Source organism: Sphingomonas adhaesiva (assembly GCF_002374855.1).
Lineage (GTDB): Bacteria > Pseudomonadota > Alphaproteobacteria > Sphingomonadales > Sphingomonadaceae > Sphingomonas > Sphingomonas adhaesiva.
Map to the genome: position 1 here is coordinate 844961 of NZ_NWVC01000001.1, position 55093 is coordinate 900053.

The window sequence follows — 55093 nt, forward strand, 5'->3', positions numbered from 1 at the left end:
GTCCGCGAAACCGCCGCGACCGCCGCCGATCACGCCCGCGACGCGCTCGCCCGCGTCATCCCGGAGGCCGCCGTGGCGCTGGAAAGCGCGGGCGTCGCGGCGCTCAGCCGCGCGGTCGACAGCGGCGTGGCGCAGCAGGTCGAACAGGTCGCGCAGGTCGCCGAGGCCGCCGTCGCCGCCACGGCGCGTGCCGGCGAGCGGCTGCAACAGCAGTTGACGGGGATCGAGGCGACGATCGCGCTGGTCGACCAGCGGCTGGAGGAAGCGCGCGCCGCCGGCGAAGAAGCCGACCGCGACAGCTTCGCACGGCGTGCCTCGCTGCTGATCGAATCGCTCAATTCTGCGTCGATCGACCTCACCCGCACCTTCGCGCCGGAAATTTCCGACAGTGCCTGGGCCGCCTATCTGAAGGGCGACCGCGGCGTCTTCACCCGCCGCGCGGTGCGGTTGCTGGACGGCAGCGAGCAGCGCGACGTCGCGCGGCTGTACGACGACGACCCGTCGTTCCGCGAACAGGTCAACCGCTACATCCACGATTTCGAGGCGATGCTGCGCACCATCCTGGCGCAACGCGACGGCTCGCCGCTGGGCGTGACGCTGCTGTCGTCGGACATGGGCAAGCTCTACGTCGCGCTGGCGCAGGCTATCGAACGCCTGCGCTGAGCGCGGTCACCGGGGCGCGGCCGCCCCCGAGCAGCGGGAGCGATCGAACCAGAACCGCCCGGCCTGGTGATCGTAGACCAGTCGCTGGCCGATCATCGCGTTGATGCCCAGGATCATCGCCGGCCCGTCGCCGATCCCGAAGCTTTTGAACACTGACAGATCGGCGACCCGCACCGTCACGTCGCGTACCGTGCGGCTGGCGAACGTCACCGCCCCCACCTTGCCCTCACGCGTGCCCGTCGCCTCCCCCGCCGCGCCGTACAGCGTCTCTCCCCGCCCGAAGCTGTCGCTGTCGATCCCAGCAGCGCGGGCAAACGCGGTATTGATCTGCGTTCCCCGCGATCCCGTATCCAGTACCGCGATACCGGCCGTGCCGTTGACCGTGACGGGCAGCGTCAACTGCGTACCTTCCGCCACCGTCCCCCCGCGGATCATCACGGCTCCGCGCGTCAGGATACGACGCATCGACACGGGCTTGGGCAGCAACGATACGGTACGGCACGGAAAGTCGAAGATCGAGACCGCGCCGTCCATCAGGTCGTTCCCCGTCACCCCCGCAGCGATCTCCGCATCCTTGCGATCCGGCAGGCCGGTGACGTCGACGTCGCGGATCGTGCGGCCGTCGACCGAGATACTATCCAGCCGATAGGTCGGCATCGTCGCCGCGCCGGTCATCCCCACCACGCGGATCGGCGTCCCGGCCTTCAGCGCCTGCTGGCGTGCGAACCATTCATAGACGTGCGTGCCGTCCGCCCCGGTGTCCAGGATGAACGGCACCGTCCCCTTGCCGTTGACGAACGCGGGCACGACCAGATGGCCGTTCCCCGCCGGGGTCAGCGGGACGGACGATCCCGCGGGAGCGGCGAACAACAGGCACGACGCGGCAATCGCCGAAAACGGACGCATGGTCTTCTCCATCCTTGTGTGAACAGGTCGTCGCCCGATCAGCTATCGGGCAGATATTCCAGAAGATCCCCGGGCTGGCAGTCGAGGTGGCGGCAGATCGCCTCCAGCGTCTCGAACCGCAGCCCCTTCACCTTGCCCGATTTGAAAAGCGACAGGTTCGCCTCGGTCGCGCCGATCGCCTGCGCCAGTTCCTTCGAACGCATCTTGCGCCTGGCCAGCATGACGTCGAGCCGGACGACGATCGCCATCAGAAGAACCCGGCGCGGTCGCGTTCGATCTCCGCGCCGAATGCGATGACGTTGACGAACGCGAACAACAACATGCCGAGGACCGCCGCGTCGAGCTGTCGCCACTCCAGCTTGACCGCCACCGGGCTCATGCCGGCGGCATACAGGACCGCGTGGGTGACGAGCGGGACGATCGCATAGGCGATCAGCGCCCATGCGATGCGACGCATCAGCATCCCGTTGACGGCGGTGAAGATCATCCGCCGCGCGTACAGGCGGAACAGCCCGACCAGGCTGGCCAGGATCACCAGGCCGGGGATCAGTCGAAGGATGAGGAGCGCCGCCGCCAGCGTCGATTGCCAGATCGCGTAACGCGAGATGGTCACGAAGCCCGCCGGCACGGCATCGCCGGCGTCACGCGTAACGATGAACGCGAAACCGCCGTCGAGCATTCCGGCATGGTCACCCACCCGGAACAGCAGCAGCATGACCTGCAGCGCCGCGGTCGCCGCCATCGCGGTCATCACCGCGCAGGCGACGGCGAAGTACACGCGCCCCCGCCGCTCAAGGGTATCGGCCGATCCCGCCTGCTCGGCCATCGTCGCTGGTTCGTAAGGTCGAATCATGCTGCCTCCGTCCGGCAGCATACCCACGAATTATCGAAATACGATAATTATTTTCAACCCGCCGAAACTGGCTCCATGGCATTCCGGGCATTTCACGTCCGGCGTCAGTCCACCGCATTCGCCGGATCGGCCAGGTCCAGCATCCCCGCCGTCACCCAGCCGAATTCGTAATTCGCGACGAACAGCGCGAACAGGATCGTCGCCACGATCGTCGTGCGCACCACCACCTTCTTCAGCGAGAATTCGTGCGGCGCACTTTCCGCGGTGCCGGGGACGTGCTCGCCCCCTGCCTCGGCGGTGGTGCGCACCCCGAACGGCAGCACCAGGAAGACCGAAAAGGCCCAGAACAGGATGTAGATCGCCAACAGCGACGTCCAGCGCATGATCGCCGCCCCGCCCGCGTCAGACCTGGACGATCACGACGTCGACCACCGGCTTCTTGCCGGTCCAGCGCGTCGCGACGCGGCGCACCGCCAGCCGCACGTCCTCGCGCAGGCGATCGCGGTCGCGCACGCGGCCCTCCATCGCCTCGGTCGCGGCCTCGACCGCCTCGGCCATGAACGGCTCGCGCTCCTCCTCGACCGGAATGCCCTGGAAGCGGACGTCCGGGATACCGCCGGCGCGGCCGTTGCGGTCCACCGCGATCCCGACAGAGATCGTGCCGTTCACCGCGATGCGGCGGCGGTCGTTGATCGTCCCGCCGTCGGCCGGCAGGATCACGTCACCGTCCAGCACGAGCCGCCCCACCGGCACGTCGCCGATCTTCTTCGGCCCTTCGGGCGCCAGCCGCACCATGTCGCCGTTGGTCTGGACATGCACCGCGCCGATCCCCTGCGACAGGCCGAAGCGCGCATGTTCCATCAGGTGCCGCATCTCGCCATGCACCGGCACCAGCGTCTTGGGGCGCAGCCATTCGTACATCTTGGCCAGTTCCGGGCGACCGGGGTGGCCGGAGACATGGACGTGCGCCTGCCGCTCGGTCACCATCTCCACGCCCTTGGCCGCCAGCTGGTTCTGGATGCGGCCGACCGCCACTTCGTTGCCGGGGATTTGCCGCGCGGAGAAGATCACCATGTCGCCCTGGTCGAGCGAGATCTGGTGCGATCCGTCCGCGATCCGCGCCAGCGCCGCGCGCGGCTCGCCCTGCCCCCCGGTCGCGACGATCAGCACGCGGTTGCGCGGCATTCGCATCGCGGCATCGACGTCGATCGTGTCCGGAAAGTCCTTGAGGTAGCCGGTCGCCTTGGCGACGCGGATGATCCGGTCCAGCGAGCGCCCGGTGACGCACAGCTTGCGCCCCGTCTCCTGCGCCACCTTGCCCAGCGTCGACAGCCGCGCGGCGTTGGAGGCGAAGGTGGTGACGACCACCCGCCCGCGCGCCCGCGCGACGCTTTCGGCCAGCCCCTTGCGCACGCTCGCCTCGCTGCCCGACGGTTCGGTGTTGAAGGCGTTGGTGGAATCGCACACCAGCACGTCGATGCCGCGCTTGCCGATCGCGGTCAGCTCCTCGGGGGTGGACGGCTTGCCGATCACCGGCGTGGCATCCAGCTTCCAGTCGCCGGTGTGGAACACGCGGCCCGCCTTGGTTTCGATCAGCAGCGCATTGGCTTCCGGGATCGAGTGCGACAGCGGCACCATCTCGACGCGGAACGGCCCGACGTTGAACGGCTCGCGCGCATGGACCATGCGGATCTTGACGCGATCCTCGATCCGTTCCTCCTCCAGCTTGCCGCGCACCAGCCCGGCGGTGAAGGGAGTGGCGTAGATCGGTACGCCCAGATCCTCGGCCAGATACGGCAGCGCGCCGATATGGTCCTCATGCCCGTGGGTGAGGACGATCCCGACCAGATCGGACAGGCGCTCCTCGATGAAGCGCAGGTCGGGCAGGATTACGTCGATCCCGGGATAATGCGCATCGGCGAAGGTCACGCCGCAATCGACCATCAGCCATTTGCCGGCATGGCCATAAAGGATGACGTTCATCCCGATCTCGCCCGATCCGCCGAGCGCGCAGAAAAGAAGTTCGTTGGTCTTGGGGGTGGTCATTCGAATCCTTCGGTCATCGTCCCGGCGAGGTGGCGGCGCGGAGCCGCGGCATGGCTATCGTCGCTTCGGGACGGGAAAAAATACAGTTCAGCGGGCAATATGGACCCGTTCCCACATGATCGCCAGACCCTGTATGGTCAGGTCCGGTTCGATCGCGTCGAAGACATTGGTGTGGCGCTCGAACAGCGTGGCCAGCCCGCCGGTGGCGACCACCTTCACCGGGCGCCCCACCTCGTGCTTCATCCGCGCGACCAGCCCCTCGATCATCGCGATATAGCCCCAGTAGATGCCGATGTTCATCTGGTCGACGGTGTTGCGGCCGATCACGCTCACCGGCCCTTCCGGCGCCTCGATCGCGATGCGCGGCAGCTTGGCGGCGGCATTGACCAGCGCGTCGAGCGACAGGTTGATGCCCGGCGCGATGATTCCGCCCTTGTACGCGCCGGTGTAGTCCGAATGGTCGACCGTCGTCGCGGTACCGAAATCGATGACGATCAGGTCGCCCGGGTGCAGCGCATGCGCCGCGATCGTGTTGACCGCGCGGTCCGCGCCCAGATTCTGCGGCTCGTCGACATCCAGCGCCAGCCCCCATTCCAGCGGCGCCCGCCCGGCGACCAACGCCTCGGTTCGGAAATATTTCGATGCCAGCACCTGCAGGTTGTGGAGCGCGCGCGGGACGACGGTGGAGATCACTACCGCCTCCACATCGTCGCGGCTGAATCCTTCCAGCGCCAGCAATTGGCTCAGCCACACCGCATATTCGTCGGCGGTGCGGCGCGGGTCGGTGGCGATGCGCCAGCGCGCCTTGATCTCGCGCCCGCCGGCGCCGGCGGCCACCAGCGCGAAGACGATATTGGTGTTGCCGGCATCGACCGCGAGCAGCATGGCCTCTCCCCTTCCGTCTTATACCAGGAACACGTCGCCGGCGTGAATGACACGCCGTTCGCCGTCCGCCAAGCGCAGCGTCAGCGCGCCCTGCGCGTCCAGCCCGTCGAATGCGCCCTCCACCGCCTCGCCATCGGGCAGGCGCGCAATCAGCGGCGTTCCCGGCGGGTGGGCGCGCTCGCCCCAGCGCGCCACCACCGGCGCCAGCCCATCGCGCCGCCACCATGCCAGCCACGCGGCGAACAGTTCCGCCAGCCGGTCGAGCAGCGCGGCGGCATCGGTCGCGGATCCCTGCGCCGCCAGACTGGTCGCCTCGCGGTCCGGCAGATCGGGATGATGCGCCACGTTGACGCCCACGCCGATCACCACCCAGTCACCGGCGCGCTCCAGCAGGATGCCCGACAGCTTGGCCGGCCCCAGCAGCAGGTCGTTGGGCCATTTGAGCGCCAGCCGCCCGGCGCGCTGCGCCGGCAAGGCGTCGCGGACCGTCTCCTCCACTGCCACCGCCGCGACCAGCGCCAGCGTGGGCGGCGCCGGATCGCCCGGCACGATGCGCACCAGCGTGCTGGCGTAAAGGTTGCCGACGGGCGACTGCCACGGCCGCCCTTGCCGCCCGCGCCCCTGCGTCTGGCGCTCCGCGCGCAGCCACAGCCCCTCCTCGCCACCGCCATCGCGCGCGATCGCCAGCAGGTCGGCGTTGGTCGACCCCGTCTGCGCGACGGTGACGATGCGCGGCACGAAGCGTGCTTAGAACAGGCTGTTCGCGGCGGCGAGCGTCCAGGCGGTCAGCGCCGGGATCAGCAGATAGCCGAGCGGCGAGATGATGACCGCCGCCACCGCGATCAACCCGCCCTCCACCGCATCACCACGGCCATAGGGCGCGGCCGGCTCGTCGAAGTACATCGTCTTGACGATCCGCAGATAGTAATAGGCGCCGATCACGCTCATCGCGATGCCGACCACCGCCAGCGGGAATAGCCCCGCCTCGACCGCGGCGTAGAAGACCGCGAACTTGGCGTAGAAGCCGAACAGCGGCGGGATGCCGGCCAGCGAGAACATGAACATCGCCAGCGCCGCCGCCAGCCCCGGGCGCGAGCGCGACAGGCCCGCCAGGCTCGCGATCGTCTCGACCGGCTGGCCGTCCTCATCGCGCATCTGCAGCACCACCAGGAAGCTGCCCAGCGTCATGACGATATAAATAGCCATGTACGTCATCACCGACGCCACGCCCTCCGGCGTGCCCGCGGCCAGGCCGATCAGCGCGAAGCCGACGTTGTTGATCGACGAATAGGCCAGCAGCCGCTTGATGTTCTGCTGCCCGATCGCCGCGACCGCGCCGAGCAGGATCGAGGCGAGCGCCGCGAAGATCACGATCTGCCGCCACTGGTCGTGCGCCGGGCCCATCGCCTCCACCGCAACGCGCACGCCCAGCGCCATCGCCGCGACCTTGGGCGCGGACGCGAAGAAGCCGGTCACCGGGGTCGGCGCACCTTCGTACACGTCGGGCGTCCACATGTGGAACGGCACCGCCGACATCTTGAACGCCAGCCCCGCGAACACGAACACCAGCCCGAACAGCAGGCCGATCGCCTTGCCGTTGCCGGTCAGCGGCGCGGCGGCATAGGCGCCCGCGACCTCGTCGAACAGCGTCGATCCAGTGAAGCCATAGACCAGGCTGATCCCGTACAGCAGGATGCCGGAGGCCAGCGCGCCGAGCACGAAATACTTCAGCCCCGCCTCCGCCGAGCGCGTGTCCTGCCGCATGAAGCTGGCCAGCACGTAGGCGGCAAGGCTCTGCAGTTCGAGGCCGACGTACAGCATCAGCAGGTCGGACGCCGACACCATGATCCCCATGCCGCACGCCGACAGCAGGATCAGCACCGGATATTCGGGGCGCAGGTTATCGCCCGCGGTCCGCTTGAAAAAATCGGGCGCCATGATGATCGACACCGCCGCCGCGGCGTAGATCAGCACCTTGGCGAACGCGGCAAAGGCATCGGCGCGATACATGCCGTAGAAGGCCGATCCGCCCGACGAGGCCGGGCCGGTCAGCGCGATGCACGCGCCCGCCAGCACCGCCACCGCCGTCCACGACACCGCGCGGGTCGCGGCCGGGCCGCCCCAGGCGGCGACCAGCATCAGCGCGATCGCGCCCAGCGCCAGCACCAGCTCCGGCAGGGTCATCGCAAGATTGGCGGCGTAATCCATCAGTGCGCACTCCCCGGCGCTTCATGGCCCGTGGCGGGCGTTTCGGCGTGGGCGGCGGGTACGATCCCGGTGCCCTTCGTCGGGCGCGAATCCCCGGCCGGCCTGGCGCGCTCGATCCGCGCCAGCAGAATCTGCGTGTCCTTGCGCATCGGCGCCAGGAAGCTTTCCGGATAGACGCCCATCCACAGGACCGCCGCGGCGATCGGTACCAGCAGCCACAGTTCGCGCGCCGACAGGTCGGGCATCGCGCGCACCTCTTCGGACGTGATCTCGCCCCACACGACGCGGCGGTACAGGTACAGCATGTACGCCGCGCCCAGGATGATGCCGGTCGTGCACAGCAGCGCGATCGTGGTCGACACCTTGTACGTGCCCATCAGGCTCAGCAGTTCGCCGACGAAGTTGCTGGTGCCCGGCAACCCGATCGACGCCATGGTGAACAGCAGGAACAGGATCGCATAGCGCGGCATGTTGATCGCCAGGCCGCCGTAGCGGCTGATCTCACGCGTGTGCAGCCGGTCGTAGATGACGCCGACGCACAGGAACAGCGCGCCCGATACCAGGCCGTGGCCCAGCATCACCATCATCGCGCCCTCGATCCCCTGCGCGTTGAACGCGAACAGGCCGATCGTCACGATCGCCATGTGCGCGACCGAGGAATAGGCGATCAGCTTCTTCATGTCCGACTGCACCAACGCGACGAGGCTGGTGTAGATCACGGCCACCGCGCTCAGCCCGAACACCAGCCAGACGAGGCTGGCCGACGCTTCCGGGAACATCGGCAGGCTGAAGCGCAGGAAGCCGTAGCCGCCCAGCTTCAGCAGCACGCCCGCCAGGATCACCGAGCCGGCGGTCGGCGCCTGCACGTGCGCGTCGGGCAGCCAGGTGTGGACCGGCCACATCGGCATCTTCACCGCGAACGACGCGAAGAACGCCAGCCACAGCCACGTCTGCACCTGCGGCGGGAAGTCGTAGTTGAGGAGCACCGGGATGCTGGTCGTTCCCGCGGTGATGCTCATGTACAGCATCGCGATGAACATCAGCAGCGAACCCAGCAGCGTGTACAGGAAGAACTTGTACGACGCGTAGATGCGGTTCACCCCGCCCCAGATGCCGATGATGAGGAACATCGGGATCAGGCCGGCTTCGAAGAAGATGTAGAACAGGAACAGGTCCTGCGCCGCGAAGGTGCCGATCATCAGCACCTCGGTCAGCAGGAACGCCGCCATATATTCGGGCACGCGCTTTTCGATCGCCTGCCAGCTGGCGCCGATGCAGATCGGCATCAGGAACACCGACAGCGCGATCAGCAACAGCGCATAGCCGTCGATGCCCAGCGCCCAGGCGAAGCGCCCGAACACCGGCGCATATTCGACGAACTGCCACTGCGCGCCGCCGACGTCGAACGACGTCCACAGCACCACGCCCAGCGCAAGGTCGATCAGCGTCGCCGCCAGCGCGGTCCAGCGCGCGGCGGAGGCGGAAAGGAAGAGGCAGGCGACCGCGGCGACGGCCGGGATCGCGAGCATCAGCGACAGGATCGGGAACGACACGTTACTGACCCCCTCAGCCCGCGATCGCCCAGGTGATCGCGGCGGTAAGCCCGATCAGCATGACGAAGGCATAGGTATAGACATATCCGGTTTGCAGGCGGCCGGCGACGCGGCTGCCCAGTTGCACCACCCAGGCCGATCCGTTCGGCCCGAAGCGGTCGATCGTCCCTTCGTCACCGCGATGCCACAGCACGCGGCCGATCGCGAAGGCGGGGCGGACGAACAGGAAGTTGTACAGCTCGTCGAAATACCATTTGCGCAGCAGGAACTGGTAGATCGGCTGGAACGTGTCCGCGAACTTCGCCGGGAACGACGGCGAGCGGATATACGCGGCCCATGCGATCAGCAGCCCGGTCAGCATCACCACCGTCGCCGACAGCTTCACGAACAGCGGCACCTCGTGCATTTCATGCATCAGATGTTCGTTGAAGAACAACGCGCCCTTCCAGAAGCCGCCCGCGCTCTCCGGGTCGATGAAAAAGCCGTGGAAGACGAACCCGGCCGCGACCGCGCCCACCGACAGCAGGATCAGCGGGATCAGCATCACCAGCGGGCTTTCGTGCGGATGGTAGCCGCCGGTGCCCTTCGGCATGTCGTTGAAGCCACGCGCGTCGACATGTGGCGCGTGGCCGGCGTCTTCCTGCGCCGCGACGCCGTGATGCGCCTCGTCGGCATGATCGTCATGGCCGTGCGCGTGCCCGTCATGAGCCTGGCCGTCATGCGCATGGGCATGATCGTCATGCGCATCATGGCCGTGCGCGTCGTGAAGCGCGTGCTGGATATGCTCCGACGCGGCCCAGCGCGGTTCGCCCCAGAAGGTCAGGAACATCAGCCGCCACGAATAGAAGCTGGTCAGCAGCGCCGCGAACACGCCGACCATCGACGCCACCGGCGCGCCGCCGGCCCAGGCCACTTCGATGATCGCGTCCTTGGAATGGTACCCCGCGAACCCGCCGATGCCGTAGATGCCCACGCCAGTGATCGCCAGCGTACCCAGCAGCATCGCCCAGAAGGTGACCGGGATCGCCTTCCGCAGGCCGCCGTAATAGCGCATGTCCTGTTCGTGGTGCATCGCATGGATGACCGATCCCGCACCCAGGAACAGCAGCGCCTTGAAGAAGGCGTGCGTGAACAGGTGGAACATCGCCGCGCCATAGGCGCCGACACCCGCGGCGAAGAACATGTAACCCAGCTGCGAACAGGTCGAATAGGCGATGACGCGCTTGATGTCGGTCTGCGTGGTGCCGACGGTCGCTGCGAACAGGCAGGTCGCGGCGCCGATGAAGGTGATGAAGCCCATCGCGGTCGGGGACATTTCGAACATCGGCGACAGGCGGCACACCATGAACACGCCCGCGGTCACCATCGTGGCGGCATGGATCAGCGCCGACACCGGGGTCGGCCCCTCCATCGCATCGGGCAGCCAGGTGTGCAGCCCCAGCTGCGCCGACTTGCCCATCGCGCCGACGAACAGCAACAGGCAGATGACGGTCATCGTGTCCGCGCGGAACCACAGGAAGCCGATCGTCGACCCGCCCATCGTCGGCGCCGCCGCCAGGATCGCGGGGATCGAAACGGTATCGAACACCAGATAGGTGCCGAAGATGCCGAGCATGAAGCCCAGGTCGCCGACGCGGTTGACGACGAACGCCTTGATCGCCGCGGCATTGGCGCTGGGCTTGCGGAACCAGAAGCCGATCAGCAGGTAGCTGGCCAGGCCCACGCCTTCCCAGCCGAAGAACATCTGGATCAGGTTGTCCGCGGTCACCAGCATCAGCATCGCGAAGGTGAACAGCGACAGATAGGCGAAGAAGCGCGGCTGGTCCGGCTCCTCGCTCATATAGCCCCAGCTATAGAGGTGGACGAGCGCGGAGACGCTGGTGATGACCACCAGCATGACCGCGGTCAGCGCATCGACGCGCAGCGCCCACGACACGTCGAACGTGCCGGAGGTCATGAAGTGCAGCACCGGCGTGACGGTCGCTTCGCTGCTGCCCGCCAGGAAGCCGATGAACACCGGCCACGACAGCGCGCACGACACGAACAGCGCGCCGGTGGTCACCACCTTGGGCAGCGTCGCGCCGAACGACTTGTTGGCGAAGCCGGCGACGATCGCCGCGACCAGCGGCAGGAAGACGATGAAGAGGATCGAGGTCACGGAAATCTTACCCCTTCATCCGGCTGGGATCGTCGACCGAGATCGAGCCGCGGCCGCGGAAGAAGATGACGATGATGGCCAGGCCGATCGCGGATTCACCCGCGGCCACCGTCAGCACGAACATCGCGAACACCTGCCCCACCAGATCCTGCAACGCGGCGGAAAAGGCGACCAGGTTGATGTTCACCGCCAGCAGGATCAGCTCGATCGCCATCAGGATGACGATGATGTTCTTGCGGTTGAGGAAGATGCCCAGCACGCCCATCGTGAACAGCAACGCTGCCACGACGAGGTAATGGATCAGGCCGACGCCACCCGTCACAGCTGTACCCCCTGGCCCACGTCGGGCTTCATGTTGCGTGTCGCATCCTGCGGACGCCGCGCGATCTGCCGCGCGATATTCTGATAGCGCGCGCCCGAGCGTTCGCGGTGCGTCAGCACGATCGCGCCGATCATCGCGACCAGCAGCACCAGCCCCGCGCCCTCGAACACGAACAGGTAGCGCGAATACAGCAGGTTGCCGATCTGGACGATGTTCGGGACGGTCGCCTCGCTGGGCGCGGCGCGGCGCGCCAGGTCGATCCCGCCCGCGCTCCATGCGAACACGCCGATCAGGATCTCGCATACCAGCGCCACCGCCAGCACCAGCCCGATCCCGAAGTAGCGGACGAACCCGGCGCGCAGCTCGGCGAAGTCGATGTCCAGCATCATGACCACGAACAGGAACAGCACCGCGACGGCGCCGACGTACACGATCACCAGCAGCATCGCGATGAACTCGGCACCCACCAGCACCATCAGCCCGGCGGCGTTGAAGAACGCCAGGATCAGCCACAGCACCGAATGCACCGGGTTGCGCGACGAAATCGTCATCGCACCGGAAATCAGCACCACGGCGGCGAACAGATAAAAGGCGATGGCCTGGATCACCGAACCAGCTCCGTCACCCCAGCGCAGGCTGGGGTCTCTAGCGAAAAGGATGCGCCCCTGCGGCACGAGGCCCCAGCTTTCGCTGCGGCGACAGTTGAGAGAATCATGTCGGCCCCCGAACCCACGCGAGCGCCTACCGGTACGGCGCGTCGGCGGCAAGGTTCGCCGCGATCGCGCTTTCCCAACGGTCGCCGTTGTCGAGCAACTTGGCCTTGTCGTAGATCAGCTCCTCGCGCGTCTCGGTCGCGAAATCCAGGTTCGGCCCCTCGACGATCGCGTCGACCGGGCACGCTTCCTGGCACAGCCCGCAATAGATGCACTTGGTCATGTCGATGTCGTAGCGGGTCGTGCGGCGGCTGCCGTCGTCGCGCGGCTCGGCCTCGATCGTGATCGCCTGCGCCGGGCACACCGCTTCGCACAGCTTGCACGCGATGCAGCGTTCCTCGCCGTTGGGATAACGGCGCAGCGCATGCTCGCCGCGGAAGCGCGGGCTCAGCGGGTTCTTCTCGTACGGATAGTTGATCGTCGCCTTTGGCTTGAAGAAATACTTCAGCGTCAGCGCATGTGCCTTCACGAACTCCCAGAGCGTGAACGCCTTGATCGTGGATGCGATACCCATCTTACACTCCCACGCGCATCAACATGAGGACGCCCGACACCAGGAAGACCCAGAACAGCGACAACGGCAGGAACACCTTCCACCCCAGCCGCATCAGCTGGTCGTAGCGGTAGCGCGGCACCGTCGCCTTGATCCACGAGAATACGAAGAAGAAGAACAGGATCTTGGCGAACAGCCAGATGATCCCCGGCACGACGTACAGCGGCGCCCAGTCGAACGGCGGCAGGTATCCGCCCCAGAACAATGTCGCGTTCAGCGCGCACATCAGCAGCACGTTGGCATATTCGCCCAGCCAGTAGAGCGCGAACGCCATCGACGAATATTCCGTCTGGTAGCCGGCGACCAGTTCGCTCTCCGCCTCGGTCAGGTCGAACGGCGCGCGCTGCGTCTCCGCCAGCGCGGAGATCAGGAACACCACCGCCATCGGGAACAGCAGCGGGTTGAAGCCGAAGCCGTTGACGAAGCCGTACAACCCCTTCTGCGCCTCGACGATCGCGGTCAGGTTGAACGATCCCGCCCACATCACCACCGAGATGATGACGAAGCCGATCGCGACCTCATAGCTGACCATCTGCGCCGCCGCGCGGATCGCGGAGAAGAAGGGATATTTCGAGTTCGACGCCCAACCCGCCAGGATGATGCCGTACACCCCCAGCGACGACGCCGCGAGGACGTAGAGCAGCCCGACGTTGATGTCGGCCAGCACCACCCCGACCTGGAACGGCACAACCGCCCAGACGATCAGCGCGACCGTGAAGGTGATGATCGGTGCCAGCAGGAACAGCGCCTTGTTCGACGCGGCCGGGACGATCGTTTCCTGAAGGAAGACCTTCAGCCCGTCCGCGAACGACTGCAGCAGCCCGAACGGGCCGACGACGTTCGGCCCGCGCCGCAGCGCCATCGCCGCCCAGATCTTGCGATCGGCATAGATGATCATCGCGACCGCCAGCATCAGCGGCAGCGCGATCAGCAGGATGCCGATGATCGTCGCCAGGAACCAGGCGAAGCCATAGGGCAACCCGACGGTGGTGTTGAAGAACGCGGTCACTCCGCTGCCTCCGCGAAGGTCTCACCGTGGAGCAATTCCGCCGAACACCGCTGCATCGTCGGCGATGCGCGGCAGATCGCGTTGGTGAGATAGAAGTCCTTGATCGGATAGCCCTGCATCACGCCCTCGGCCGTCGATGCCAGCGACGGCGCGCTCCACGGGAACGTCACCAGGCCCGGCTCGGCCAGATCGGCGCAGTCGAGCGCCATCGCGGCGCGCAATTCGCCCAGCGTGTCGAACGCCAGCGTCTTGCCCATCCGCTCGCTCAGCGCGCGGAAGATCGTCCAGTCCTCGCGCGCGTCACCCGGCGGGAACACCGCGCGCTCGCCGCGCTGGACCCGGCCTTCCAGATTGACCCAGGTACCCGACTTCTCGGCATAGCTGGCGCCCGGCAGGATCACGTCGGCATGGTGCGCGCCCTTGTCGCCATGGTGGCCGACATAGACCTTGAACCCGCCGAACGCCGCGAAATCGCATTCGTCCGCGCCCAGGAAGAACGTCAGCTTCGCGTCGTGCAGCGCGGAAATCCCGGCCTTCTGCGCATAGCCGAGCATCAGCCCGCCCATCCGGCTGGCGGCCATGTGGACGACGTTGAAGCCGTTCCAGCCCTGTCCCGAGCCTGTCGAGGCGGCGTCCTTCACCAGCCCCAGCGTGTCGACCAGCGCCAGCGCCGCGCCATGCGCGCCCTTCAGCGCGCCGCCGCCGACGATCACCATCGGCCGCTCGGCCTTGCCGAACGCCTCGGTCACCGCGTCGGGAAGCGCGTTGAGCACCGACAGGTCCGCGCCCAGCCACTCGACCTTGTAGGTCAGGTCCGTCTCCGGCCCGACCGCGAAGACCTTCGCGCCCTTCTTGATCGCCTTGCGGATGCGCGTGTTCACCAGCGGCGCTTCCCAGCGCAGGTTGGTGCCCACCAGCAGGATCGCGTCGGCATTCTCGGTGCCCGCGATCGTGGTGTTGAAATTGACCGCCGCCAGGCTGGACGTGTCGTAATCCATGCCCGTCTGCCGCCCTTCGAGCAGCGTCGAGCCGAATTCCTTCAGCAGCGCCTTGGCCGCGAACATCGTCTCGCAATCAACCAGGTCGCCCGCGACCGCCGCGATGCTGCCCCCGTGATCGACCGCCGCGATCGCCGCGAACGCCTCGTCCCAGGTCGTCGCCACCAGCTTGCCGTCGCGGCGCACATAAGGCCGGTCGAGCCGCCGGCGCACCAGCCCGTCGACCGCGTGGCGGGTCTTGTCGCTGGCCCATTCCTCGTTCACGTCGTCGTTGACGCGCGGCACGCAGCGCAGCACCTGCCGCCCGCGGCTGTCGAGGCGGATGTTGGTGCCCACCGCGTCCATGACGTCGATCGACAGCGTCTTCTTCAGCTCCCACGGCCGCGCCTCGAAGGCATAGGGCTTGCTGGTCAGCGCGCCGACCGGACACAGGTCCACAACATTGCCCGACAGCTCGGACGTGACCGCTTCCTCCAGATAGGAGGTGATCTGCATGTTCTCGCCGCGATAGATCGCGCCGATCTCCTCCACGCCGGCGACTTCCTCGGCGAAGCGGATGCAGCGCGTGCACTGGATGCAGCGGGTCATGACCGTCTTGACGATCGGGCCCATGTACTTCTCGGTCACCGCGCGCTTGTTCTCGGCGAAGCGCGAATGTCCGCGGCCATAGGCGACCGACTGGTCCTGCAGGTCGCACTCGCCGCCCTGATCGCAGATCGGGCAATCGAGCGGGTGATTGATGAGCAGGAATTCCATGATGCCCTCGCGGGCGTGCTTCACCATCGGCGTGTTGGTGAAGATTTCCTGATTCTCCGCCGCCGGCAGCGCGCAACTCGCCTGCGGCTTGGGCGGTCCGGGCTTCACCTCGACCAGGCACATGCGGCAATTCCCGGCGATCGACAGCCGCTCGTGATAGCAGAAGCGCGGGATTTCCTTCCCCGCGGCCTCGCACGCCTGAAGCACCGTGGCACCCGCGGGCACCTCGACCTCGATACCGTCGACTTTGACCTTGGGCATTATTCGGCAGCTTCCTGCATGGGGGAAAGGTCTCCCCCCCGTTCCGTGATGCGGCGTTCCAGCTCCGGGCGGAAATGGCGGATCAGTCCCTGGATCGGCCACGCCGCCGCGTCGCCCAGCGCGCAGATCGAATGGCCCTCGACCTGCTTGGTGACCTGCTGGAGCATGTCGATCTCGCTGATGTCGGCATCGCCGGTGCGCAGCCGCTCCATCACGCGCCACATCCAGCCGGTGCCTTCACGGCACGGGGTGCACTGGCCGCAGCTTTCGTGCTTGTAGAAGTACGACAGGCGCGCGATCGCGCGGACGACGTCGGTCGACTTGTCCATGACGATGATCGCCGCGGTGCCCAGGCCGGAACCGACCGCCTTCAGCCCGTCGAAATCCATCGGCGCGTCGATGATGTCCTTCGCCGGCACCAGCGGCACCGACGATCCGCCCGGTATCACCGCCAGCAGATTATCCCACCCGCCGCGGATGCCGCCGCAATGCTTCTCGATCAGCTCGCGGAACGGGATGCTCATCGCTTCCTCGACCACGCAGGGCGTGTTCACGTGCCCGCTGATCTGGAACAGCTTGGTGCCGCGGTTATTCTCCGCGCCGAAGCTGGAGAACCATTCCGCGCCGCGACGCAGGATCGTCGGCGCGACCGCGATCGATTCGACGTTGTTGACCGTCGTCGGGCAGCCGTACAGCCCCGCGCCCGCCGGGAACGGCGGCTTCAGCCGCGGCTGGCCCTTCTTGCCCTCCAGGCTTTCGAGCATCGCGGTCTCTTCACCGCAGATGTACGCGCCCGCGCCGCGGTGGACGAATACGTCGAAGTCATAGCCCGAACCGCAGGCGTTCTTGCCCACCAGCCCCTTGTCATACGCCTCAGCCACCGCCGCGAACAGCGTCTCGGCCTCGCGGATATATTCGCCGCGGATGTAGATATACGCCGCCCGCGCGCGCATCGCGAAGCCCGCGACCAGCGCACCCTCGATCAGCTTGTGCGGATCGTGGCGGATGATCTCGCGGTCCTTGCACGAACCCGGCTCGGATTCGTCGGCGTTGATGACCAGGAAGTTCGGCCGGTCCGGCTTCGGCTCCTTGGGCATGAACGACCATTTCGTGCCGGTCGGGAACCCCGCCCCGCCGCGCCCGCGCAGACCCGACGCCTTGATGACGTCGATGATCTTGTCCTGGCCCAGTTCCAGCAGCGCCTTGGTATTGTCCCAGTCGCCACGCGCCATCGCCGCGTCCAGCCGCCACGACTGATAGCCGTACAGGTTGGTGAAGATGCGATCCTTGTCGAGCAGGCTCATGCGTCCGCTCCCTGCGCGGTGTTGCCCCATTCGCCGCGATAATCGTGGTTTTCGGCCACCATCGCGGTCAGCGACGTGGCGCCGCCCTTCGGCTCGACGGTGTGGCGCCCCGGCTCCTGCGTGCCCGGCTTCGGCGTCTCGCCGCGCTCCAGCGCCTCCAGGATCGCGACCGTGCGGTCGTAGTCGAGATCCTCGTAATTGTCGTCGTTCACCTGCACCATCGGCGCGCTGGCGCAATTGCCCATGCACTCGACCTCGGTCAGCGTGAACAGGCCATCGGGGGTGGTCTTCCCCTTGATCAGCCCCTTGTTCTTGCACGCCGCGAACACGTCGTCGGATCCGCGCAGCATGCACGGCGTCGTCCCGCACACCTGCACGTGATAGCGGCCGACCGGCGCCAGGTTGAACATCGTGTAGAAGGTCGCGACCTCGTACACGCGCATGTACGGCACGCCGATGTAGCGGGCGACATATTCGATCACCGGCACGGGCAGCCACCCCTGCGTCTGCGTCTCCGCACCGACCTGCCGCTGGGCCAGGTCGAGCAGCGGGATCGAACCGGACTGCTCGCGGCCCTTGGGATAGCGGGCGAGGACTTCCTTCGCCTTGCGCTCGTTTTCCTCGGTCCAGGCGAACGCACCCCAGCGCGCGCGCACCTCGGCCTCGTCGGGGATGATGGCGGCATCGGCCATTATCGGATGAACTCCACGCGCGACACCTTGTCGCCCTCGAACGAATAAATGGACATGACCTCGAACGCCTCGCCGCCCGGCGCACGCTCGACCTTCTCGTGCAGCAGGACGGTATCGCCCAGCGCATAGTCCGCGACGATCTCGGCGCGGTTCTGCGGATATTGCGCGAACATAGCCGCCAGCCCCGACCGCACGCCCTCGCGCCCGTCGCGCAGCACCACGCCGCGATAGCCCGCCTCGCACGCATCCTCGGTCATCAGCGCGACATAAGCGTCGGCGTCCTGCGCGTTGTAATGCGCGATCATCTCGCGCGCGATCGCCACGCGATCGGCCTGCGTCGGCGCGCTCACCGGTCGCACTCCCCGAACACGATGTCCATCGCGCCCAGGATGGCGGTGGTATCGGCCAGCATGTGCCCGCGGCTCATGAAGTCCATCGCCTGCAGGTGGCTGAACGCGGTCGGGCGGATCTTGCAGCGATACGGCTTGTTGCTGCCGTCGCTGACCAGATACACGCCGAACTCGCCCTTGGGGCTTTCTGTCGCGACATACACTTCGCCGGCGGGGACGTGATAGCCCTCGGTATACAGCTTGAAGTGATGGATCAGCGCCTCCATCGAGCTCTTCATCTCGGCGCGCTTGGGCGGCACGACCTTGCGATCGAGCGAGGCGATCGGCCCTTCCGGCATCTCGTTCAGGCACTGTCGCATGATGCGTGCCGACTGGCGCACTTCCTCGACGCGCACCATGAACCGGTCGTAGCAGTCGCCGCGCGTCCCCACCGGCACGTCGAAGTCCATCTTCGCATAGACGTCGTACGGCTGCGACTTGCGCAGGTCCCACGGCACGCCCGCGGCGCGAATCATCGGGCCGGAGAAGCCCCAGGCGATCGCATCCTCGCGGCTGACGGTGGCGATGTCGACGTTGCGCTGCTTGAAGATGCGGTTGTCCGCGACCAGGCTGATCGCATCCTCGAACAGGCGCGGCAGGCGCGTGTCCAGCCAGTCGCCGATATCGGTCAGCAGCTTCAGCGGCACGTCCTGGTGGACGCCGCCCGGGCGCAGGTAATTGTGGTGCATCCGCGCGCCCGACGCGCGCTCCAGGAAGCCCATGCAATCCTCACGGATCTCGAACAGCCACAGGTTCGGCGTCATCGCGCCGACGTCCATGACATGCGACCCCAGGTTCAGCATGTGATTGCAGATGCGCGTCAGCTCGGCGAAGAACACGCGCAGGTACTGCGCGCGGACCGGCACCTCCAGGTCGAGCAGCTTCTCGATCGCCAGCACGAAGCTGTGCTCCATGCACAGCGGCGAGCAGTAATCGAGGCGGTCGAAATAGGGGATCGCCTGCGCATAGGTCTTGTATTCGATCAGCTTTTCGGTGCCGCGGTGCAGCAGTCCGACGTGCGGGTCGATCCGCTCGACGATCTCGCCGTCCAGCTCCATCACCAGCCGCAGCACGCCGTGCGCGGCCGGGTGCTGCGGCCCGAAGTTGATCGTGTAGTTCTGGATCGCGACGTCGCCCGCTTCCGGGTGGTCGGCGTCGGTCACGTGCGCGATCTTGTCGATCGCGGGATCGCGTGCAAGGTCGGTCACTTCTCGTTCCCCTCCCCGGCATGAGGGTGCGGCTTGCCCGCGCCGGTGTCGGCGGTGCCCTCCGCATCCTTCTTCGCATAGGGTTCGCTGGGCGCCGGCGGCGCGGCCTTGTCCGATGCCACGGCATCGGCCTTCTGCACCTGCGTCGCCGTCACCGGCGAGGGCGCACCCTTCGCCTCGGGCAGCTTCGCCTTTTCATCGCCCGGCAGCACGTATTCGGCGCCTTCCCACGGGCTCATGAAGTCGAAGGTGCGGAAATCCTGCGCCAGCTTCACCGGCTCGTACACGACGCGCTTCTGCTCTTCCGAATAACGCAGCTCGGTATAGCCGGTCAGCGGGAAGTCCTTGCGGAACGGATGCCCGCGGAAACCGTAGTCGGTCAGGATGCGGCGCAGGTCGCGGTTGCCCGCGAACAGCACCCCGAACATGTCGTACACCTCGCGCTCCAGCCAGCCGGCGACCGGCCACAGCCCGGTGACCGACGGTACCGGCGTGTCCTCGGTCGCGGGGACATGGACGTGCAGGCGGTGATTGCGCGTCAGCGACAGCAGGCAATAGACGACCTCGAACCGCTCCGCGCGATCGGGATAGTCGACGCCGGCGATCTCCATCAGCTGCTGATATTCCAGCCCCGGCGTATCGCGCAGCGCGGTCATCGCGGCGACCAGCCCGTCGCGGGTGACGTGCAGCTGCACCTCGCCCGCCACCTCGACCGCGTCGGTCAGCGCAGCGCCGATCGCGCGGCGCGCGGCCTCGATCGTCGCCTCGTTCAGGCTCGCGGCCCAGGCGGGTGCCGGCGCCCTCACCGTTCGATGCTCCCAGCGCGGCGGATCTTCCGCTGCAGCTGCATCACGCCGTACAGCAGCGCCTCGGCGGTCGGCGGACAGCCGGGGACGTAGATGTCGACCGGCACGATCCGGTCGCACCCGCGCACGACGCTGTAGCTATAGTGGTAATAGCCGCCGCCGTTGGCGCACGATCCCATCGAGATCACGTACTTCGGCTCGGACATCTGGTCGTACACGCGGCGCAGCGCGGGCGCCATCTTGTTGCACAGCGTACCCGCGACGATCATCACGTCCGACTGGCGCGGCGATGCGCGCGGCGCGGCGCCGAACCGCTCCATGTCGTAGCGCGGCATGTTGACGTGGATCATCTCCACGGCGCAGCACGCCAGCCCGAACGTCATCCACCACAGCGATCCGGTGCGCGCCCACTGGAACAGCTCCTCGGTCGACGTGACCAGGAACCCCTTGTCGGTCAGTTCGCCGTTCAGGCCGTCGAAGAACGCCTGGTCGGGGGCGATCACGCCTTGTCCCGACGGCTGGTGGGCCAGTTCTACTCCCATTCCAGCGCTCCCTTCTTCCACGCATACACCAGGCCGAGCGCCAGCTCGGCAATGAAGATCATCATGCTGATCCACGCGGTCCAGCCCAGCGAGAAGACGCTGACCGCCCACGGATACAGGAACGCCGCTTCCAGATCGAAGATGATGAACAGGATCGCGACGAGGTAGAAGCGCACGTCGAACTGCGAGCGGCTGTCCTCGAACGCGGGGAAGCCGCATTCGTACTCGGCCAGCTTCTCCGGCGTCGGCTTCGACGCGCCGGTCAGCTTCGCGACCGCCATCGGCAGGAACACGAACGCCGACGACAGCGCCAGCGCCACCCCCAGGAACAGGAGGATCGGAAGATATTGCGACAGATCGACCACTATAGGCTCTCTCGTGGCTTCTCTCGCAGATGCGAGAAAGGACGGGGACGCTTTAGGACGCCGCCCGTGGAGGGGCAAGGCCGCGAACCGTGAGAATGAATCGCAGGAAGAACGCTCCGGCGCCGCCCCGTCACCCGCCGGGGCCGCGCCGTCAACGCAGTGCCTGCGCCACCATCTTGTGCAGCTTCGAATGCATCGCGTCGTTCGCCGCCAGGAATTCATTGCGCTCGATCGCGCGGTCGCCGCCGCGGAAATCGGTGACGAACCCACCGGCTTCCTTCACCAGCAGCATCCCCGCCGCAACGTCCCAGATCTTCAGGTCGCTTTCCCAGTAACCGTCGAACCGGCCCGCCGCGACCCATGCCAGATCCAGCGCCGCCGCGCCCAGCCGGCGGATGCCCGCCACCTGCGGCGCCACCGCGCCGAAGATGCGCGTCCATTGCGCGAAGTCGCCATGCCCCATGAACGGGATGCCGGTGGCGATCAGCGCCTCCGACGGCTCGCGCCGCGACGATACGCGCAGCCGCTGGTCCTGCAACCACGCGCCGCGGCCCTTCTCGGCCCAGAAGCTTTCGTCGGTCAGCGGCTGATAGACCAGCGCGGTCGTGATCTCGCGCTTGCCGTTGGGCATCGGCTCCTCGACCGCGATCGAAATGCAGAAATGCGGGATGCCGTGGAGGAAGTTCGACGTGCCGTCGAGCGGGTCGATGATGAAGCGCGGCTTGTTGGGGTCGCCCTCCACATTGCCGCGCTCCTCCATCACGAAGCCCCAGTCGGGCCGTGCCTTGGACAGTTCCTCGTACAGCGTCTGCTCGGCGCGCTGGTCGGCCTGGCTGACGAAGTCCGCTGGCCCCTTGCGGCTGACCTGGAGGTGCTGAACCTCGTTGAAATCGCGGCGCAGCCGCGGCGCGGCCTTGCGCGCGGCGCGCTCGATGACGGTGAACAGGCCGGAATGGGATGGCATATCAATTCCTTCTCCCTCTCCCCAGCGGGGAGAGGGTCGGGGAGAGGGGCAGTCGTCGACGGCATACCCGCCCCGCAGACGACATCTACTTCATTCGCTCGTCCGTGGCGGAGCGAGCCTCTATCAACACCCGCCGCGGGCCAAGCCCGCGTCGTCAGTCGCGCTACGGGCGCTGGCCGGGCCGGCGGATCGGACACATAGCGTCGCTATGTGACTCGTCCGCCTCGTCTCAGTCCGCGCGCCGGACGTAGGTCTGTTCGTACACGTCGACGACGATCCGCGTCCCGCTGGCGATATGCGGCGGCACCATCACGCGCACGCCATTGTCGAGCACCGCGGGCTTGTAGCTGGACGAGGCGGTCTGCCCCTTCACCACCGCATCGGCCTCGACGATCGTCGCCTCGATCGTGTCGGGCAACTGCACGCTGATGGCTTCCTCGTCATAGAGTTCCATCACCACGTCCATGCCGTCCTGTAGGAAGGCGGCGGCATCGCCCAGCAGGTCGCGCGGCAACGTAACCTGGTCGTAGGTTTCCTTGTCCATGAACACCAGGCTGTCGCCCTCGGCGAACAGGAACTGGAAATCCTTGGTGTCCAGCCGGACGCGCTCGACCGTCTCGGCGGAACGGAAGCGGACGTTGTTCTTGCGGCCGTCGCGCAGGTTCTTCAGCTCGACCTGCATGTACGCGCCGCCCTTGCCGGGCTGCGTGTGCTGGATCTTGACCGCGCGCCAGATGCCGCCTTCGTATTCGATGATGTTGCCGGGACGGATGTCCACGCCGCTGATCTTCATGGGGCTTCGCCTATGGAAAAGAGCTGGACCGCACGGGGAATCCCCGGCGGCCGGGTGGCGGCGATCTAGCGAAGGCCGCGCGATCCGGCAAGCAGCGGATAGGGGTTCACCTCCTGCCCCTGCCACCAATGCTCGCCCGGCCGCATCCGCTTGACCGAGAAATGCAGGTGCGGCGCGCCGGGATCGGCATTGCCGGTCGCGCCGACCGCCGCGATCGGCTCGCCCGCGCGCACCACCTGCCCCTCCGCCAGATCGCGGCGATATCCCGCCAGGTGCGCATAATAATAGACGGTGCGGCCATCGGCGCTGCGCTGATAGATGGTCAGCCCGCCGTCGCGGCTGTCGAACAGTTTCTCGATCCGCCCCGCCGCCGCCGCGCGCACCGGGGTGCCGACCGGCGCCATGATGTCGATCGCATGATGCGCGCGCGTGCCGCCGCCGCGCTCCTGCCCCCAGCTGTCGGCCAGATGATCGCGCGCGATGCCGGCCACGGGGACGATGAGCCGCGCGTCACCGCTCACCGGCACCGGCGCCGCCGGCTCGCTCGCAACCCGCTCCGGCGCCGTCACCCGCGAACGTCCGAACGACAACAGGCTGGCGAACCCCGCCGCCGCCAGCAGGATCAGCGCCAGGATCGACCAGCCCAGCCGCGTCATGTCACGCCTGGAACAGCACCGGCGTTCCGCCCTTCACCATCAACGCCACCCGCGCGGCGTCCCAGTTGGTCAGCCGGACACAGCCGTTCGACTGCGCGCGGCCGATCTGCTGCGGCTCGCTGGTGCCGTGGATGCCGTAATGCTCCTTGCTGAGGTCGATCCACACCACGCCGACCGGGTTGTTCGGCCCCGGCGGAATGATCTGCGCCTGCTTGCTGTCGGGAACGCCCTTCAGGATCTTCGGATTCATCTTCCAGTCGGGGTTGGGCGAGACGTGCAGCACCTTCCAGTTGCCCAGCGGCAGCGGATCGCGCGACGATCCGATCGTCGCGGTATATTGCGCGACCAGCCGCCCCTCGCCATCCAGCACGCGCAGGATGCCGTCGGACTTGTCGACCACGATCTTCGCCGCCTGCGGCACCTTGGCCTCGACGTTGAGCGAGGCGAGCGTCGCGCGCCATGCCGGCGTCGCGTCCGCCGGATAGGCGCGCGAGGTCGGGAAGGTATTGGGCACCGTGATCTTGGTGCCCGGCGCGATCGTCGTCACCCCCGGGTTCAGCTGCGCCAGCACCTGCGGGGTGGTGTGGAACCGCTCCGCCAGCTTCTCCAGCGGGCGGCGATACGCCATCGACGGCAGCTTGGCCTGCTCCGCGTAATCCTTGGGAATAACCGAGACATAGGGGCCACGCATCGCGTCGCGGTCCAGCGTCACCTCGATCGTCGGGCGCACCCCGGCGTAGGGGCGCAGCGCCGCCAGCGTCGCGGCATCCGGCGTGCCGGTCACGCGCAGCCCGCGGCTTTCCTGAAACCCCTTGATCGCATTGGTGAGCGACTGGCCGCCGCGCCCGTCGATGATGCCGGGGCCGAACCCCAACTTGTCGAGCACGACCTGCATCCGCAGCACCGCCGGGTCGATCGCCGGGCTGGCTGCGGGGGCGGACGTCTGCGCCACCGCCGGTGCGGTGGCCAGGATCAGGGCGGCGGCGGCAATACGCTTCACGGGCACCTCTCGTATTTCGGTGCCGAAACAACGCGGCCGGGCGCGTCCGGGTCCGTGGCTATCCGCGTCGCCCGTCCAGCACCGCGGCGAAGGCCTTGATCGCGGCCGCTTCGTCCCCGCCCCAGATCGCATGGCTAGCGGCGATGAAATCCGCGCCCGCGGCGATCAGCGGCGCGGCATTGTCGGGGGTGATCCCGCCGATCGCGACGCTCGGCAGTTCGAACAGCGCGCTCCACCACGACAGGATCACCGGCTCCGGGCGATGCTGAACCGTCTTCGTGCCGGTGGGATAGAAGGCGCCGAACGCGACATAATCGGCGCCCGCCTCGCCCGCTTCCATCGCCAGGTGGCGGCTGTCGTGGCAGGTGACGCCGATCTGAACCTCCGGCCCCAGCACCACGCGCGCCTCGCGCGCGTCGCCGTCCTCCTGCCCCAGGTGCACCCCGTCCGCGCCCAGTCGCTTGGCCAGGCTGACGCTGTCGTTGACGATGAACGCCACCTCGCGGTCGGCGCAGATCCGCTGGAGCGGCTCGGCCAGCCGCGCGGCGCTATGCTGGTCCACGTCCTTGACGCGGAACTGGAACGCCGCGACCGGCCCGGCATCCAGCGCGCGGGCGAGCCGGTCGGGAAAGCCGCCGCCGACGTCCAGCGGCGAGATCACGTACAGCTGGCACGGCGGGCGCCGGTCGTCGCGCTGGAAGGAAGCCGCGAAATCGGGGTCGAGGGGGCCGAGGGGATCGTCGATCATCCGGCCCGGTTAGCGGGTTTGCCCGGCGGACGGAAGCGGGCGCCCCTCCCCGCTGACGGAGAGCGGGCGCCCGTCCCGCTTATTCCTCGCCCTTGTAGATGGACACCAGCTTGTCGAGCATCGCCAGCGCCTCGCCGCGCTCGCGCTGGAAGGTGTTGCGCCCGATGATCGAGCCGTTGCCGCCGCCGTCGCGGATGTCGCGCGCATCCTGGTATACCGCGTCGGCGCCCTTGGCCGCCCCGCCCGAGAAGACCACGATCCGCCGGCCGGCGAAGCTCGACTGGACGACGTGGCGGACGCGGTCCGACTGCTTCGACCAGTCGGTGCCCTCGTAGCTCTTCTTCGCGTCGCCCTGCTCGATATGCGCGCTCGGCAACTTCACCTTGATGATATGCGCTCCCAGCAGCGCGGCCATGTGCGCGGCATAGGCGCCGACGTCCAGCGCCAACTCACCGTCCTTGCTGAGCTTGCCGCCGCGCGGATAGCTCCAGATGACGGTGGCGAGGCCGGCGGCCGCCGCTTCCTCGCGCAGTTCGCGGATCTGCTCCATCGCCGCGAAGATATCGTCCGACCCCGGATAGATGGTGAAGCCGATCGCCGCACAGCCCAGCCGCAGCGCGTCCTCGACGCTGCCGGTCTGCGCCTGCGCGATCTGCGTCGCCCAGCTGTTCGAACTGTTGACCTTCAGGATCGTCGGGATCTGCCCCGCGAACGTGTCGGCGCCCGCCTCCAGCATCCCCAGCGGCGCGGCATAGGCGGACAGGCCCGCGTCGATCGCCAACTGGTAATGATAGTGCGGGTCATAGGCCGGCGGATTGATCGCGAAGCTGCGCGCCGGGCCGTGTTCGAACCCCTGGTCGACCGGCAGGATGATGAGCTTGCCGGTGCCGCCCAGCTTCCCCTGCATCAGGATCCGCGCCAGATTGGCCTTCACGGCCGGGCTGGTGGCTTCGTATTTGTCCAGAATCGACTTGACGATCGGCGTCATGTTCATTCCCTATCTGTTTGATTACAAAGCTAACCAGCGGCGCAATGCCTGATCCACCTGCTCCATGCGGGTGGCGGAGGCATGGCCGATGACCTTGACGATGCGATGACGGCGGATGCTGGTGATGCGATCGACCTGCACCTCGCACTCCACCGGCAGCCCGGTATGTTCCTGCGGAGAGATGGCGACGCGGAACAGCGCCTCGCCCCCCACCACCGTGGTCAGCGGGCAGACGGTGACGGTCGCATGGGTTTCGTTGAACAGATCGGCCTGCACCACCACGCAGGCGCGCGGCGTACCGTCGATCCCCTCCGGCGCATCGACCATCACGATCGCGCCGTGCTGAATCACCGGCTCGCTTCCGGTCGCCGCCGCGGCGGCGTCCGCCACCTGCGTCACCGCCATGCCGCATCCTCCGATTCGGCACGTTCCCAGAAGGCGTAGTCGACCGCGGTGTCGCGCCGCGATGCCCGCGTCGACTGGCGTCGCGCCTCGCGCCGGAACGCCTCGTCATGCAGTTCGACGTAGCGGCGCACCGCCTCGCGCGCGATATCGCTCTTGCTGCGCCCTTGCGTGCGGGCGACCGCCGCCAGCCGCTCCTCGAGTTCGGTATCGAGCCTGACGCCCAGCACATGCTTCTCCGTTTAACGCGTTTAACGTAGTGACTTGGCCGCAAGGACGCAACCGGCTTTTGACTCGCATCGTCCCATCGTCGCACGTTGCGCGGCGGGGGGACTTCATCGTGACGATTCGCACACGCCTGTTACCGGCCGCCGCGCTGCTCTCGGCGACCATCGCGCTCGGGCCGGCGACCGCACGCCCACCATCGGTCGGCCAGGTCGCGCCGGCCTTCACGCTCACCACGATCGACGGCGCGAAGATCACGTCCGATCAGCTGCGCGGGCAGGTGGTGATCTTGAACTATTGGGCGACCTGGTGCGGACCGTGCCGGCAGGAACTGCCGCTGCTCGATGCCTATTACGCGCTGCAACAGCGCCACGGCCTGCGCGTATTCGCCGCGATGACGGAGGATTCGCTTCCAATATCGAGGATGAAGCCGCTGTTCGCCGCGCTGCACATCACGCCCGTCCGCCGGATGACCGGTGCGTATCGCGATATCACCGCGCTGCCGACCAACTACGTCATCGATCGCGCCGGGCGCATCCGCTACGCCGCAGCCGGCGCGTTCACGCTCGACGATCTCAACCGCGTGATCGTCCCGCTGCTGAAGGAGCCGGCGCCCGCGCCCGCCGCGCCGGCGGCATAGCGCGGGCGGCCGGCGCCTCAGTCGCGCAGCAGCGCCGCCACGCCGGGCAGCTCGCGCCCTTCCATCCACTCCAGGAACGCGCCGCCCGCGGTCGAGACGAAGGTGAACGATTCGCCCGCGCCCGCGTGGTTCAGCGCCGCGACCGTGTCGCCGCCGCCCGCCACCGACACCAGGCTGCCTTCCTTGGTCAGCGCCGCCGCGGTCCGCGCCAGCGCCACCGTGGCGGCGTCGAACGGCGCGGTCTCGAACGCGCCCAGCGGGCCGTTCCACACCAGCGTCCGGCATGTCTTCAGCACGTCGCCCAGCGCCTCGACCGCGGCGGGGCCGACGTCCAGGATCATCTCGTCCGCCGCCACTTCATGCACGTTGACGGTGCGCGTCGGCGGGTTCGCCCTGAATTCCTTGGCGACCACCACGTCATACGGCAGGTGCACGGTGCACCCGGCCTTGTCGGCGGCGTCCAGGATCTCCTCGGCGGTGCCGGTCAGGTCATGCTCGCACAGGCTCTTGCCCACGTCGACGCCGCGCGCCGCCAGGAAGGTGTTGGCCATACCGCCGCCGATGATGAGGTGATCGACCTTCGCCACCAGGTGCTTGAGCACGTCCAGCTTGGTCGACACCTTCGCCCCGCCGACGACCGCCGCGACCGGATGCTCGGGCGTGCCCAGCGCCTTTTCCAGCGCATCCAGTTCCGCTTCCATCGCGCGCCCGGCGAACGCGGGCAGCGCATGCGCCAGCCCCTCGGTCGAGGCGTGCGCGCGGTGCGCCGCGGAAAACGCGTCGTTGACGTACAGCTCGCCCAGCGCGGCGAACCGCGCGACCACCGCCGGATCGTTCTTCTCCTCGCCGCCGAAGAAGCGCGTGTTCTCCAGGACGCCGATATCGCCCGGCTGCATCGTCGCCACCGCGTCGGCGGCGCCTTCCCAGTCGACGTAGCGGACCGGACGGCCCAGCACCGCCTCATACGGCGTGACGATCTGCGCCAGCGACGTCTCCGCGGACGGCACGCCCTTGGGGCGGCCAAAATGCGCCAGCACCAGCACGATCGCGCCCTTGTCGGCCAGTTCGGCGACCGTCGCGACGGTGGCGCGCAGCCGCGTGTCGTCGGTGACGCGGCCATCGGCCAGCGGCACGTTCAGATCCTCGCGCACCAGCACGCGGCGGCCGTGGACTTCACCGATATCATCCAGCGTTCGGAACGACTTGGTCATGATTCCTCGATCCTGATTGCATCGTCGAGCGCGATCCATCCGCCCTCGACCACCATCGCACAAGCGCCGCCGCGCCAGTCGGGCGTCAACGCCGCGCGCAGGCCATCGGCCAATGCCTCCATCCGCTCGCACGGATCGCATTCGCGCGTGATCTCCAGCACCACGTCGGCACCGATCCGCAGCCGCACGCCCGGCACCCTGGGCAGGTCGATCCCGTCGACCAGCAGGTTGGCGCGCCGTTCCTGCCAGCCGATGCGATGCCCCACCGCGGCCATCGCCCCGTCCCAGTCGCCGCGCTCGATCAGCGTGACCTGCCGCTTGTACGGCTTGCCGCGCATCGCGCCGCGGAAATCGCCGTGGATCCCGCCGTCGCGCGTCACCTCGACCCGCTCGACCAGCTCCATCGGCGCGCGCGACCGGGCATGGCGCGCGATGCCCAGCAAGCGGCCGGTCATCGCGCGCCCCGCCATGACGTCATGCCAGCGAAAGCTGGCATCTCCCGGTTACGGAAAGACCCCAGCTTCCACTGGGGTGACGTCTCCGGGGCGCTCATCACCCCAGCTTCGCCATCGCCGTCGCGGTGTCGACCATGCGGTTGGAGAAGCCCCATTCGTTGTCGTACCAGCTGACGACGCGCACCAGCTTGCCGTCCAGCACCGCGGTTTCCAGGCTGTCGACCGTCGAGGAGAACGGCGTGTGGACGATGTCGATCGACACCAGCGGCTCGTCCGAATATTCCAGCACGCCCTTCATCGGGCCTTCCGCCGCGGCCTTCAGCAGTGCGTTCACCTCGTCGCGGGTGGTGTCGCGCTTCGGAGTGAAGGTCAGGTCGACCAGGCTGCCGTCCGGGGTCGGCACGCGCACCGCCGAACCGTCCAGCTTGCCCTTCAGCTCGGGCAGCACCTCGCCCACCGCGCGCGCCGCGCCGGTGGTGGTGGGGATCATGCTCATCGCCGCGGCACGCGCGCGGCGCAGGTCGGGATGGATCTGGTCCAGGATCTTCTGGTCGTTGGTATAGGCGTGGATGGTGGTCATCAGCCCGCGTTCGATGCCGATCGCGTCGTTCAGCACCTTGGCCACCGGCGCCAGGCAGTTGGTGGTGCACGATGCGTTCGACACGATCGTGTGCCCGGCCTCCAGCTTGTCGTGGTTCACGCCGTAGACGATGGTCAGGTCGACGCCCTTGGCCGGGGCGGAGATCAGCACCTTCTTGGCACCCGCGTCGATGTGCTTCTGCGCGCTGGCGCGGTCGGTGAAGAAGCCGGTGCATTCCAGCACCAGGTCGACGCCCAGTTCCTTGTGCGGCAGGTTCGCGGGATCGCGCTCGGCGGTGACGCGGATGCGCTTGCCGTCGATCACCATGTCCTGCCCGTCGGCCTCGACGGTGCCGGCATACTTGCCGTGCACGCTGTCGCGGCTGAACAGCCAGGCGTTCGACTTGGTATCGGCCAGGTCGTTGATCGCCACCAGTTCCAGCTCGCTGCCGCGCTCCAGCAATGCGCGCGCCACCAGCCGGCCGATACGTCCGAAGCCGTTGATCGCTACCTTCGTCATGATGCCTCCCTCGCCCGATATTCGGTGAACGGCGGGTCTTTGCGCAGGCGCGGGCGCGTCCGTCAACCGCCGCGGCGCGTCGTCCCGTCCGGTAACGGGGCGCGATCGGGCTTGTCGGGGCTGGCACGCGATCCTATCGCAAGCGCCATGGACAATCCCGCGATCTCCCGGCTCGAAGCCGCCATCGACCGTATCGAACGGGTGGTGGACGAACGCCGCACCGCCGCCGCCGTGATGGAACGCCGCCACGCATTGCTGCGGCAACGGATGGGCGAGGCGGTGGCCGCGCTGGACGAGATCATCGCGGGCGAAGGGAACGACTGATGGCGATCGTCACCCTCAGGATCGGCGACACGACCCACGACGTCGGCTGCCGCGACGGCGGCGAGGACCGGCTGCGCCAGGCTGCCGCGATCATCGAGGAACATTGGGCCGACGCGCGCCGCGCATCGGGCGCGGGTGGCGCGAACCGCGCATTGCTGCTCGCCGCACTGATGGTCGCGGACCAGCTGATCGACGAACGGCAGAAGCCGCCGCCCGAAACGCCGGAGGCCGCCGCGCTCGACCGGCTGACCCGCCGGCTCGAATCGCTTGCCGACGCCCTTGAGAATAAGACGCCGAGCGCCTAGATCACCGCGTGGCGGGTTCTGCCCGGTACGAGCCTGAAATTATCCCTGAGGCTATTCATCATCCATGGGGGTTGTCCCTGCCCGGGTCCTGGCCCGACGCACATGATCCCCACCTGACGTACTGGGCGTCAGTGGATACTTTGGCCAACGGCCATGGCGGTCCCGCCACCCCGCCCCTTCCCGCTTGCGCACCCCCGTCCTTCGCACAGGAGCCGCGATGACCGACAAGCGCCCGTTGCGCACCGCGATCCGCGCCGCGCGCGACGCCTTCGCCGCCGCCCCGCACCTGCCGATCGGCGTCGATCCGGCGTTCGAGGCGCTGCTGGCCCCGGGCCTGGTCGTCGCCAGCTACATCCCGATCGGCAGCGAGGCGGATCCGGCCCCGCTGGAGCGCGCGGCGACCGCGCTGGGATGCCGGCTGGCCTTGCCGCATGTCGTCGACCGCGCGACTCCGCTGCGCTTCCTGCGCTGGGATCCTGAGGTGGTGCTGGGCAGCGGCCCGTTCGGGCTGAGCCAGCCCGCCGCCGATGCCGAGCCGCTCGCCCCCGATATCGTGCTGACCCCGCTGGTCGCGTTCGACCGCGCGCGCAACCGGCTGGGCCAGGGCGCGGGCCATTACGACCGCGCCTTCGCCGCCTGGCCCGATGCGCGCCGGATCGGCGTCGCGTGGAGCGTGCAGGAAGTCGCGGCCATCCCCGCCGATTCGTGGGATGTGCCGCTCCACGCCATCGCCACCGAACGCGAATGGATCGCCGCATGACGCCGTCCTGGCGCAAGCCGGCGGGGATGCTCGCGATCCTGGCGCTGATCGTCGTGTGGTGCGTCGCGATCGCGTCGCTGTCGGCGGTCGTCGGCGGCTGGCCGTGGCCGGTGCAGGCGGTCTTCTACCTCGTCACCGGGATCGTGTGGATCGCGCCGCTCAAACCGCTGCTACGCTGGATGGAAACCGGGCGCTGGCGGTAGCGCGCGTCAGCCCGCGGGGGTATCGTCGTCCTGCTGGCGCGCCTCCCCGCCGTCGCGGCGGATGAAGCTGATCTTCCCCTGCGGCTCCAGGATCGCCCAGTCGACATCGGTCATCCGCGCGATCCCCGCCAGCCGCATCTCCGATTCGACCTCCGCGCGCGTCATGCGGTCGCGGTGCAACTGGTGTTCCAGCAGCTCGCCGTGCCGCACGATGACGCGCGGCGCCCCCTCCAGCGCGGTCTTCAGCCGCGGAAAGCGATACGCCAGCCACCCCAGCACCAGCCCCCAGAAGGAAAAGGTGACGATCGCCAGCGTCGCGCCGGTCAGGCTGAAGTCGTTGTGCGTCACCCCCTGCTGGATCAAGTCGCCCATCACCACCAGCACGACGACCTCGAACGGCGTCATCTGCCCCAGCTCGCGCTTGCCCAGCAGCCGGACCAGCCCGAACAGGATGAAGAACATCGCGGTGGCGCGCAGCACGATATCCATCAGGGCAGCACCCGCATCGTCACCGGTACGCGCGCCAGCTCCCGCTCGCCGTCCAGCAGCGTCACGTCGCCGCGCGTGCCGATCGTCAGCGGCGGGTTGATCTGCCCGTCGATTTTCACCTCCAGCCGCTCACCGGCGGCCAGCGGCCCGTAATGAAGGTGCCAGCGCCCGTCGCGAAACGCCTCCGTCTCGGCGGCGGGCAGCTGGGTGTTGATCGTCATGTCGCGCCACAGCGCGGGCGGTACCGCCACCACCGCATCGGCGATCGGGCGCCGCGCCGCCACGGTGACGATCGTTTCGAAGAACAGCCCGCTGCGCAGCGTGCGCGGCGTCTTGACGGTCAGGACGGCGTCCGGGGCGTCCGCCCGCATCGCCGGCGACCGCGCGCCCCCCAGCATCCCCGTTAGCGCGAGCATCAGCACGCCCCCCAGCAGCAGCATCGCTACCGGCGTGGCATAGGCCGCGCGCCGGCGACGAACGGTGTGATCGGCCTGCAATCCATCGGGATACCCGCGCGCCATCCGGATCCAGCTCCTGCAGTGCAGGAAGCATAACGATCGGTAATGGCGGGGGTTTCCACGCAATACGCTGCGGACAACCGCAGGGGATGGCGCGAGTGACGGGGCTCGAACCCGCGACCTCCGGCGTGACAGGCCGGCGCTCTAACCAACTGAGCTACACCCGCTTGGAGAAGCGTGAGGCGCGCCAACTAGGCGGCGCGCCGGGGGCTGTCAACGCTTATTCGTCGTCTTTTTCACGAACACGCCATCCGCTGCGTCCCTCGCCCGATTTCTGGCGCGTCAGCGTGCCGTGTTCGAACAGGAACCCGGCGATGTCGGGGCGCCCCGCGGCGGACAGGATGGTCTGCACGATGATAAGGATCGGCACCGCCAGCAGCGCGCCCACCGTGCCCCACACCCATCCCCAGAAGCTGATCGAGATGAGGATCATCACCGGGTTGATGGTCAGCCTGTGCCCGACGATCAGCGGCGTCACCACGTTCGCCTCGATCAGGTGCGCGCCATACATGATCGCCGGCGCCGCCAGCGCGGTCCATACGTCGGAAAAGGTCATCAGCCCGCCCACCGCCAGCAACAGCGCCGCGACGACCGGCCCGAAATAGGGGATGTAGTTCAGCAGTGCGACGATCCCGCCCCACATCAGCGGGAACGGCATTCCCAGCAGGTGGAGCGCGCCCGCGACGATCGCGCCCAGGGCGACGTTGATCGCGGTGATCGTCCCCAGATAGCTCGACACGTCGTCGACCATTTCCTGCAGCACGCGCGCGGTCGCCATCGCGCCGCCGAAGCTGGCGCGCCCGGTGATCATCCGCTCGCGCAGGCGCGTCCAGCCCGACAGGAAGAAGAAGCTGACCAGGATCGCGTAGAACACCTGCACGATCACCGCCGGCGCCGATGTCGCCGCCAGCTCCACGATCGAACTGGGCGGCGCCACCGCGGCGGTCGGCGACGGGCGCACGGGCGTGCTGGCGATCTGCCGCAGCGTGCGGTTGGCGTAGCGTTCCAGGCTGGAATACAGGTCCAGCAGCGGCGCCAGATTGTTCTGGATGCGGTTGATCCGCGTCGGCAGCAATCGGAAGAATTCCGTCGCCGGCACGACGATTGCGGCCAGCGCGATATTGGCGATGATCAGGAACAGCACCACGCACAGCAGCGCCGCCACCGCCGACGGCAGCCGCCGCCGCTCCAGCCATTCCAGCAGCGGGATCAGCGCCAGCGACACGACCAGCGCCACCGCGGTCGGCATGAAGAATTCCGCACCCTCCTTCAACGCGAAGGGCAGCCCGACCATCAGGCCAAGCCCGGCGGTCAGCGTCAGCGCCGCGAGCAACCGGTCGCGGCGCAGCGCGATCACCGGATCGCTATCGGGCGACGCGGGATAGCCCAGCGTGTCGGTGGGCGGGACGGCGGCGGCGGCCGGGGCGGGAGGCGTGGGATCGGACATGATGCGACCTAACGACATTGGAGGAGGCGCAACAAGCGTCGCGAGGGGACAGGACGACCAGCCGGCGCGGCGTCACCCGCCCGGCGGTGCCGCACCCAGCCCCCCGCCGGCCTCATCCAGGTAGAGATAGTCCGACTCGAACTCGGCCACCCGCGCCATTCGCGGCAGGTCCAGGATGCGCACCTGTCCGCGCGCCATGTCCATCAACCCGTCCTCGCGCAGCCGCCGCAGCGTGCGGTTGACGTGCACGCCGGTCAGCCCGCACGCCTCGCCCAGATCCTGCTGGGTCAGCGGAAAGGCGAAGACGCCGTCGTTGGCGCGGCCGACCACCCGCAGCCGGTGATAGCTTTCCATGACGACATGCGCGACCCGCCCGACCGCGTCGAGCCGCCCCAGCCGGAAGATCCATTCGCGGTGCAGCGCCGCGTCCAGCAGCGTCGATCGCCACATCAGCCGCGTCAGATGCGGGTGCTCCGCCAGAATCGCGTCGATCCGCGCGTGCGGTACCAGCGCCACCCGCGCCTCGGTCAACGTGCCGACGTCATGGTCCAGCCGCTTCAGCGGATAGCCGTGCAGGTCGATGAAGTCGCCGGGCAGCTGCAACGCCACCAGCTGCCGGAACCCGTCGCGCGCATCCATGTACCGGCACATCACGCCGTCCAGCAACAATGTGCTGTACCGCACCGGCTCGCCACGGTGCGTCACGATCGTCCGCGCGGGCAGCGTCTCGACACGCTCCACCGCGGCTTCCAATATGTCCTTCTCCTGCGCCGACATGGCGTGGCGACCGCGCCCGCGCAGGAAATCCTTCGTCACCCGCATCCCGCTCTCCCCGGTAACGGCCAGATGCCGTAACCGCAGCGAAACGATTCAGGCGGCGATGCGATCCTCGAACAAGGTTTTCAGGTCGCGTTTCAGGATCTTGCCGTTGGCGTTGCGCGGCAGCATGTCGGCGGCGAAGCGGATCGCCACCGGCACCTTGAACGCCGCCAGCCGCGCACGCACCCAGTCCTGCAATTCCGCCTCGCTCGCCTCGGCGCCGGGCGCCAGATGCACCACCGCCGCCGGCTCCTCCCCCAGGATGCGGTGCGGCAGCCCGATCAGCGCGCAGTCGGTGACCGCCGGGTGATCGTACAGGACGTTCTCCACCTCGGTCGAATAGATGTTCTCGCCGCCGCGGATCACCATGTCCTTGGCGCGGTCCAGGATGAAGCAGAACCCTTCCTCGTCCAGCCGCGCCAGGTCCCCGGTACGCACCCATCCGTCGACGAACGTCGCCGCGCTCGCCTCCGGCTTGTTCCAGTACCCCTTCACGATCATCGGCCCGCGCGCCCACAACTCGCCGATCTGCCCGGTCGGCAGCACCGTGACGCCGTCCTCGGCGCGGATCTGCAGGTCGGCGACCGCGACGGGCGGGCCGCAGCTGTCGGGGCGGTTCAGGTAGTCCTCGCCGCTGTGCGTCGTGACGGTCGCGGTCGTCTCGGTCATGCCCCAGCCGTTGCCCGGCGCGGCCTTCAGCTCGGCGGCGATCTTGCGCACCAGTTCGGGCGCGGACGGCGCGCCGCCGTAACCGACGCTCTCCAGGCTCGACAGATCGTAGCGGTGGCGTTCGGGGTGTTCCAGGATCTGCCACGCGATCGTCGGCACCCCGCCCGTCACGTTCACCTTCTCGCGCTCGATGATCTCCATCGCGCGCAGCGCCTCGAACTTGCGCATGAAGATGTTGGTATGCCCCGCCGCCATCGCGCCCATCAGCCCCGCCGACAACGCCGTCGCGTGGAACAGCGGGATGACCGTCAGCGATACCTTGCGCACCGGATCGGGCAGCGGTTGCCCGCTGCGCAGGATGCTGCGCGCCGCGGCATAGCCGCTCGACAGGATGTTGGTCATGAAATTGCGATGCGTCGCCAGCGCGCCCTTGGGCTTGCCGGTGGTGCCGCTGGTGTACAGGATCGTCGCCTCGTCCTCCGGCGACAGGTCGGTGTCGGGCAGGTCGCGGTCGGGCAGCGACGCCCAGTCGTGCGGCGTGCCTATCACGTCCTCGATCCGCTCCGCGCCCTCCAGCGGCGTGGCGGCGCGCGCGACGATGACGTGGCGCAGGTCCGGCAAGTCGCCGCGATGCGGCGCCACGCGCTGCCACCGCTCGTCGTCGGCGACCAGCAGCACCGCCCCCGAATCGGCGAGGCCGTAGCAAAGCTCCTCTGCGGTCCACCACGCGTTCAGCGGCACCGCGATCGCGCCGATCGTCGTCGCGGCGAAGAAGGCGACGATCCATTCGGGCAGGTTGCGCGCCGCCACCGCGACACGGTCGCCCTTCTGGACGCCCAGCGCGCGATAATGCGCCGCCAGCGCGGCGATCGCGCGGAACTGTGCCTCGAACGTCACCCGCTCGTCGTCGTGGATCGTCGCCAGCGCCGCGCCGTGCGTGCGCGACAGGCGCACCAGCGCGGCCATGTGCGGCGGCGCGTTCTTCCAGATGCGCGTCGGAATGCCGCGGATATCCACCGTCGCCATCTCGAACCGCGCACCCGGCGCCGTCAGCGCGGCGCGGACCTCGTCCATGCCCATTGCGGGCCAGGCCTGGTTGCTCGTCACGCGTATCCCTCCGTTCGTCGCCCGATCCGACTTGAAGATCGGGTCCGTTTCCGGTCGAGACTAGAGTTGATTTCCCTCCCGCTCAAGCGGTAGGAGTCGATCAGCATTTCGAACCGCTGGTATGGAGAGGCCATGAAGATCGCGAACCCCGGCAAGCACGGCTTCGACCAGCGCCGGCTCGCCGCGATCGATGCCTTCGTGAAGGATCGCTATCTCGATCCCGGCCACCTGCCGCACGCCCAGCTGCTGATCGCGCGCGACGACCAGATTGTCCACTTCAGCGCGCAGGGCGCCGCCCGCGACGGCGCCGGCGCCGCGATCGACGAATCGTCGCTGTTCCGCATCGCCTCGATGACCAAGCCGATCACCTCGGTCGCGTTCATGATGCTGGTGGAGGAGGCGAAGGTCGCACTCGACACGCCGGTCCATCACGTCCTGCCCGAACTGAAGGGCGTCGGCGTCTATGACGGCGGCGGCGCGGGCGTGCCGTTCGTCACCAAACCGTGCGCGCAGCCGATGCGGATGGTCGACCTGCTGCGCCATACCGCGGGCTTCACCTACGGCTTCCAGAACCGCAGCAACATCGACGCCGCGCATCGCGAGCTGAAGCTGGAGAACTGGCACGGCAACTACGACCTCGACGGCTTCGTCGCCGCGCTGGGCAAGCTGCCGCTGGAATTCTCGCCCGGCACCGGCTGGAACTATTCGGTCGCCACCGATGTGCTCGGGCTGGTGGTGGAACGCGTGTCGGGCATGAAGCTGCCGCAGTTCTTCGCGGAGCGGATCTTCGCGCCGCTGAAGATGCACGACACCTTCTTCACCGTGCCCGCGGACAAGATCGACCGGCTGACCGACTGCTACACGGTCGTCCCCGGCAAGGGGCGCCAGATGTTCGATCGCGGCGCGGAGAGCATGTGGTCCACCCCGTTCCGCTTCATGTCCGGCGGCGGCGGGCTGGTGTCGACCGCGCTCGACTATCACCGCTTCTGCTGCATGTGCCGGAACGGCGGCGAGCTGGACGGCGCGCGCATCCTCGGTCGCAAGACGATCGAGCTGATGACGCAGAACCACCTGCCCGGCGGCGCGGACCTGTCCACGCTGTCGCGCTCGCTGTTCAGCGAGACGCAGAACGCCGGCACCGGTTTCGGCCTGGGCTTCGCGGTGACGATCGACACCGCGCGCTCGATGATGCCGGGGTCGGTCGGCGAATATTATTGGGGCGGGATGTTCTCGACCGCCTTCTTCATCGATCCGGTGGAGCGGCTGCACATGGTCTTCATGACGCAATTGTCGCCGTCCATGCTCTACCCGATCCGGCGCGAGCTGAAGACGATGATCTATGCCGCGCTGACCTGATCCCCCGGCGCCGTCACCCCGGCGAAAGCCGGGGTCTCTGGCGGCTCAAGACCCCGGCCTTCGCTGGGGTGACGTTTTAGGAGACCGAAAAGCAATGACTTCCCCCGTCCGCACCGAACGCCACGGCGATATCCTGGTCATCATCTCCGATTCGCCCCCGGTCAACGCGCTCGGCGCGGCGGTCCGCGACGGGCTGGAGGCCGGGGTGAAGGAAGGCGTCGCCGACGCCAGCATCGCCGCGATGGTGCTGCGCTGCGACGGCCGCACCTTCTTCGCCGGCGCGGACATCACCGAATTCGGCAAGCCGCCGAAGGGCGCCTCGCTCCATGAGGCGATCGACATGATGGACGCCAGCCCGAAACCGATCGTGGCGGCGATCCACGGCACCGCGCTGGGCGGCGGGTGCGAGGTCGCGCTGGCGTGCCATTATCGCGTCGCCGTCCCCTCGGCGAAGCTCGGCCTGCCGGAAGTGAAGCTGGGCCTGCTGCCCGGCGCGGGCGGGACGCAGCGGCTGCCGCGCGTCGTCGGCGTGAAGGCCGCGCTGGAGATGATCGCGATCGGCGATCCGATCCCCGCGCAGAAGGCCGCCGACGTCGGGCTGGTCGACAAGGTCGTCGGCGAAGGCTCGCTGGAGGCCGATGCGATCGCCTTCGCGCGTGAGATCGCCGCCGCCCGCCCGATCCCGCGCGTCCGCGACAAGGCCGCCGCCCCCGATCCCGACGCCGTCGAGGCGTTCCGCAAGGCCAACGGCCGCAAGATGCGCGGCTTCGACGCGCCCGAGGCGTGCATCGCCTGCGTCGTCGCGGCGAGCGAGAAGCCGTTCGAGGAGGGCATGACGTTCGAGCGCGAACAGTTCATGAAGCTGATGACCGGCACGCAATCCGCCGCGCAGCGCCACATCTTCTTCGCCGAGCGGCAGGCCGCCAAGATCGACGACGTCGATCCCAAGACCCCGCTGCGCCCGATCAACCGCGTCGGCGTGATCGGCGCGGGCACGATGGGCGGCGGGATCAGCATGAACTTCCTGTCGGCGGGCATCGCGGTGACGATCGTGGAGATGCAGCAGGAGGCGCTCGACCGCGGCACCGGCGTCATGCGCAAGAATTACGAGGCGTCCGCCGCCAAGGGCCGGATCAAGCCCGATGCCCCCGAAAAGGCGATGGGGCTGCTGAAGCCGACGCTCAACCTCGACGATCTCGCCGATTGCGATCTCATCATCGAGGCGGTGTACGAGAATATGGACGTGAAGAAGGACATCTTCACGAAGCTGGACGCGATCGCCAAGCCCGGCGCGATCCTGGCCAGCAACACCAGCTACCTCGACATCGACGCCATCGCCACGGTGACGAAGCGTCCCGAGGACGTCGTGGGGATGCACTTCTTCTCCCCCGCCAACGTCATGAAGCTGCTGGAGGTGGTCCGCGGGGAGAAAACCGCCAAGGACGTGCTCGCCACCGTGATGGATCTGGCCAAAAAGATCCGCAAGGTCGCGGTGGTCGCCGGCGTGTGCCACGGCTTCATCGGCAACCGCATGCTCGCCCCGCGCCAGCTGGAGGCGAACAAGCTGCTGATGGAGGGCGCCACCCCGCAGCAGATCGACAAGGTGCACACCGATTTCGGTATGCCGATGGGGCCGTTCCAGATGGCCGACCTGGCGGGCGTCGACATCGGCTGGCACCGCGACCCCTCGCGCATCGAAAGCATCCGCGACGCGCTCGCCGCCGAGGGGCGCTGGGGCCAGAAGAAGGGCGCCGGCTTCTACGATTACGACGAGAAGCGTAACCCCACCCCGTCCCCGCGCGTCGCCGAGATCATCGAGGATTTCCGCAGCCGGTCGAACATGCAGAAGCGCGAGATCACCGACCAGGAAATCGTCGAGCGCACCCTCTATCCGATGGTCAACGAAGGCGCGCTGATCCTGGAGGAAGGCAAGGCGCAGCGCGCGTCCGACATCGATGTGGTGTGGATCTACGGCTACGGCTGGCCGGTCTATCGCGGCGGCCCGATGTTCTGGGCCCAGACCGAAGGCCTGCCGAAGGTCGTCGCAGGGCTTGAAAAGCACGGCTTCAAGGTCGCGCAAAGCCTGAAGACCGCCGCCGACACCGGCGGGTCGTTCAAGTGACCGGCGCGTAACTCCGGCGAAAGCGAGACCGTTGCGAAACGTGCAGATCGGCGATCCCGGCCATCGTCACCCCGGACGTGTTCCGGGGTCCACCGGGCCGCGCAATCCATCGTTGCCGGGGATGCGGAACGGTGGATGCCGGAACAGGTCCGGCATGACGGAGATGACGTTCGCAACGGTCTCGCGAGAGCCGAGGGACGGTACGATGACCCAACCGCCAGCCTCCCTTCCGTCACCCCAGCGAAAGCTGGGGTCTTCCCCGGCGGGACGCACATCCCCGCCAGGGACCCCGACCTGCGCCGGGGTGACGGCCCTCATCAGGGTGAAGGCACCGCAATGACCGAACGCACCGCCCTCGCCACCGCCGCCGCGATCCGCGCAGGGGAAACCACCGCGCTGGCCGAGACCGAGGCCGCCCTTGCGCGGATCGCGGCGCGCGACGGCGCGCTCAACGCGGTGGTGGTGCACGACGGCGATCGCGCCCGCGCCGCCGCCGCGGACCTCGACCGGCGCATCGCCGCCGGCTTCGACGCGCCGCTGCTCGGCGTGCCGATGACGATCAAGGAAAGCTTCGACGTCGCCGGCCTGCCCACCACCTTCGGGTTCGCCGAACATCGCGACTTCATTGCGACGGAAGATGCCGTCGCGGTGAAGCGGCTGAAGGCCGCCGGCGCGATCCTGCTGGGCAAGACCAACGTGCCCCCCGCGCTGTCCGATCTGCAATCGAACAACCCGGTCTATGGCCGCACCAACAATGCGGTCGATCCCTCGCGCGTCGCCGGCGGGTCGTCGGGCGGATCGGCGGTGGCGGTCGCATCGGGGATGGTCCCGCTGGAATTCGGCTCGGACATCGGCGGGTTGATCCGCGTCCCCGCCGCCTTCAACGGCATCTGGGGGCACAAGCCGACGTGGGGCGTGCTGCCGGTCGACGGCCATTATTTCCCCGGCACCGACAGCGCGCGCACCGCCTTGTCGGTGATCGGCCCGCTCGCGCGCGATCCCGCCGATCTGGAGGTCGCGCTGGGCGTCGTCGCAGATCACCCGCTGGCCCCCGCGTATCAACATGTGCCCGGTACGTGGCGCGTGCTGCTACTGACCGGTCATCCGCTGGCGCGCGTGCAGGGCGCGATCGTCGCCGCGCTGGAGGAACTGGGCGATCGGCTCGCCGCCGCGGGTGCCGAGGTCCACCGGACCAGCCCGCTGCTCCCCGATCTGGCGCACCAGCATGCCGGTTACTGGCAGATGCTGAACATCGCCATGTCGCGCCGGATGCCGCTACCCGACGGGGCCGTACCGCCCGGGCTGGAGGACTGGCTCCACCTTCACGACGAACAGGCGCGCAACCAGCGCCAGTGGCGGCGCCTGTTCGAACATTATGACGTGGTGATCGCGCCGACCGTCGGCATGACCGCCTTCGCGCACGACGATACCCCGCTCGCCACCCGCCGGCTCGACGTGGATGGCGAGGATACGCAATTCTTCCACCAGTTCGCCTTCCCGGGCCTCGCGACCTTCCCGATGCTGCCCGCCACCAGCGTGCGGATCGGCACCGATCCCGACAGCCTGCCGATCGGCGTGCAGGTGATCGCGGACCTGTTCGCCGACCGCACCGCCATCGCCGCCGCCCGCGCGGCGCACGAGCTTTCATGGAGTGACCGATGACGACCGATCTCGACACCTTCCGCGCCGACACGCGCGCCTGGCTTGACGCCAATTGCCCGCCCGAAATGCGCGAGCCGGTGCGCAGCGAAAAGGACGCCGTATGGGGCGGCCGCGACCAGAGCGCGCTGACCCCGGCGCAGAAACAGTGGATGGACGCGATGGGCCAGCGCGGCTGGACCGTGCCGGACTGGCCGACGGAATATGGCGGCGGCGGCCTGTCGGCGGCCGAAACCAAGGTGCTGCGCGAGGAAATGGCCCGCATCCGCGCGCGCAACCCGCTCAACTCGTTCGGCATCTCGATGCTCGGGCCGGCGCTGCTGAAATACGGGACGGAAGAGCAGAAGAAGCGCTTCCTCCCCGAAATCGCGCGCGGCGAAATCCGCTGGTGCCAGGGCTATTCGGAACCGAACGCCGGGTCGGACCTCGCCAGCCTGGCCACCAGCGCGGAGGACAAGGGCGATCACTTCCTAGTCAACGGGCAGAAGGTGTGGACCAGCTACGCCGACAAGGCCGACTGGATTTTCTGTCTGGTGCGTACCGACCGGACCAACAAGCACAACGGCATCAGCTTCGTGCTGTTCGACATGGCCAGCGAGGGCGTGTCGACCAAGCCGATCCTGCTCATCAGCGGCTATTCGCCCTTCTGCGAAACCTTCTTCGACAATGTGAAGGTGCCCAAGGAAAATCTGGTCGGCGAACTGAACAAGGGCTGGGACGTCGCCAAATACCTGCTGGGGCATGAGCGCGAGATGATCTCGGGCATGGGCCTGGGCGGCACCGGTGCGAAGAACCCGCTGGTCGAGGTGGCGAAGCGCTCGGTCGGCACCGGCGACGATGGGCAGCTCGCCGATCCGCTGCTGCGCGCGCAACTGGCGCTGTTCGACGTGCGCGCCAAGGCGTTCGCGGCGCAGAGCGAGCGGTTCATCGACGAGCTGAAGGCCGGCCGCGCCCATCCCGCGCAGCCCAGCATGATGAAATATTACGGCACGGAGCTGAACAAGACGCGCTACGAACTGCTGATGTCGGCGGGCGGCTCCGACGAGCTGGAATGGGAAAGCGAGGCGTCGGACGGCGGGCGCGAGGCGCGTGCCTGGCTGCGCACCAAGGCGAATTCGATCGAGGGCGGCACCAGCGAGGTGCAGCTCAACATCATCGCCAAGCGCATCCTGGAATTGCCCTCGTAGACACCATCGTCGCCCCTGCGAAGGCAGGGGCCCATGGCTGCCGAGTTGATGAACACAGCTCGACACGCGGATCGACGATCGTGTGACTGCCCGCAGCGGCACACCCGACAGAAATAGGCCCCTGCCTTCGCAGGGGCGACGGAGTTTCAAATGCCCCTTTTCCTCAACGACGAACAGACGATGCTGCGCGACACCGCGAAGGATTTCGTCACCGAACACGCCCCCGTCAGCCACATGCGCGCGCTGCGCGATGCGAAGGACGCGACCGGCTTTTCCCGCGACCTGTGGAAACAGTTCGCCGACATGGGCTTCACCGGCATCCTGATCGGCGAGGACGCCGGCGGCCTGGGCCTCGGCCATGTCGAGGCGGGCGTGGTGCTGGAGGAGATCGGCCGCAACCTGTCGCCCTCCCCGTTCCTCACCACCGCCGTCGCCGCTGTGGAGGCACTGAAGGGCACCGCCCAGGCCGACCGCTGGTTCCCCGGCATCCTGGCGGGCGAAACCGTCGCCGCGCTGGCGATCGACGAGGGCGCGAAGCACCGTTCCAGCGTCGGCATGAAGGCCGAACGATCGGGCAACGGCTTCCGCCTGACGGGCGCCAAGCAGTTCGTCACCCATGGCCATGTCGCCGATCTGCTGATCGTCGCGGCGCGCACCGCCGGGTCGCCGGATGACGATGCGGGCGTGACGCTGTTCGCGGTGCCGCGCGATGCCGCTGGCCTCACCGCCACGCCGGAGCGGCTGGCCGACGCCAGCCTGGCAGCGCGCATCGCCTTCGACGGGGTGGAGGTGGATGCCGATGCGGTGATCGGGGAGGTCGACGCCGGCCGCGATCCGCTGTCGCGCCTGCTGCGCGCCGGCCGCACCGGCGCGGCGGCCGAAATGCTCGGCGTCGGCGGCGGCGCGATGGACATGACCGTCGGCTATCTCAAGGACCGCAAGCAGTTCGGCGTCGCGATCGGCAGCTTCCAGGCGCTCCAGCACCGCGCCGCGCACCTCTATTCGGAAATGGAGGTCGCTCGCGCCGCGGTGCTCAAGGCGCAGCAGCTGCTCGACGCCGGCGACGAAAAGGCGGATCAGGCGGTGTCGGTGGCCAAGGCGATGACCGGGCTGGCCACCACGCTGGCGGTGCAGGAAGGCGTGCAGATGCACGGCGGCATCGGCATGACCGACGAATATGACATCGGCTTCTACATGAAGAGCGGGCGCGTGCTGGCGGAAATGTTCGGCGACGCGAACTTCCACGCCGATCTGCTGGCGAAAACCGCCGGCTATTGACGGCCCACGTGCTCCTGCGCAGGCAGGAGCCCAGTATCACGAGCGCACCGCGTGTGGCCCTGGGCTCCCGCCTGCGCGGAGCATGTAGCATGACCGAAACGCCCCCCACCCCCGCCGACCTCGCCGCCGATCTGGTCGACCTGCTCGACGTCGAGGAGATTGACACCGATCTGTACCGCGGGCGCCGCTCGCGCGGCGGGGTCGGGCGCGTGTTCGGCGGGCAGGTGATCGCGCAGGCGTTGCAGGCGGCGCAGCGGTCGACCGATCCGTCGGGCAAGATCGCGCATTCGCTCCACGCCTATTTCATGCGCGCAGGTGCGGAGGATCATCCGATCATCTACCGCGTCGTGCGCGATTTCGAGGGCAAGAGCTTCGCCACCCGCCGGGTCATCGCGATGCAGCGCGGGCAACCGATCCTCAACATGGCCGCCTCGTTCCAGATGCCGGAGGAAGGCTATGCGCATCAGGATGCGATGCCGGAGGTGCCCGCCCCCGACGAACTGAAGTCGGAGGCCGAGCTGCGCGCCGCCGACAGCGCCGGGGTGGACGAGAAATTCCGCCGCGCGCTGCTGCGCCCGCGCCCGATCGAGTTGCGCCCGGTCTACCCGCGCCGCTGGGCCAGCCCCGTGCCCACCGATCCGGTCCAGCACAGCTGGTTCCGCATCGTCGCGCCGATCGGCGACGATCCGTCGGTGCACCGCGCGATCCTGGCCTATGCCAGCGACATGTCGCTGCTGGGGACGTGCATGTTGCCGCACGGCGTCAACTGGACCTCGCCGGGGTTCCAGAGCGCCAGCCTGGATCATGCGCTGTGGCTGCACGAACCGTTCCGCGCCGACGAATGGCTGCTCTACACCACCGACAGCCCCTGGGCGGGCCATGGTCGCGGCATGAACCGCGGCAAGATCTTCAGCGCGGACGGCCGGCTGATCGCCAGCGTCGCGCAGGAAGGGCTGATCCGGATGCGTCAGCCGCGCGGCTGACGCTGGCGGGCGTCAGCCGGCGATCATCGCCCGCGCCCGCGCCGTTGCCGCATGGGTGTCGTTGGCCAGCTTCTTGACCTCGCTGGCCACCACCGCGAAGCCGCGCCCCGCCGCACCCGCGCGCGCCGCCTCGATCGAGGCGTTGAGCGCCAGCATGTTGGTCTGTTCCGCGATCCCGGCGATCGAATCGACCACCCGGCCCAGCTTGGTCAGCATCGCATCGGTTTCGTCGCGCTGTTCGTCGGCGACCAGCCGATGGCGCGCGATCTCCGACAGTTGCGAGCGCAACTCGCCCTGCCGGCGGACCTCGTCGCTGATATCGGCCGCGAACTTGACGATCCGATCCACCGTCCCGTCAAGACCCAGCACCGGCGTATAGGTGGCCTGCAACCACAGATCGCCTCCGTCCGCCGCCAGGCGATGGAACCGCCCCGCCTCGAACTGCCCCGACGACAGCTTGTGCCAGAAGGCGCCATAGGCGGGCGATGCGGCATCGTCGCGCGTGCAGAAGATGCGGTGGTGCCGCCCGACGATCTCCTGCAGGCGATAGCCGGTGGCACCCAGGAACAGATCGTTCGCGGGGACGATCATCCCGTCGCGGGTAAATTCTATTACCATCTGCGACCGGTCGATCGCTTCCCACAACAGATCGCTTCGCATCGCCACCATCACCGTGCTTCGTCGCCGACTGCGTGCACCCGCAACGGTTAACGCGGCGCTAAGCCGTCATGCCGGCTCGGCCATTCGTGTCGGTTCGTGGATCGGGCATCCATTCACCCGCGCACGGACATCGGCCGAATGGCGATAGGTGTCCCGGCGCGCACGGTTGATGTTGCCCAGCGGCTGGTGCGCCGCCAGCCCGGTCCACACGCTGAACCGCATCCCTTCGTTCACCGCAGCGACGCGGTCGGCGTCCCAGCTGTCCTGCGCGCGCGCCCGCACCACACCGACGCGCGCGAACGGCGCCTCCGCCTCGTCCCATTCGACCGTCGCATCCTCGACCGGCTGGCGGTCCGGATCGCGCGCCAGCTGGACGCGGAATTCCCATTCCCCGTCCATGCGCTGCATCTCCTCGCGCACCGTCGCGCGGATCGCGTCGCGGTCGCCGCTCGTGTCGATGATCGCCCCCGTCCGCTCGCACAGCCCCGGCGCGACCGGCTTCAGGCTGAACTTCGCGATATGGTCGCCATATCGGAACGCCGTCGCGCTGAAATAGGTCTCGCCCAGCGGGTCGACGTTGGGCGCGCCGCCCAGCGTGCGGATCGTCGCGCTCTCGATCCCCACCGCGGTCAGCGCGCTGTTCACCCCGCGCAGCACCGCCGACAACGCCTTCTTGCCGCCTTCGGCCACGTCGGTCGTCTTCGCCAGCAGCTTGAGGTTGCCCAGGAACTTGTCCGCGCTCTTCGCCTGGAACGCGGTGGCGTTGACCATCACGAAATCCTGCGTGGTCCCCTCCGCATCCGGCAACCGCTCGCCCTCGACGTCCAGCACCTTCATCGCCAGCCCGCGCGGCAGCGAGATCGCATCGTCCAGGATATCACCCGGATTGGTCGACAGGCGCAGGAACACCTTGTGCTCGCCCGGTGTCGCGAACAGCCCCTGCGCCAATTCGGGCGGCAGGTCGGCGTCGATCGTCAGCGTGCCCTCGATGATCCCGTGCGACTTGGCATGGACCGCGCGCACGGCATGGCCGTAATCCTTCGCGGTCGTCTCCAGGATCGTGTCGAACGCCTCGTTCAGCTGGCGGACCACGTCGGCCTCGTCCGGCTTCACGTCCTCGACGGCGGGGGTGTAACGGACGGGCGCCTGCATGGTGGTTCTCCTGAGATCGCAGGAGAAACCCATGTTAGCCCCACACCGTTCCGCGCCCGTCGCGCCTACACGGCGGTGCGGCCATATTCCTGCTTGGTGACCGGGTGGCTCGACGACAGCCCGCCGTCGACCGCGATGGCCTGGCCGTTGACGTAGCTGGCATCGTCGCTCGCCAGGAAAAGCGCCACCTTCGCCAGCTCCTCCGGCTGCGCACCGCGGCGCAGCGGGTTCAGCCGGCCGACCCGGTCCATCTTGCCCGCGTCGCGCGCGTAATCGAACGTCGGCTTGGTCATGCCGGTCTCGGTCAGCCCCGGGCAGATCGCGTTGACGCGCACGTTCGATCCCGACAGTTGCTGCGCCGACACCATCGCCAGGTTGATGACCCCGGCCTTGGACGCCGAATAAGCCGGCGATCCCGCGCCCGACCGGATGCCCGCGACGCTCGCGGTCAGGATGATCGCCCCGCCGCCTCGCTCGGCGATCTGCGGCGCGGCATGCTTCACCGCCAGATACGGGCCGATCAGGTTGACGCGCAGCACCTCGGTGATGAGCGACACGTCGGTGTCGAAGATATTGGCCATGCCCCCCGAAATGCCGGCATTGGCGAACATCACGTCCAGCCCGCCGAACCGCTCGACCGCCAGCGCCACCGCCTTGGCGACGTCATCCTCGTTGCCCGCGTCGATGCGGATCGCCTCGGCGGTGCCGCCCGCGTCGCGGATCGCCTGCGCGGTCGCGTCGGCGGTCTCGTTGATGTCCGCCACCACCACGCGCCCGCCCTCGGCCGCGAACAGCGTTGCCGCCGCGCGCCCGATGCCCGAACCCGCACCCGTGACGATGATCGACTTGTCCTGGAACCGCATCTCACTCTCCGTCATGCCCGGCTGGTCCCGGCATCCGCCGGGCCGCGCGGGTTCAAATCGTCACGCCGCCGTCGATCACCATCGTCTGCCCGGTCATGAACGCGCTGGCGGGGCTGGCGAGATAGACGACCGCGCCCGCGATCTCCTCCGGCTCGCCGATCCGGCGCAGCGGGGTGGTGGCGTTGCGTTCGGCCACCGCCGCCTCGTCCTCCCACAGCGCCTTGGCGAAATCGGTCTTGATCAGGCCGGGCGCGATGCAGTTCACGCGGATGCCGTGACGGCCGTATTCGTGCGCCAGGTTGCGCGCCAGCTGCATGTCGGCGGCCTTGCTGATGCAATAGGCGCCGATCACCGTCGATCCGCGCAAACCGCCGATCGAGCTGACGATGACGATCGACCCTTCGCCGCGCTCCTTCATTTCCGGCGCGACCATCCCGATCAGCCAGTGGTTGGAGATGATGTTGTTGTCCAGGATCTTGCGGAACTGTTCGTCGGCGATCCCTTCCTGCGGCCCGTAATAGGGGTTGGACGCCGCGTTGCAGACCAGCACGTCGACGCGCCCGAACGCCGCGCGCGTCGCATCGACCAGCGCCTGCAACCCGGCCTTGTCGGAGATGTTGGCCGCCACCGCGATCGCGGTCCCCGCGCCGAAACGCGCGTTGATCTCCGCCGCCACCGCATCGCACGCATCCTGCTTGCGGCTGGAAATCACCACCTTCGCGCCCTGCTCGGCACAGGCGATCGCGCTCGCCTTGCCGATCCCGCGCGACGATCCGGTGATCAGCACGACCTTCCCGGTCAGATCGAACAGCGACATCATCCCTCCTGCAATTCACGGGCGTCACCCCAGCGAAAGCTGGGGTCTCTCCGTTATTCCGATGCGAGAGCTAGGCCCCCGCCTTCTGCGCGAAATGCCACGCGGCGTCGGCCAGCATCGGCACGCGCTTGGCGGTTTCCTCGGCACGCGCGTTGCTGGCGGTGCCGATCAGCACGCGCTTCTTGATCCCCTGGACGATGCTGGCCAGCCGGAACAGGTTGAACGCGAAATACCAGTCGAGCTGCGGCACGCCGTCGCGCCCGGTGCGCGCGCAATAGCGTTCCACCATCTCCTCGACATGCGGGATGCCGGTGTCCGGCCCGGTCAGCCCCATCACGCCCGATCGCCCTTCGGGTTCGGTCACCCAGCTCATCAGATAATAGGTCAGGTCCGCGATCGGATCGCCCAGCGTGCACAATTCCCAGTCCAGCACTGCCAGAACGCGCGCGTCGGTGCCGGGGGCGAAGATCATGTTATCGACACGGTAATCGCCATGGACGATCGACGTGCGCGTCTGTTCGGGCACCGTGCGCGGCAGCCATTCGATCAGGCTTTCCATCGCGGGCATGTGCTCGGTCTCGGCACCGCGATACTGCTTGATCCAGCGCGATACCTGCCGCTCGAAATAATTGCCCGGGCGCCCGAACGTCTCCAGCCCGATCGCGACGTGATCGACATTGTGCAGGTCGGCCAGCGTGTCGATCATCGCGTGATAATGGTCGCGGCGCTGCTCCGGGGTCAGGTCGGGCATCGCGCCGTCCCAGATCGTGCGCCCGACCACCATCTCCATGACGTAGAAGGCCGATCCGATCACCGCATCGTCCTCGCACAGGCCATACTGGCGCGGCACGGGGAAGCCGGTGGGGTGCAGCGCGGCCATCACGCGATGCTCGCGATCCACCTGGTGCGCCGACGGCAGCAATTCCCCCATCGGCTTGCGCCGCAGGACATAGTTGCGCGTCGGCGTCTGCAACTTGTACGTCGGGTTGGACTGCCCGCCCGCGAACTTTGCGTAGGTCAGCGGGCCGGCGAAGCCGTCGACATGCGCCTGCATCCATGCCGACAGGCGATCGGTGTCGAGCCGGTCGCGCTCGGCGATCTCGGCCTGGAGGTTGCTGTCGGTCATGCGTCGAAGGTGATCACGCTGCGCGTCGCATCGCCCTTGCGAAGCTCGTCGAACGCATGGTTGATCCGGTCGAGCGGCAGCCGCTCGGCGATGATCGTGTCGAGGTCGAGCAGCCCGCGCTGATAGAAATCGACCAGCCGCGGGATATCGACCGGAAAGCGGTTCGATCCCATCAACCCGCCCTGCAGCTTCTTGCCCGACAGCAGGTCCATCGCGGACAGCCCGACCTTCTCGGCCAGCGGCATCATCCCCAGGATCGTCGCGGTGCCGCCGCGGCGCAGCACCGACACGGTGGTCGCTGCCGATTGCGGGCGCCCGACCGCCTCGATCGCATGGTCGACGCCGCCCTTCGACAGTTCGACCACCTCGGCCACCACGCCCTCGGCCATCGCGTCGAACGTGTGGGTCGCGCCCAGCTTCTCCGCGATCGCGCGCTTTTCGGGGACGGGATCCAGCGCGATGATCTTGCCTGCGCCGGCGATCTTGGCGGCGTTGACCGCGGCCAGCCCGATGCCGCCGCATCCCACCACGCACACCGTCTCGCCCGGCGACACGTCGGTCGTGTTGAACACCGCGCCCGCGCCGGTCGTCACCGCGCAGCCGATCAGCGCGGCACGGTCCAGCGGCATGTCGCGGTCGATCGCGACGCACGCATGTTCGTGGACCAGCATCATCTCGGCATAGGCGGACAGGTTCAGCATCTGGTTGACGACGCCGCCGTCGGCCAGCGTCAGCCGCGGCGCCTCGCCCTTGCCGCGCCGCGTCTCGGCGCTGACGCACAGGAACATGCGGCCGGTAATGCAGAATTCGCAATGCCCGCAAAAAGCGGACAGGCACGTGACGACATGGTCGCCCGGCTTCACCGTGCGCACCTCGCTGCCTACCGCCTCCACCACGCCCGCCGCCTCATGACCGGGAATGGCGGGCAGTGCATGCGGATAGGTGCCGTCGACGAAATGCAGGTCGGACCGGCACACGCCGACCGCGCGCGTGCGGATCAGCACCTCGCGCGGGCCGGGATTGGCGACCACGACGTCCGCCACCTCCAGCGGCTGTCGCGTCTCGAACAGGACTGCGGCCTTCATATTGGGTCCTCTCCCCTATCGTCCTACCGGGCCGCCCCGCGCCGTTGCCCGGCGCGGGTACGGCGCGGACGCGTTACCGGCTCACCCCGATATCGCCGCTCGACACCTCCGGCCCGCGGTCGTTCGACGGGCGTTCCGCCTTCCATTCGCCGTGCTTGCCGAATTCGTTGCGCGCGATCGCACGGTTGTGGACCTCGTCCGGGCCGTCGGCGAAGCGCAGCGTGCGCATCGCGGCCCAGGCATGCGCCAGCCCGTAATCCTCCGCCACGCCGCCGCCGCCATGCGCCTGGATCGCATCGTCCAGGATCTGCAGCGCCATGTTCGGCGCCTGCACCTTGATCATCGCGATTTCCTGCTGCGCGGCCTTGTTGCCGGCGCGGTCCATCATGTCGGCGGCCTTCAGGCACAGAAGGCGCGTCATCTCGATGTCGATGCGCGCGCGCGAGATGCGCTGTTCCCAGATCGAATGGTCGGCGATGCGCTTGCCGAACACGATGCGGCTCAGCAGCCGCTTGGCCATCTTCTCGATGCCCACTTCAGCGACGCCGATCGTGCGCATACAATGGTGGATGCGCCCCGGCCCCAGCCGCCCCTGCGCGATCTCGAACCCGCGACCCTCGCCCAGCAGGATGTTCTCCACCGGCACGCGCACGTCGGTGAAGCTCACCTCGCCATGGCCGTGCGGCGCATGGTCATAGCCGTAGACCGACAGCATCCGCTCGATCTTCACGCCTGGCGTGTCCATCGGCACCAGGATCTGGCTCTGCTGCTGGTGGCGCGACCCCTCGAAGCTGGTCTTGCCCATCAGGATGCCGATCTTGCAGCGCGGATCGCCCACGCCCGACGACCACCATTTGCGGCCGTTGATGACATAATGGTCGCCGTCGCGCTCGATCCGCGTCTCGATATTGGTGGCGTCGGACGAAGCGACCGCCGGCTCGGTCATCAGGAAGACGGAGCGGATCTCGCCGTTCATCAGCGGGCGCAGCCACTGCTCCTTCTGCGACAGCGTGCCGTAGCGGTGCAGCACTTCCATGTTGCCGGTGTCGGGCGCCGAGCAGTTGAAGCATTCGCTCGCCCAGCCGATCCTGCCCATCTCCTCGGCGCACAGCGCATATTCGAGGTTGGTCAGCTGCGTCCCCTCGAACTGGAACGTGTCGTCGACATGCTGCTGCCCCGAATGCGGCGGCATGAAGAAATTCCACAGCCCCGCCTCGCGCGCCTTCGCCTTGACCTCCTCAATCACGGGGATCACCTTCCACGGATCGCCTTCGTGATGCTGCCGGTCGTGCTCGGCCTGGCGCGGCGCGATTTCCTTGGCGATGAACTCGCGGACCCGGTCGCGGAAATAGGTTTCCCGTTCGCTCAGCGTGAAATCCATCGCATCTCTCCATCTCGGTTTCGAAAGGCGGCTTAGGCCATACCGCATCTTCGGTAAAGCGCCTGTTTGATCGCGATACCCCCGCGTCACCGTGGGAATGCGGCGGACGTGAAAAGGGACTGTACCTTCGAAACGCGCATGCTAACGTGTGTCGGATGGGGGACGTCCACATCAGCGAGAACACCAGCACGCGCCGCTTCCGGGAAAAGCGCGAGGCGATTCTGGCCGCCGCGGCGGAGGCGATCAACGAACAGAGCGCGAAGGGCATGACCTTCGCCGATGTCGCGCGCCGCGTCGGGCTGAACACCACCAGCGTCACTTATTATTTCAAGCGCAAGGAGGATCTGGCCGCCGCCGCCTTCGAACATACGCTCGACTATCTGCTGGCGATGCTGGACGAAGCGGCGGAGGCGACCACCCCGCAGGAACGCGTCGAACGCTTCATCGCGATCAACATGGCGCGGCTGGCGCGGATCGAGCGGGGCGAAGAACGCCCCTTCGCCGTCCTGTCCGACCTGCGCGCCATGGACGAGCCGGCGCGTGGCCGGCTGATGACCACCTGGCGGGAGGTGTTCCGCCGCACCCGCGCGCTGTGGGGGGAGGATCTGGGCCGCGCGCGCACCGATCTGGCGGGGGCGCGCGCGCACGTCCTGCTCGAAAACATCTTCTGGCTGCCGGTCTGGCTGCCGCGCTACGATGCCGATCAATATGCGCGGATCGAAGGCTGGCTGATCGACTTCTTCCGCAACGGCGTCGCCGGGCCGGCCGCGCGCTGGGCACCGCGCCCGATGGAGGTGCCGGTCGATGACGTGGTGCCGGGACGCGAGGCGTTCCTGCTCGCCGCCACGCGTCTCATCAACGAACTGGGCTATCGCGGCGCGTCGGTGCAGCGGATCGCGTCGGAACTGAACGTCACCAAGGGCAGCTTCTACCACCATCTGGATGCCAAGGACGATCTGGTCGTCGCCTGCTACCGCCGCAGCTTCGACACGATCACCGCGACGCAGGCGCTGGCCGATCGCATGGGCGGCACCCATTGGCAGCGATTGTGCGATACCGTCGCCGCGCTGCTGGCGGTGCAATTCTCGGATCAGGCGTCGCTGCTGCGCACCACCGCGCTGAGCGGGCTGCCCGCGGGCGAGCGGCAGTCGATGGTCGACCGCTCCAACCGCATCGCGCGGCGCATCGCCGGCACGATGATGGACGGCATCGCCGAGGGGACGATCCGCCCGCTCGACTGCCTGGTCGCCAGCCAGGCGATGATGGCGCTGCTCAACGCCGCGTTCGACATGCGCAAATGGGCCTGGCCGATGCCCCGCGACCGCGCGATCGCACTCTACGCCTCCACGCTGATGTTCGGCATGTTCGACGACCGCGCACTGGAAAGCTGAGCGGCGGGGGCGAGTGATGGGCAGGGCCGCCCCCTCTCCTCCGTCATGCCGGACTTGATCCGGCATCCACCCTTCCGCACACGCTGAACCGGCTGATCGCGGGAAACAGCGGCCGAAAGACCGAGGAAGCGCGCCGCCCGCGCCCGCAGGCTCTGTCACCTCGGACCCGTTCCGGGGTCCACCGTTCCGCACACGCCGAGGTGTGCGGACTCGCGGCACGATGGATGCCGGATCAAGTCCGGCATGACGGACGGAATGTCACGACGGTGTCGAGGAGCTCGCCACGTCTTCCCCTCACACCGCCTCGCCCAGCGCGTCCACCCGCCGCTGGATCGCCAGCTGGTTCATCGGCCCGCGCTGCCGCACGAAATCGCGCACGGAGCAGCCCAGGAACAGGTGGCTGTCGCGCAGGAAGTGCGATCGGTCCCAGTAACCCGCCGCCTCCAGCGCCTCCGCACCGGATGCCGGGTCGATCAGGATCGCCGACAGCGCGCGCAGGAACCGGTTGCGGCGCAGCAGCACCTTGGGCGTGAAGCCGAACGTCGCGCGGGTCAGCGTCGTCAGCGCGCGCGGCGTCGTCTCCAGCGCCTCGGCCACCGCCTCGATCCGCGTCGTCGCGGGATCGTCCAGCAATCGCGTCAGCAGCGCGACGCGCGGGTCGGCGGGCGGGCGGCGCTGCAACCGCGTTTCCAGCCACGCCGCGAACGCCGCGACCGGGGTGTCGCCCGCCGCCTCCGCCGCCGCCAGCGCATCGCGCAGCGCCTCGCCCCCGCCGTCCAGCATCGCCAGCGGCACGACCCGGTTGGCATGGCGCGACAGGTCGCCGCCGAACAATTGCGCCCAGCCCGCGGGGCGCAGGCCGACGCCGATCAGCGTCCCGCTGCCCTCCACCGCCACCTGCCCCGCCTGGCTGGTCGGCCCCATGAACGCCAGGTCCGGGACATTGTCGAACACGCGATTGCCGATGCGCTTCGACCAGCGCGCCCCATCGTGCAGCGCGATGCGGATCGTCGCCGGGCTG

At 68.1% G+C, this 55093-nt stretch carries 59 protein-coding genes and 1 tRNA gene (2 of these 60 cut by a window edge); 13 read left to right on the forward strand and 47 right to left on the reverse strand.

All coding sequences use genetic code 11. The features are described from left to right. A protein-coding gene (locus COA07_RS04005; protein ID WP_245841989.1) for a coiled-coil domain-containing protein crosses the window boundary here: on the forward strand, positions 1-663 show its 3' portion. It extends 1473 nt beyond the left edge of the window; only the last 663 of its 2136 coding nucleotides appear in the window; its start codon lies beyond the left edge, outside the window; it ends in the stop codon at positions 661-663. A gap of 6 nt (positions 664-669) precedes the next feature. Here the strand turns inward: COA07_RS04005 and COA07_RS04010 are convergent, their stop codons facing one another. From COA07_RS04010 to COA07_RS04155, 30 genes are all read right to left on the reverse strand, one after another. Continuing rightward, the gene (locus tag COA07_RS04010; RefSeq protein ID WP_169803491.1) at positions 670-1569 is read right to left on the reverse strand and encodes an aspartyl protease family protein; all 900 of its coding nucleotides are present in this window, start codon (positions 1567-1569) and stop codon (positions 670-672) included. Positions 1570-1607: 38 nt separating this feature from the next. Next, the gene (locus tag COA07_RS04015; RefSeq protein WP_066707142.1) at positions 1608-1817 is read right to left on the reverse strand and encodes a helix-turn-helix domain-containing protein; all 210 of its coding nucleotides are present in this window, start codon (positions 1815-1817) and stop codon (positions 1608-1610) included. Then, positions 1817-2422: a hypothetical protein gene (locus COA07_RS04020; RefSeq protein WP_141396470.1), complete on the reverse strand. Its 606-nt coding sequence runs from the start codon at positions 2420-2422 to the stop codon at positions 1817-1819. Before COA07_RS04020 ends, COA07_RS04015 begins: the two co-directional genes overlap by 1 nt. Before the next feature lie 104 nt (positions 2423-2526). Then, the gene (locus COA07_RS04025; RefSeq protein ID WP_066707147.1) at positions 2527-2805 is read right to left on the reverse strand and encodes a DUF1467 family protein; all 279 of its coding nucleotides are present in this window, start codon (positions 2803-2805) and stop codon (positions 2527-2529) included. A gap of 19 nt (positions 2806-2824) precedes the next feature. Then, entirely contained in the window at positions 2825-4468 is a 1644-nt protein-coding gene (locus COA07_RS04030) for a ribonuclease J (protein ID WP_066707150.1), read from the reverse strand. A gap of 87 nt (positions 4469-4555) precedes the next feature. Beyond that, positions 4556-5353, reverse strand: coding sequence for a type III pantothenate kinase (locus COA07_RS04035; RefSeq protein ID WP_066707153.1), 798 nt, complete (start codon positions 5351-5353; stop codon positions 4556-4558). A gap of 18 nt (positions 5354-5371) precedes the next feature. Continuing rightward, on the reverse strand, positions 5372-6082 hold the full coding sequence (locus tag COA07_RS04040) for a biotin--[acetyl-CoA-carboxylase] ligase (RefSeq protein WP_083956691.1): 711 nt from the start codon (positions 6080-6082) through the stop codon (positions 5372-5374). A gap of 18 nt (positions 6083-6100) precedes the next feature. Further along, a complete protein-coding gene (nuoN, locus tag COA07_RS04045; protein ID WP_066707156.1) occupies positions 6101-7561 on the reverse strand; it encodes an NADH-quinone oxidoreductase subunit NuoN in 1461 nt (486 codons plus the stop codon). Next, a complete protein-coding gene (locus COA07_RS04050; RefSeq protein WP_255266729.1) occupies positions 7561-9114 on the reverse strand; it encodes an NADH-quinone oxidoreductase subunit M in 1554 nt (517 codons plus the stop codon). The genes nuoN and COA07_RS04050 overlap by 1 nt, the downstream gene beginning before the upstream one ends. Before the next feature lie 13 nt (positions 9115-9127). Further along, the gene (gene nuoL, locus COA07_RS04055; RefSeq protein ID WP_066707159.1) at positions 9128-11272 is read right to left on the reverse strand and encodes an NADH-quinone oxidoreductase subunit L; all 2145 of its coding nucleotides are present in this window, start codon (positions 11270-11272) and stop codon (positions 9128-9130) included. A 7-nt stretch (positions 11273-11279) separates the two neighbouring features. Further along, positions 11280-11594 carry an NADH-quinone oxidoreductase subunit NuoK gene (nuoK, locus tag COA07_RS04060; RefSeq protein ID WP_082740649.1) on the reverse strand — a complete coding sequence of 105 codons (315 nt, stop codon included), beginning with the start codon at positions 11592-11594 and terminating at the stop codon, positions 11280-11282. After that, entirely contained in the window at positions 11591-12202 is a 612-nt protein-coding gene (locus COA07_RS04065) for an NADH-quinone oxidoreductase subunit J (RefSeq protein WP_066486763.1), read from the reverse strand. The genes nuoK and COA07_RS04065 overlap by 4 nt, the downstream gene beginning before the upstream one ends. Positions 12203-12335: 133 nt before the next feature. Beyond that, positions 12336-12821 carry an NADH-quinone oxidoreductase subunit NuoI gene (gene nuoI / locus COA07_RS04070; RefSeq protein ID WP_066707162.1) on the reverse strand — a complete coding sequence of 162 codons (486 nt, stop codon included), beginning with the start codon at positions 12819-12821 and terminating at the stop codon, positions 12336-12338. Between the two features lies 1 nt (position 12822). Beyond that, positions 12823-13869, reverse strand: a complete 1047-nt coding sequence (nuoH, locus tag COA07_RS04075) for an NADH-quinone oxidoreductase subunit NuoH (RefSeq protein WP_066486739.1) — start codon at positions 13867-13869, stop codon at positions 12823-12825. After that, the gene (gene nuoG / locus COA07_RS04080; RefSeq protein ID WP_066707166.1) at positions 13866-15884 is read right to left on the reverse strand and encodes an NADH-quinone oxidoreductase subunit NuoG; all 2019 of its coding nucleotides are present in this window, start codon (positions 15882-15884) and stop codon (positions 13866-13868) included. Before nuoG ends, nuoH begins: the two co-directional genes overlap by 4 nt. Beyond that, complete coding sequence (gene nuoF, locus COA07_RS04085; RefSeq protein WP_096640463.1) at positions 15884-17188, reverse strand: NADH-quinone oxidoreductase subunit NuoF; 1305 nt, start codon at positions 17186-17188, stop codon at positions 15884-15886. The genes nuoG and nuoF overlap by 1 nt, the downstream gene beginning before the upstream one ends. After that, positions 17185-17880, reverse strand: a complete 696-nt coding sequence (locus COA07_RS04090; protein WP_066707172.1) for a complex I 24 kDa subunit family protein — start codon at positions 17878-17880, stop codon at positions 17185-17187. Before COA07_RS04090 ends, nuoF begins: the two co-directional genes overlap by 4 nt. Then, positions 17880-18185 carry a nuclear transport factor 2 family protein gene (locus COA07_RS04095; RefSeq protein ID WP_066707208.1) on the reverse strand — a complete coding sequence of 102 codons (306 nt, stop codon included), beginning with the start codon at positions 18183-18185 and terminating at the stop codon, positions 17880-17882. Before COA07_RS04095 ends, COA07_RS04090 begins: the two co-directional genes overlap by 1 nt. Before the next feature lie 41 nt (positions 18186-18226). Further along, complete coding sequence (locus tag COA07_RS04100) at positions 18227-19441, reverse strand: NADH-quinone oxidoreductase subunit D (protein WP_174525788.1); 1215 nt, start codon at positions 19439-19441, stop codon at positions 18227-18229. A gap of 32 nt (positions 19442-19473) precedes the next feature. Continuing rightward, positions 19474-20283, reverse strand: coding sequence for an NADH-quinone oxidoreductase subunit C (locus COA07_RS04105; protein WP_066707175.1), 810 nt, complete (start codon positions 20281-20283; stop codon positions 19474-19476). Next, positions 20280-20825 (reverse strand): NuoB/complex I 20 kDa subunit family protein, encoded by a 546-nt coding sequence (locus COA07_RS04110; RefSeq protein WP_066486725.1) that lies wholly within the window; start codon positions 20823-20825, stop codon positions 20280-20282. The genes COA07_RS04105 and COA07_RS04110 overlap by 4 nt, the downstream gene beginning before the upstream one ends. Then, the gene (locus COA07_RS04115; protein WP_066707179.1) at positions 20816-21190 is read right to left on the reverse strand and encodes an NADH-quinone oxidoreductase subunit A; all 375 of its coding nucleotides are present in this window, start codon (positions 21188-21190) and stop codon (positions 20816-20818) included. Before COA07_RS04115 ends, COA07_RS04110 begins: the two co-directional genes overlap by 10 nt. A 151-nt stretch (positions 21191-21341) precedes the next feature. After that, positions 21342-22154, reverse strand: coding sequence for an inositol monophosphatase family protein (locus COA07_RS04120; protein WP_066707182.1), 813 nt, complete (start codon positions 22152-22154; stop codon positions 21342-21344). 229 nt (positions 22155-22383) lie between these two features. Then, positions 22384-22947: an elongation factor P gene (gene efp / locus COA07_RS04125; protein ID WP_066486720.1), complete on the reverse strand. Its 564-nt coding sequence runs from the start codon at positions 22945-22947 to the stop codon at positions 22384-22386. Positions 22948-23012: 65 nt separating this feature from the next. Then, positions 23013-23603 (reverse strand): M23 family metallopeptidase, encoded by a 591-nt coding sequence (locus COA07_RS04130; RefSeq protein WP_066707185.1) that lies wholly within the window; start codon positions 23601-23603, stop codon positions 23013-23015. Between the two features lies 1 nt (position 23604). Continuing rightward, the gene (locus COA07_RS04135) at positions 23605-24603 is read right to left on the reverse strand and encodes a L,D-transpeptidase family protein (RefSeq protein ID WP_245841990.1); all 999 of its coding nucleotides are present in this window, start codon (positions 24601-24603) and stop codon (positions 23605-23607) included. Between the two features lie 58 nt (positions 24604-24661). Then, positions 24662-25351 (reverse strand): thiamine phosphate synthase, encoded by a 690-nt coding sequence (gene thiE / locus COA07_RS04140; protein WP_066707188.1) that lies wholly within the window; start codon positions 25349-25351, stop codon positions 24662-24664. Between the two features lie 79 nt (positions 25352-25430). Continuing rightward, positions 25431-26345: a class I fructose-bisphosphate aldolase gene (locus COA07_RS04145; RefSeq protein ID WP_066707190.1), complete on the reverse strand. Its 915-nt coding sequence runs from the start codon at positions 26343-26345 to the stop codon at positions 25431-25433. A 15-nt stretch (positions 26346-26360) separates the two neighbouring features. After that, entirely contained in the window at positions 26361-26744 is a 384-nt protein-coding gene (locus COA07_RS04150; protein WP_245841991.1) for a type II toxin-antitoxin system PemK/MazF family toxin, read from the reverse strand. Next, positions 26735-26971 (reverse strand): ribbon-helix-helix protein, CopG family, encoded by a 237-nt coding sequence (locus COA07_RS04155; protein ID WP_066707193.1) that lies wholly within the window; start codon positions 26969-26971, stop codon positions 26735-26737. The genes COA07_RS04150 and COA07_RS04155 overlap by 10 nt, the downstream gene beginning before the upstream one ends. A gap of 107 nt (positions 26972-27078) precedes the next feature. On the opposite strand from COA07_RS04155, the gene COA07_RS04160 reads away from it, so the two are divergent. Beyond that, positions 27079-27606 (forward strand): TlpA family protein disulfide reductase, encoded by a 528-nt coding sequence (locus tag COA07_RS04160; RefSeq protein ID WP_375182346.1) that lies wholly within the window; start codon positions 27079-27081, stop codon positions 27604-27606. Between the two features lie 17 nt (positions 27607-27623). On the opposite strand, the gene COA07_RS04165 is transcribed toward COA07_RS04160, so the two are convergent. From COA07_RS04165 to gap, 3 genes are all read right to left on the reverse strand, one after another. Further along, positions 27624-28817, reverse strand: coding sequence for a phosphoglycerate kinase (locus tag COA07_RS04165; RefSeq protein WP_066710063.1), 1194 nt, complete (start codon positions 28815-28817; stop codon positions 27624-27626). After that, complete coding sequence (locus tag COA07_RS04170) at positions 28814-29272, reverse strand: MOSC domain-containing protein (RefSeq protein ID WP_066710087.1); 459 nt, start codon at positions 29270-29272, stop codon at positions 28814-28816. The genes COA07_RS04165 and COA07_RS04170 overlap by 4 nt, the downstream gene beginning before the upstream one ends. Positions 29273-29369: 97 nt before the next feature. Next, entirely contained in the window at positions 29370-30371 is a 1002-nt protein-coding gene (gap, locus tag COA07_RS04175; protein WP_066710069.1) for a type I glyceraldehyde-3-phosphate dehydrogenase, read from the reverse strand. Between the two features lie 147 nt (positions 30372-30518). On the opposite strand from gap, the gene COA07_RS18185 reads away from it, so the two are divergent. The 4 genes from COA07_RS18185 (at position 30519) to COA07_RS04190 (ending at position 31963) form a co-directional block, all read left to right on the forward strand. Further along, a complete protein-coding gene (locus COA07_RS18185) occupies positions 30519-30695 on the forward strand; it encodes a hypothetical protein (RefSeq protein ID WP_169803514.1) in 177 nt (58 codons plus the stop codon). Beyond that, positions 30695-31000: a cell division protein ZapA gene (locus COA07_RS04180; protein ID WP_066710071.1), complete on the forward strand. Its 306-nt coding sequence runs from the start codon at positions 30695-30697 to the stop codon at positions 30998-31000. The genes COA07_RS18185 and COA07_RS04180 overlap by 1 nt, the downstream gene beginning before the upstream one ends. A 217-nt stretch (positions 31001-31217) precedes the next feature. Then, entirely contained in the window at positions 31218-31760 is a 543-nt protein-coding gene (locus tag COA07_RS04185; protein WP_066710073.1) for a 5-formyltetrahydrofolate cyclo-ligase, read from the forward strand. Further along, positions 31757-31963: a DUF2842 domain-containing protein gene (locus COA07_RS04190; protein WP_066710089.1), complete on the forward strand. Its 207-nt coding sequence runs from the start codon at positions 31757-31759 to the stop codon at positions 31961-31963. The genes COA07_RS04185 and COA07_RS04190 overlap by 4 nt, the downstream gene beginning before the upstream one ends. A 6-nt stretch (positions 31964-31969) precedes the next feature. On the opposite strand, the gene COA07_RS04195 is transcribed toward COA07_RS04190, so the two are convergent. The 6 genes from COA07_RS04195 to COA07_RS04220 all read right to left on the reverse strand — a co-directional run bounded on the left by COA07_RS04195 (position 31970) and on the right by COA07_RS04220 (position 36985). Then, positions 31970-32452, reverse strand: coding sequence for a DUF421 domain-containing protein (locus tag COA07_RS04195; protein ID WP_066710075.1), 483 nt, complete (start codon positions 32450-32452; stop codon positions 31970-31972). Further along, the gene (locus COA07_RS04200; protein WP_066710078.1) at positions 32452-32973 is read right to left on the reverse strand and encodes a hypothetical protein; all 522 of its coding nucleotides are present in this window, start codon (positions 32971-32973) and stop codon (positions 32452-32454) included. Before COA07_RS04200 ends, COA07_RS04195 begins: the two co-directional genes overlap by 1 nt. Positions 32974-33060: 87 nt before the next feature. Beyond that, positions 33061-33137: transfer RNA gene (locus COA07_RS04205), tRNA-Asp, on the reverse strand. 53 nt (positions 33138-33190) lie between these two features. Further along, positions 33191-34417, reverse strand: a complete 1227-nt coding sequence (locus tag COA07_RS04210; protein WP_083956822.1) for an AI-2E family transporter — start codon at positions 34415-34417, stop codon at positions 33191-33193. A gap of 72 nt (positions 34418-34489) precedes the next feature. Then, positions 34490-35239 carry a Crp/Fnr family transcriptional regulator gene (locus COA07_RS04215; RefSeq protein ID WP_066710080.1) on the reverse strand — a complete coding sequence of 250 codons (750 nt, stop codon included), beginning with the start codon at positions 35237-35239 and terminating at the stop codon, positions 34490-34492. 48 nt (positions 35240-35287) lie between these two features. Continuing rightward, the gene (locus COA07_RS04220) at positions 35288-36985 is read right to left on the reverse strand and encodes a class I adenylate-forming enzyme family protein (RefSeq protein WP_083956823.1); all 1698 of its coding nucleotides are present in this window, start codon (positions 36983-36985) and stop codon (positions 35288-35290) included. Positions 36986-37144: 159 nt separating this feature from the next. Here COA07_RS04220 and COA07_RS04225 point away from each other — a divergent pair, with 159 nt between their 5' ends. The 6 genes from COA07_RS04225 (at position 37145) to COA07_RS04250 (ending at position 45597) form a co-directional block, all read left to right on the forward strand. After that, positions 37145-38368 carry a serine hydrolase domain-containing protein gene (locus COA07_RS04225; RefSeq protein ID WP_066710084.1) on the forward strand — a complete coding sequence of 408 codons (1224 nt, stop codon included), beginning with the start codon at positions 37145-37147 and terminating at the stop codon, positions 38366-38368. Between the two features lie 94 nt (positions 38369-38462). Continuing rightward, entirely contained in the window at positions 38463-40490 is a 2028-nt protein-coding gene (locus COA07_RS04230) for a 3-hydroxyacyl-CoA dehydrogenase NAD-binding domain-containing protein (protein WP_066710085.1), read from the forward strand. Positions 40491-40826: 336 nt separating this feature from the next. Then, complete coding sequence (locus tag COA07_RS04235; protein WP_096640465.1) at positions 40827-42152, forward strand: amidase family protein; 1326 nt, start codon at positions 40827-40829, stop codon at positions 42150-42152. Next, positions 42149-43336, forward strand: a complete 1188-nt coding sequence (locus tag COA07_RS04240) for an acyl-CoA dehydrogenase family protein (protein ID WP_066707355.1) — start codon at positions 42149-42151, stop codon at positions 43334-43336. Before COA07_RS04235 ends, COA07_RS04240 begins: the two co-directional genes overlap by 4 nt. 150 nt (positions 43337-43486) lie before the next feature. Then, on the forward strand, positions 43487-44614 hold the full coding sequence (locus COA07_RS04245) for an acyl-CoA dehydrogenase family protein (protein WP_066707357.1): 1128 nt from the start codon (positions 43487-43489) through the stop codon (positions 44612-44614). An 89-nt stretch (positions 44615-44703) separates the two neighbouring features. Further along, positions 44704-45597 carry an acyl-CoA thioesterase gene (locus COA07_RS04250; protein ID WP_066707360.1) on the forward strand — a complete coding sequence of 298 codons (894 nt, stop codon included), beginning with the start codon at positions 44704-44706 and terminating at the stop codon, positions 45595-45597. Between the two features lie 12 nt (positions 45598-45609). On the opposite strand, the gene COA07_RS18680 is transcribed toward COA07_RS04250, so the two are convergent. From COA07_RS18680 to COA07_RS04285, 7 genes are all read right to left on the reverse strand, one after another. Beyond that, on the reverse strand, positions 45610-46257 hold the full coding sequence (locus tag COA07_RS18680) for a methyl-accepting chemotaxis protein (protein ID WP_281254068.1): 648 nt from the start codon (positions 46255-46257) through the stop codon (positions 45610-45612). A gap of 66 nt (positions 46258-46323) precedes the next feature. Beyond that, on the reverse strand, positions 46324-47409 hold the full coding sequence (locus tag COA07_RS04260; RefSeq protein WP_066707365.1) for a catalase family protein: 1086 nt from the start codon (positions 47407-47409) through the stop codon (positions 46324-46326). 65 nt (positions 47410-47474) lie between these two features. Beyond that, positions 47475-48272: an SDR family NAD(P)-dependent oxidoreductase gene (locus COA07_RS04265; RefSeq protein WP_066707367.1), complete on the reverse strand. Its 798-nt coding sequence runs from the start codon at positions 48270-48272 to the stop codon at positions 47475-47477. Positions 48273-48324: 52 nt separating this feature from the next. Then, positions 48325-49089, reverse strand: a complete 765-nt coding sequence (locus tag COA07_RS04270; RefSeq protein ID WP_066707402.1) for an SDR family NAD(P)-dependent oxidoreductase — start codon at positions 49087-49089, stop codon at positions 48325-48327. A gap of 70 nt (positions 49090-49159) precedes the next feature. Continuing rightward, positions 49160-50215 (reverse strand): phosphotransferase family protein, encoded by a 1056-nt coding sequence (locus tag COA07_RS04275; protein ID WP_066707376.1) that lies wholly within the window; start codon positions 50213-50215, stop codon positions 49160-49162. Continuing rightward, a complete protein-coding gene (locus COA07_RS04280) occupies positions 50212-51300 on the reverse strand; it encodes a Zn-dependent alcohol dehydrogenase (RefSeq protein WP_066707379.1) in 1089 nt (362 codons plus the stop codon). Before COA07_RS04280 ends, COA07_RS04275 begins: the two co-directional genes overlap by 4 nt. Positions 51301-51373: 73 nt before the next feature. After that, positions 51374-52681: an acyl-CoA dehydrogenase family protein gene (locus COA07_RS04285; protein WP_066707382.1), complete on the reverse strand. Its 1308-nt coding sequence runs from the start codon at positions 52679-52681 to the stop codon at positions 51374-51376. A 155-nt stretch (positions 52682-52836) separates the two neighbouring features. Between COA07_RS04285 and COA07_RS04290 the strand changes: the two genes are divergently transcribed. Further along, positions 52837-54072, forward strand: a complete 1236-nt coding sequence (locus tag COA07_RS04290; protein ID WP_066707384.1) for a TetR/AcrR family transcriptional regulator — start codon at positions 52837-52839, stop codon at positions 54070-54072. A 294-nt stretch (positions 54073-54366) separates the two neighbouring features. On the opposite strand, the gene COA07_RS04295 is transcribed toward COA07_RS04290, so the two are convergent. Next, positions 54367-55093 carry the 3' portion of a helix-turn-helix domain-containing protein gene (locus COA07_RS04295; RefSeq protein WP_066707386.1) on the reverse strand. Its footprint extends 125 nt past the window's final position, so the window shows 727 of its 852 coding nt (coding positions 126-852); the start codon falls outside the window, past its right edge; the stop codon is at positions 54367-54369.

What these genes read in the sequence shown, in the direction of transcription:
- COA07_RS04190 (WP_066710089.1), top strand. Translation starts at nt 31,757, where the DNA reads ATGACGCCGTCCTGGCGCAAGCCGGCGGGGATGCTCGCGATCCTGGCG.
- COA07_RS04120 (WP_066707182.1), bottom strand. Translation starts at nt 22,154, where the DNA reads ATGCCATCCCATTCCGGCCTGTTCACCGTCATCGAGCGCGCCGCGCGC.
- nuoG (WP_066707166.1), bottom strand. Translation starts at nt 15,884, where the DNA reads ATGCCCAAGGTCAAAGTCGACGGTATCGAGGTCGAGGTGCCCGCGGGT.
- COA07_RS04280 (WP_066707379.1), bottom strand. Translation starts at nt 51,300, where the DNA reads ATGAAGGCCGCAGTCCTGTTCGAGACGCGACAGCCGCTGGAGGTGGCG.
- COA07_RS04200 (WP_066710078.1), bottom strand. Translation starts at nt 32,973, where the DNA reads ATGGCGCGCGGGTATCCCGATGGATTGCAGGCCGATCACACCGTTCGT.
- efp (WP_066486720.1), bottom strand. Translation starts at nt 22,947, where the DNA reads ATGAAGATCAGCGGCGTGGACATCCGTCCCGGCAACATCATCGAATAC.
- COA07_RS04220 (WP_083956823.1), bottom strand. Translation starts at nt 36,985, where the DNA reads ATGGGCATGGACGAGGTCCGCGCCGCGCTGACGGCGCCGGGTGCGCGG.
- COA07_RS04225 (WP_066710084.1), top strand. Translation starts at nt 37,145, where the DNA reads ATGAAGATCGCGAACCCCGGCAAGCACGGCTTCGACCAGCGCCGGCTC.
- COA07_RS04145 (WP_066707190.1), bottom strand. Translation starts at nt 26,345, where the DNA reads ATGAACATGACGCCGATCGTCAAGTCGATTCTGGACAAATACGAAGCC.
- COA07_RS04020 (WP_141396470.1), bottom strand. Translation starts at nt 2,422, where the DNA reads ATGATTCGACCTTACGAACCAGCGACGATGGCCGAGCAGGCGGGATCG.
- nuoI (WP_066707162.1), bottom strand. Translation starts at nt 12,821, where the DNA reads ATGGGTATCGCATCCACGATCAAGGCGTTCACGCTCTGGGAGTTCGTG.
- COA07_RS04230 (WP_066710085.1), top strand. Translation starts at nt 38,463, where the DNA reads ATGACTTCCCCCGTCCGCACCGAACGCCACGGCGATATCCTGGTCATC.
- COA07_RS04285 (WP_066707382.1), bottom strand. Translation starts at nt 52,681, where the DNA reads ATGGATTTCACGCTGAGCGAACGGGAAACCTATTTCCGCGACCGGGTC.
- COA07_RS04240 (WP_066707355.1), top strand. Translation starts at nt 42,149, where the DNA reads ATGACGACCGATCTCGACACCTTCCGCGCCGACACGCGCGCCTGGCTT.
- COA07_RS04150 (WP_245841991.1), bottom strand. Translation starts at nt 26,744, where the DNA reads ATGGCGGTGACGCAGGTGGCGGACGCCGCCGCGGCGGCGACCGGAAGC.
- COA07_RS04210 (WP_083956822.1), bottom strand. Translation starts at nt 34,417, where the DNA reads ATGTCCGATCCCACGCCTCCCGCCCCGGCCGCCGCCGCCGTCCCGCCC.
- COA07_RS04110 (WP_066486725.1), bottom strand. Translation starts at nt 20,825, where the DNA reads ATGGGAGTAGAACTGGCCCACCAGCCGTCGGGACAAGGCGTGATCGCC.
- COA07_RS04195 (WP_066710075.1), bottom strand. Translation starts at nt 32,452, where the DNA reads ATGGATATCGTGCTGCGCGCCACCGCGATGTTCTTCATCCTGTTCGGG.
- COA07_RS04260 (WP_066707365.1), bottom strand. Translation starts at nt 47,409, where the DNA reads ATGCAGGCGCCCGTCCGTTACACCCCCGCCGTCGAGGACGTGAAGCCG.
- COA07_RS04090 (WP_066707172.1), bottom strand. Translation starts at nt 17,880, where the DNA reads ATGGCCGATGCCGCCATCATCCCCGACGAGGCCGAGGTGCGCGCGCGC.
- COA07_RS04290 (WP_066707384.1), top strand. Translation starts at nt 52,837, where the DNA reads ATGGGGGACGTCCACATCAGCGAGAACACCAGCACGCGCCGCTTCCGG.
- COA07_RS04270 (WP_066707402.1), bottom strand. Translation starts at nt 49,089, where the DNA reads ATGTCGCTGTTCGATCTGACCGGGAAGGTCGTGCTGATCACCGGATCG.
- COA07_RS04275 (WP_066707376.1), bottom strand. Translation starts at nt 50,215, where the DNA reads ATGACCGACAGCAACCTCCAGGCCGAGATCGCCGAGCGCGACCGGCTC.
- COA07_RS04235 (WP_096640465.1), top strand. Translation starts at nt 40,827, where the DNA reads ATGACCGAACGCACCGCCCTCGCCACCGCCGCCGCGATCCGCGCAGGG.
- COA07_RS04015 (WP_066707142.1), bottom strand. Translation starts at nt 1,817, where the DNA reads ATGGCGATCGTCGTCCGGCTCGACGTCATGCTGGCCAGGCGCAAGATG.
- COA07_RS04215 (WP_066710080.1), bottom strand. Translation starts at nt 35,239, where the DNA reads ATGCGGGTGACGAAGGATTTCCTGCGCGGGCGCGGTCGCCACGCCATG.
- nuoF (WP_096640463.1), bottom strand. Translation starts at nt 17,188, where the DNA reads ATGAGCCTGCTCGACAAGGATCGCATCTTCACCAACCTGTACGGCTAT.
- COA07_RS04130 (WP_066707185.1), bottom strand. Translation starts at nt 23,603, where the DNA reads ATGACGCGGCTGGGCTGGTCGATCCTGGCGCTGATCCTGCTGGCGGCG.
- thiE (WP_066707188.1), bottom strand. Translation starts at nt 25,351, where the DNA reads ATGATCGACGATCCCCTCGGCCCCCTCGACCCCGATTTCGCGGCTTCC.
- COA07_RS04035 (WP_066707153.1), bottom strand. Translation starts at nt 5,353, where the DNA reads ATGCTGCTCGCGGTCGATGCCGGCAACACCAATATCGTCTTCGCGCTG.
- COA07_RS04025 (WP_066707147.1), bottom strand. Translation starts at nt 2,805, where the DNA reads ATGCGCTGGACGTCGCTGTTGGCGATCTACATCCTGTTCTGGGCCTTT.
- gap (WP_066710069.1), bottom strand. Translation starts at nt 30,371, where the DNA reads ATGACGAAGGTAGCGATCAACGGCTTCGGACGTATCGGCCGGCTGGTG.
- COA07_RS04095 (WP_066707208.1), bottom strand. Translation starts at nt 18,185, where the DNA reads ATGATCGCGCATTACAACGCGCAGGACGCCGACGCTTATGTCGCGCTG.
- COA07_RS04170 (WP_066710087.1), bottom strand. Translation starts at nt 29,272, where the DNA reads ATGACCGGCCGCTTGCTGGGCATCGCGCGCCATGCCCGGTCGCGCGCG.
- COA07_RS04185 (WP_066710073.1), top strand. Translation starts at nt 31,218, where the DNA reads ATGACCGACAAGCGCCCGTTGCGCACCGCGATCCGCGCCGCGCGCGAC.
- COA07_RS04265 (WP_066707367.1), bottom strand. Translation starts at nt 48,272, where the DNA reads ATGCGGTTCCAGGACAAGTCGATCATCGTCACGGGTGCGGGTTCGGGC.
- COA07_RS18680 (WP_281254068.1), bottom strand. Translation starts at nt 46,257, where the DNA reads ATGCGAAGCGATCTGTTGTGGGAAGCGATCGACCGGTCGCAGATGGTA.
- COA07_RS04030 (WP_066707150.1), bottom strand. Translation starts at nt 4,468, where the DNA reads ATGACCACCCCCAAGACCAACGAACTTCTTTTCTGCGCGCTCGGCGGA.
- COA07_RS04245 (WP_066707357.1), top strand. Translation starts at nt 43,487, where the DNA reads ATGCCCCTTTTCCTCAACGACGAACAGACGATGCTGCGCGACACCGCG.
- COA07_RS04010 (WP_169803491.1), bottom strand. Translation starts at nt 1,569, where the DNA reads ATGCGTCCGTTTTCGGCGATTGCCGCGTCGTGCCTGTTGTTCGCCGCT.
- COA07_RS04165 (WP_066710063.1), bottom strand. Translation starts at nt 28,817, where the DNA reads ATGACCAAGTCGTTCCGAACGCTGGATGATATCGGTGAAGTCCACGGC.
- COA07_RS18185 (WP_169803514.1), top strand. Translation starts at nt 30,519, where the DNA reads ATGGACAATCCCGCGATCTCCCGGCTCGAAGCCGCCATCGACCGTATC.
- COA07_RS04180 (WP_066710071.1), top strand. Translation starts at nt 30,695, where the DNA reads ATGGCGATCGTCACCCTCAGGATCGGCGACACGACCCACGACGTCGGC.
- nuoN (WP_066707156.1), bottom strand. Translation starts at nt 7,561, where the DNA reads ATGGATTACGCCGCCAATCTTGCGATGACCCTGCCGGAGCTGGTGCTG.
- COA07_RS04250 (WP_066707360.1), top strand. Translation starts at nt 44,704, where the DNA reads ATGACCGAAACGCCCCCCACCCCCGCCGACCTCGCCGCCGATCTGGTC.